Annotated in this window: 56 protein-coding genes, 1 tRNA gene and 1 pseudogene (1 of these 58 running past the window's edge); 25 read left to right on the forward strand and 33 right to left on the reverse strand. The window is 70.4% G+C overall.

Annotation, left to right across the window (positions count from 1 at the left end):
- A pseudogene (locus P3X83_RS34510) lies at positions 1-295 on the reverse strand (arsenate reductase ArsC); the annotation flags it as partial.
- A gap of 582 nt (positions 296-877) precedes the next feature.
- Here P3X83_RS34510 and P3X83_RS34515 point away from each other — a divergent pair.
- Complete coding sequence (locus P3X83_RS34515; RefSeq protein ID WP_277309535.1) at positions 878-1,171, forward strand: hypothetical protein; 294 nt, start codon at positions 878-880, stop codon at positions 1,169-1,171.
- 124 nt (positions 1,172-1,295) lie between these two features.
- On the opposite strand, the gene P3X83_RS34520 is transcribed toward P3X83_RS34515, so the two are convergent.
- From P3X83_RS34520 to P3X83_RS34530, 3 genes are all read right to left on the reverse strand, one after another.
- A complete protein-coding gene (locus tag P3X83_RS34520; RefSeq protein WP_277309536.1) occupies positions 1,296-1,475 on the reverse strand; it encodes a hypothetical protein in 180 nt (59 codons plus the stop codon).
- Positions 1,476-1,736: 261 nt separating this feature from the next.
- Complete coding sequence (locus P3X83_RS34525) at positions 1,737-2,144, reverse strand: Rid family hydrolase (protein WP_277309537.1); 408 nt, start codon at positions 2,142-2,144, stop codon at positions 1,737-1,739.
- Positions 2,145-2,182: 38 nt separating this feature from the next.
- The gene (locus P3X83_RS34530) at positions 2,183-2,995 is read right to left on the reverse strand and encodes an aminoglycoside 3'-phosphotransferase (RefSeq protein ID WP_277309538.1); all 813 of its coding nucleotides are present in this window, start codon (positions 2,993-2,995) and stop codon (positions 2,183-2,185) included.
- A gap of 398 nt (positions 2,996-3,393) precedes the next feature.
- On the opposite strand from P3X83_RS34530, the gene P3X83_RS34535 reads away from it, so the two are divergent.
- Complete coding sequence (locus P3X83_RS34535; protein ID WP_277309539.1) at positions 3,394-3,783, forward strand: PPOX class F420-dependent oxidoreductase; 390 nt, start codon at positions 3,394-3,396, stop codon at positions 3,781-3,783.
- Here the strand turns inward: P3X83_RS34535 and P3X83_RS34540 are convergent.
- Positions 3,767-5,155: a hypothetical protein gene (locus P3X83_RS34540; protein ID WP_277309540.1), complete on the reverse strand. Its 1,389-nt coding sequence runs from the start codon at positions 5,153-5,155 to the stop codon at positions 3,767-3,769. The genes P3X83_RS34535 and P3X83_RS34540 overlap by 17 nt on opposite strands.
- A 119-nt stretch (positions 5,156-5,274) precedes the next feature.
- Between P3X83_RS34540 and P3X83_RS34545 the strand changes: the two genes are divergently transcribed.
- Positions 5,275-6,216 carry a sulfite exporter TauE/SafE family protein gene (locus tag P3X83_RS34545; RefSeq protein ID WP_277309541.1) on the forward strand — a complete coding sequence of 314 codons (942 nt, stop codon included), beginning with the start codon at positions 5,275-5,277 and terminating at the stop codon, positions 6,214-6,216.
- Between the two features lie 65 nt (positions 6,217-6,281).
- On the opposite strand, the gene P3X83_RS34550 is transcribed toward P3X83_RS34545, so the two are convergent.
- Positions 6,282-7,541: a cytochrome ubiquinol oxidase subunit I gene (locus P3X83_RS34550; protein WP_277309542.1), complete on the reverse strand. Its 1,260-nt coding sequence runs from the start codon at positions 7,539-7,541 to the stop codon at positions 6,282-6,284.
- A 149-nt stretch (positions 7,542-7,690) separates the two neighbouring features.
- Positions 7,691-8,812, reverse strand: coding sequence for a sensor histidine kinase (locus P3X83_RS34555; protein ID WP_277309543.1), 1,122 nt, complete (start codon positions 8,810-8,812; stop codon positions 7,691-7,693).
- Positions 8,813-9,205: 393 nt separating this feature from the next.
- On the opposite strand from P3X83_RS34555, the gene P3X83_RS34560 reads away from it, so the two are divergent.
- Positions 9,206-10,312, forward strand: coding sequence for an RNA polymerase sigma factor (locus P3X83_RS34560; RefSeq protein WP_277309544.1), 1,107 nt, complete (start codon positions 9,206-9,208; stop codon positions 10,310-10,312).
- Positions 10,313-10,391: 79 nt separating this feature from the next.
- Here P3X83_RS34560 and P3X83_RS34565 read toward each other — a convergent pair whose 3' ends face one another.
- Positions 10,392-11,204: a methyltransferase domain-containing protein gene (locus tag P3X83_RS34565; RefSeq protein WP_277309545.1), complete on the reverse strand. Its 813-nt coding sequence runs from the start codon at positions 11,202-11,204 to the stop codon at positions 10,392-10,394.
- Positions 11,205-11,277: 73 nt separating this feature from the next.
- Positions 11,278-11,880, reverse strand: a complete 603-nt coding sequence (locus P3X83_RS34570; RefSeq protein ID WP_277309546.1) for an HAD family phosphatase — start codon at positions 11,878-11,880, stop codon at positions 11,278-11,280.
- A 198-nt stretch (positions 11,881-12,078) separates the two neighbouring features.
- Here P3X83_RS34570 and P3X83_RS34575 point away from each other — a divergent pair, with 198 nt between their 5' ends.
- From P3X83_RS34575 to P3X83_RS34590, 4 genes are all read left to right on the forward strand, one after another.
- Positions 12,079-12,753 carry an MBL fold metallo-hydrolase gene (locus P3X83_RS34575; protein ID WP_277309547.1) on the forward strand — a complete coding sequence of 225 codons (675 nt, stop codon included), beginning with the start codon at positions 12,079-12,081 and terminating at the stop codon, positions 12,751-12,753.
- A gap of 354 nt (positions 12,754-13,107) precedes the next feature.
- Positions 13,108-13,746 carry a GPP34 family phosphoprotein gene (locus tag P3X83_RS34580; protein WP_277309548.1) on the forward strand — a complete coding sequence of 213 codons (639 nt, stop codon included), beginning with the start codon at positions 13,108-13,110 and terminating at the stop codon, positions 13,744-13,746.
- A 28-nt stretch (positions 13,747-13,774) separates the two neighbouring features.
- The gene (locus tag P3X83_RS34585) at positions 13,775-15,247 is read left to right on the forward strand and encodes an APC family permease (RefSeq protein ID WP_277309549.1); all 1,473 of its coding nucleotides are present in this window, start codon (positions 13,775-13,777) and stop codon (positions 15,245-15,247) included.
- Positions 15,244-15,861 carry a GNAT family N-acetyltransferase gene (locus P3X83_RS34590; protein WP_277309550.1) on the forward strand — a complete coding sequence of 206 codons (618 nt, stop codon included), beginning with the start codon at positions 15,244-15,246 and terminating at the stop codon, positions 15,859-15,861. Before P3X83_RS34585 ends, P3X83_RS34590 begins: the two co-directional genes overlap by 4 nt.
- Positions 15,862-15,959: 98 nt before the next feature.
- Here the strand turns inward: P3X83_RS34590 and P3X83_RS34595 are convergent.
- Positions 15,960-16,035 (reverse strand) — tRNA-Met (locus P3X83_RS34595).
- Between the two features lie 337 nt (positions 16,036-16,372).
- Here P3X83_RS34595 and P3X83_RS34600 point away from each other — a divergent pair.
- A complete protein-coding gene (locus P3X83_RS34600) occupies positions 16,373-16,573 on the forward strand; it encodes a hypothetical protein (protein ID WP_277309551.1) in 201 nt (66 codons plus the stop codon).
- Between the two features lie 79 nt (positions 16,574-16,652).
- Here the strand turns inward: P3X83_RS34600 and P3X83_RS34605 are convergent, their stop codons facing one another.
- Positions 16,653-17,834: a lipase gene (locus P3X83_RS34605; protein ID WP_277309552.1), complete on the reverse strand. Its 1,182-nt coding sequence runs from the start codon at positions 17,832-17,834 to the stop codon at positions 16,653-16,655.
- A gap of 175 nt (positions 17,835-18,009) precedes the next feature.
- On the opposite strand from P3X83_RS34605, the gene P3X83_RS34610 reads away from it, so the two are divergent.
- Both P3X83_RS34610 and P3X83_RS34615 read left to right on the forward strand, forming a co-directional pair.
- The gene (locus P3X83_RS34610; protein WP_277309553.1) at positions 18,010-19,143 is read left to right on the forward strand and encodes a histidine kinase; all 1,134 of its coding nucleotides are present in this window, start codon (positions 18,010-18,012) and stop codon (positions 19,141-19,143) included.
- Positions 19,140-19,802, forward strand: a complete 663-nt coding sequence (locus P3X83_RS34615) for a response regulator transcription factor (protein WP_277309554.1) — start codon at positions 19,140-19,142, stop codon at positions 19,800-19,802. The genes P3X83_RS34610 and P3X83_RS34615 overlap by 4 nt, the downstream gene beginning before the upstream one ends.
- Before the next feature lie 146 nt (positions 19,803-19,948).
- Here P3X83_RS34615 and P3X83_RS34620 read toward each other — a convergent pair whose 3' ends face one another.
- Positions 19,949-20,422 carry an NUDIX domain-containing protein gene (locus P3X83_RS34620; protein ID WP_277309555.1) on the reverse strand — a complete coding sequence of 158 codons (474 nt, stop codon included), beginning with the start codon at positions 20,420-20,422 and terminating at the stop codon, positions 19,949-19,951.
- Between the two features lie 22 nt (positions 20,423-20,444).
- The gene (locus P3X83_RS34625; RefSeq protein ID WP_277309556.1) at positions 20,445-21,182 is read right to left on the reverse strand and encodes a hypothetical protein; all 738 of its coding nucleotides are present in this window, start codon (positions 21,180-21,182) and stop codon (positions 20,445-20,447) included.
- A gap of 337 nt (positions 21,183-21,519) precedes the next feature.
- On the opposite strand from P3X83_RS34625, the gene P3X83_RS34630 reads away from it, so the two are divergent.
- Entirely contained in the window at positions 21,520-21,726 is a 207-nt protein-coding gene (locus tag P3X83_RS34630; protein ID WP_277309558.1) for a hypothetical protein, read from the forward strand.
- A 258-nt stretch (positions 21,727-21,984) separates the two neighbouring features.
- The gene (locus tag P3X83_RS34635; protein ID WP_277309559.1) at positions 21,985-22,218 is read left to right on the forward strand and encodes a hypothetical protein; all 234 of its coding nucleotides are present in this window, start codon (positions 21,985-21,987) and stop codon (positions 22,216-22,218) included.
- Positions 22,219-23,059: 841 nt separating this feature from the next.
- Here the strand turns inward: P3X83_RS34635 and P3X83_RS34640 are convergent.
- On the reverse strand, positions 23,060-23,494 hold the full coding sequence (locus tag P3X83_RS34640; RefSeq protein WP_277309560.1) for an ATP-binding protein: 435 nt from the start codon (positions 23,492-23,494) through the stop codon (positions 23,060-23,062).
- A gap of 681 nt (positions 23,495-24,175) precedes the next feature.
- On the opposite strand from P3X83_RS34640, the gene P3X83_RS34645 reads away from it, so the two are divergent.
- Both P3X83_RS34645 and secD read left to right on the forward strand, forming a co-directional pair.
- Positions 24,176-24,946: a cytochrome d ubiquinol oxidase subunit II gene (locus P3X83_RS34645; protein ID WP_277309561.1), complete on the forward strand. Its 771-nt coding sequence runs from the start codon at positions 24,176-24,178 to the stop codon at positions 24,944-24,946.
- A 214-nt stretch (positions 24,947-25,160) separates the two neighbouring features.
- On the forward strand, positions 25,161-27,413 hold the full coding sequence (gene secD / locus P3X83_RS34650) for a protein translocase subunit SecD (RefSeq protein WP_277309562.1): 2,253 nt from the start codon (positions 25,161-25,163) through the stop codon (positions 27,411-27,413).
- A gap of 9 nt (positions 27,414-27,422) precedes the next feature.
- Here secD and P3X83_RS34655 read toward each other — a convergent pair whose 3' ends face one another.
- Positions 27,423-28,754 (reverse strand): hypothetical protein, encoded by a 1,332-nt coding sequence (locus P3X83_RS34655; RefSeq protein WP_277309563.1) that lies wholly within the window; start codon positions 28,752-28,754, stop codon positions 27,423-27,425.
- A 143-nt stretch (positions 28,755-28,897) separates the two neighbouring features.
- Positions 28,898-30,016, reverse strand: coding sequence for an FAD-dependent oxidoreductase (locus P3X83_RS34660; protein WP_277309564.1), 1,119 nt, complete (start codon positions 30,014-30,016; stop codon positions 28,898-28,900).
- A 78-nt stretch (positions 30,017-30,094) separates the two neighbouring features.
- Between P3X83_RS34660 and P3X83_RS34665 the strand changes: the two genes are divergently transcribed.
- The 7 genes from P3X83_RS34665 to P3X83_RS34695 all read left to right on the forward strand — a co-directional run bounded on the left by P3X83_RS34665 (position 30,095) and on the right by P3X83_RS34695 (position 36,856).
- Positions 30,095-30,727, forward strand: coding sequence for a helix-turn-helix domain-containing protein (locus P3X83_RS34665; protein ID WP_277309565.1), 633 nt, complete (start codon positions 30,095-30,097; stop codon positions 30,725-30,727).
- An 80-nt stretch (positions 30,728-30,807) separates the two neighbouring features.
- Positions 30,808-31,980 (forward strand): homogentisate 1,2-dioxygenase domain-containing protein, encoded by a 1,173-nt coding sequence (locus P3X83_RS34670; RefSeq protein ID WP_277309566.1) that lies wholly within the window; start codon positions 30,808-30,810, stop codon positions 31,978-31,980.
- 20 nt (positions 31,981-32,000) lie between these two features.
- On the forward strand, positions 32,001-32,801 hold the full coding sequence (locus P3X83_RS34675; protein ID WP_277309568.1) for a hypothetical protein: 801 nt from the start codon (positions 32,001-32,003) through the stop codon (positions 32,799-32,801).
- Positions 32,798-33,976 (forward strand): fumarylacetoacetase, encoded by a 1,179-nt coding sequence (gene fahA, locus P3X83_RS34680; RefSeq protein ID WP_277309569.1) that lies wholly within the window; start codon positions 32,798-32,800, stop codon positions 33,974-33,976. Before P3X83_RS34675 ends, fahA begins: the two co-directional genes overlap by 4 nt.
- Positions 33,977-34,019: 43 nt before the next feature.
- On the forward strand, positions 34,020-35,186 hold the full coding sequence (locus P3X83_RS34685; protein WP_277309570.1) for an Ig-like domain-containing protein: 1,167 nt from the start codon (positions 34,020-34,022) through the stop codon (positions 35,184-35,186).
- 106 nt (positions 35,187-35,292) lie between these two features.
- Positions 35,293-35,727, forward strand: a complete 435-nt coding sequence (locus P3X83_RS34690) for an NfeD family protein (RefSeq protein ID WP_277309571.1) — start codon at positions 35,293-35,295, stop codon at positions 35,725-35,727.
- A gap of 4 nt (positions 35,728-35,731) precedes the next feature.
- Entirely contained in the window at positions 35,732-36,856 is a 1,125-nt protein-coding gene (locus P3X83_RS34695; protein ID WP_277309572.1) for an SPFH domain-containing protein, read from the forward strand.
- Positions 36,857-36,928: 72 nt separating this feature from the next.
- Here P3X83_RS34695 and P3X83_RS34700 read toward each other — a convergent pair whose 3' ends face one another.
- Positions 36,929-37,546: a VOC family protein gene (locus tag P3X83_RS34700; RefSeq protein WP_277309573.1), complete on the reverse strand. Its 618-nt coding sequence runs from the start codon at positions 37,544-37,546 to the stop codon at positions 36,929-36,931.
- Positions 37,547-37,633: 87 nt separating this feature from the next.
- Entirely contained in the window at positions 37,634-37,777 is a 144-nt protein-coding gene (locus P3X83_RS34705) for a hypothetical protein (RefSeq protein ID WP_277309574.1), read from the reverse strand.
- 219 nt (positions 37,778-37,996) lie between these two features.
- On the opposite strand from P3X83_RS34705, the gene lepB reads away from it, so the two are divergent.
- Positions 37,997-38,557, forward strand: a complete 561-nt coding sequence (gene lepB / locus P3X83_RS34710) for a signal peptidase I (protein ID WP_277309575.1) — start codon at positions 37,997-37,999, stop codon at positions 38,555-38,557.
- A gap of 63 nt (positions 38,558-38,620) precedes the next feature.
- Here lepB and P3X83_RS34715 read toward each other — a convergent pair whose 3' ends face one another.
- The 10 genes from P3X83_RS34715 to P3X83_RS34760 all read right to left on the reverse strand — a co-directional run bounded on the left by P3X83_RS34715 (position 38,621) and on the right by P3X83_RS34760 (position 47,344).
- Positions 38,621-38,992 carry a PH domain-containing protein gene (locus tag P3X83_RS34715; protein ID WP_277309576.1) on the reverse strand — a complete coding sequence of 124 codons (372 nt, stop codon included), beginning with the start codon at positions 38,990-38,992 and terminating at the stop codon, positions 38,621-38,623.
- Between the two features lie 41 nt (positions 38,993-39,033).
- Positions 39,034-40,047 carry a pirin family protein gene (locus tag P3X83_RS34720; protein WP_277309577.1) on the reverse strand — a complete coding sequence of 338 codons (1,014 nt, stop codon included), beginning with the start codon at positions 40,045-40,047 and terminating at the stop codon, positions 39,034-39,036.
- Positions 40,048-40,239: 192 nt separating this feature from the next.
- Complete coding sequence (locus P3X83_RS34725) at positions 40,240-41,136, reverse strand: LysR substrate-binding domain-containing protein (RefSeq protein WP_277309578.1); 897 nt, start codon at positions 41,134-41,136, stop codon at positions 40,240-40,242.
- 40 nt (positions 41,137-41,176) lie between these two features.
- Positions 41,177-42,172 carry an ornithine cyclodeaminase family protein gene (locus P3X83_RS34730; protein WP_277309580.1) on the reverse strand — a complete coding sequence of 332 codons (996 nt, stop codon included), beginning with the start codon at positions 42,170-42,172 and terminating at the stop codon, positions 41,177-41,179.
- A 126-nt stretch (positions 42,173-42,298) separates the two neighbouring features.
- Positions 42,299-43,429 carry an FUSC family protein gene (locus tag P3X83_RS34735; RefSeq protein ID WP_277309581.1) on the reverse strand — a complete coding sequence of 377 codons (1,131 nt, stop codon included), beginning with the start codon at positions 43,427-43,429 and terminating at the stop codon, positions 42,299-42,301.
- Between the two features lie 69 nt (positions 43,430-43,498).
- Positions 43,499-43,939: a metalloregulator ArsR/SmtB family transcription factor gene (locus P3X83_RS34740; protein WP_277309582.1), complete on the reverse strand. Its 441-nt coding sequence runs from the start codon at positions 43,937-43,939 to the stop codon at positions 43,499-43,501.
- A 63-nt stretch (positions 43,940-44,002) separates the two neighbouring features.
- Positions 44,003-45,037 (reverse strand): hypothetical protein, encoded by a 1,035-nt coding sequence (locus P3X83_RS34745; protein WP_277309583.1) that lies wholly within the window; start codon positions 45,035-45,037, stop codon positions 44,003-44,005.
- Positions 45,038-45,200: 163 nt separating this feature from the next.
- On the reverse strand, positions 45,201-45,773 hold the full coding sequence (locus P3X83_RS34750; protein ID WP_277309584.1) for a signal peptidase II: 573 nt from the start codon (positions 45,771-45,773) through the stop codon (positions 45,201-45,203).
- 88 nt (positions 45,774-45,861) lie between these two features.
- Positions 45,862-46,398: a hypothetical protein gene (locus P3X83_RS34755; protein ID WP_277309585.1), complete on the reverse strand. Its 537-nt coding sequence runs from the start codon at positions 46,396-46,398 to the stop codon at positions 45,862-45,864.
- Between the two features lie 682 nt (positions 46,399-47,080).
- Positions 47,081-47,344: a hypothetical protein gene (locus P3X83_RS34760; protein WP_277309586.1), complete on the reverse strand. Its 264-nt coding sequence runs from the start codon at positions 47,342-47,344 to the stop codon at positions 47,081-47,083.
- A 1,136-nt stretch (positions 47,345-48,480) separates the two neighbouring features.
- On the opposite strand from P3X83_RS34760, the gene P3X83_RS34765 reads away from it, so the two are divergent.
- Positions 48,481-48,828, forward strand: a complete 348-nt coding sequence (locus P3X83_RS34765; RefSeq protein WP_277309587.1) for a hypothetical protein — start codon at positions 48,481-48,483, stop codon at positions 48,826-48,828.
- Between the two features lie 258 nt (positions 48,829-49,086).
- Positions 49,087-49,533 (forward strand): CBS domain-containing protein, encoded by a 447-nt coding sequence (locus P3X83_RS34770; RefSeq protein ID WP_277309588.1) that lies wholly within the window; start codon positions 49,087-49,089, stop codon positions 49,531-49,533.
- A gap of 19 nt (positions 49,534-49,552) precedes the next feature.
- On the opposite strand, the gene P3X83_RS34775 is transcribed toward P3X83_RS34770, so the two are convergent.
- The 5 genes in view from P3X83_RS34775 to P3X83_RS34795 are tightly spaced (at most 14 nt apart) and all read right to left on the reverse strand, a layout consistent with a single transcriptional unit that may run on beyond the window.
- A complete protein-coding gene (locus P3X83_RS34775) occupies positions 49,553-51,154 on the reverse strand; it encodes a YfjP family GTPase (RefSeq protein WP_277309589.1) in 1,602 nt (533 codons plus the stop codon).
- Positions 51,151-52,887, reverse strand: a complete 1,737-nt coding sequence (locus P3X83_RS34780) for an ABC transporter (RefSeq protein ID WP_277309590.1) — start codon at positions 52,885-52,887, stop codon at positions 51,151-51,153. The genes P3X83_RS34775 and P3X83_RS34780 overlap by 4 nt, the downstream gene beginning before the upstream one ends.
- Before the next feature lie 14 nt (positions 52,888-52,901).
- Positions 52,902-54,410, reverse strand: coding sequence for a HAMP domain-containing sensor histidine kinase (locus P3X83_RS34785; protein WP_277309591.1), 1,509 nt, complete (start codon positions 54,408-54,410; stop codon positions 52,902-52,904).
- Positions 54,385-55,098, reverse strand: a complete 714-nt coding sequence (locus P3X83_RS34790) for a response regulator transcription factor (protein WP_277309592.1) — start codon at positions 55,096-55,098, stop codon at positions 54,385-54,387. Before P3X83_RS34790 ends, P3X83_RS34785 begins: the two co-directional genes overlap by 26 nt.
- 1 nt (position 55,099) lies before the next feature.
- On the reverse strand, positions 55,100-55,202 hold the 3' portion of the coding sequence (locus P3X83_RS34795) for a hypothetical protein (RefSeq protein WP_277309593.1). The gene runs 236 nt beyond the window's last position; the window shows 103 of its 339 coding nt (coding positions 237-339); its start codon lies off the right edge, out of view; its stop codon occupies positions 55,100-55,102.

Genomic DNA, 55,202 nt, shown 5'->3' on the forward strand with positions numbered 1-55,202 from the left:
GGGAGCGTCCGGCGTTGTGCACGCACAGGAACAGCACGATCGGCCGCCCGTCGTGTTTCCCCTCCACCCGGGCCAGGGCGTGCAGCCGCTGGCGGGCGAACCGCTCGGCCAGCAGCGGCAGGAAATTGGCCACCGCGGCCTTGCCGGCGAACTGGTCGTAGCTGGTGTGCAGGAACCGCTCGATCGTCTCGGTGCCGAACGTCCCGTCGAAGTCCTCCTGGAGCCGCCGCGCGGCGGTGGTCAGGGCGAGCCGCTGGTCGATCGTGAGGTCCTCGCGCTTGTAGGTGCTGGGCATCGTCTCGCTCCCGCCGTCTGTATCGATGAGACTCAATATTGACAATCATCGATGCACAGGTGGGCGAACGGCAGATGAACGATCCGTGCCGGTGTGCCGCGCCGGGTGCCCCGTTTCACGAACGGCTACGCCGGCCCACCACCGACGCCAGGCTTTCTGGCCAGCTCGTACGCGAAGCCGACCACATCGGCGAGACGGCCGTCGACCCCGATACAGATCGGACTGGAACCTGACCTCGCCGCCCACAAGACCACCATCGCCCGACGCGGCCGCTCAATTGGCCACTCGGAAGCTCCCAATGCTCAGGAAGTAGTCTCCGTAGGCCCCCGGGTAGAGGCTGGTCACCAGCCCGGCCGTGCAATCCGGGGAGAGGTACAGGCAGATCACGCTGTCGGTGACCGCGCCAGTGTTCGCACACCCGCCGCCGCCCTCGGAGGTCGAACACTTACATCACCCGTTCGGAACTGTACGTGTTTCCCCGGATACCCTGCGCCATCAATCGTGAGTGACGATGCGACTACGCAAAGTGATGCGGCGACCGCCCCCTCAACGGCGAGCGCCACTACCCACGGGGAGAAGATAGTGAGAATCCACCACCTGCTCGGCACGGCCGTCGTCGGCGCCGGTCTGCTCGCCACCATCGGCGCCGGTGCCGCCCACGCCGACCAGGCGTCCCGCCCGGCCACCGTCGCACAGCAGTCGGCCGCCGCGCCCTGCGGCACCGAGTGCCGGACGGGCTTCCGCCAGGGCTACCGCGACGGCTACCAGGACTGCCTGCGCGACACCCGCCGCGTCCCCAACCACCGGGGCCACTTCGGCGAGTGGATCCGCGGCTATGAGATGGGCTACCAGCGCGGCTTCTACGCCTGCGGCTGACGGCTCCGGCCGAACCGATCTGATCTGACCAGATCCGCTTCGGCCTCCCCGACCGGCCCGGCGCGAACCGGCGCGCCCCGGTTCCCGCCGGGCCTTTGTCCTGCGCAGCAAACCACCGTCGGAATCAGGCCGCCGAATCGAGCGTCCACAGCGACGCCATGGGCAATGCCTTGAGCCGATCGCCGAACGGCAGAGCCTGCTCCCCCGTATAGAGGACGAAGCCCGCGCGGAACCTCGCGCCCAGCCGGTCGGCGAGAACGAGCCCGACCTTAGGAAGAACGGCCGAGCGCGGAGCGAGGACCATTAGGCGCGCGGCAGCGCCGGAGGCGGGGGCGACGGCCCGCAGGATGGGCAGGCGGCCGATCCTGGGAAGGGGCCTTGGAGCCGGTGCCGTAACGGCGAGACGCGGCGCGTTCGGAAAGCGCCGGGAATCAGGGCGGCGCCGGGCACGGGCGTGCGGCCGAAGGGGGCTTGCCGTACATGGGCCCGCGCCGCACAAGATCGCCGTACACGGGCCCGCGCCGCGCGGGCTTTCCAGACACGGGCCCACCGGCAGAGGGTCGGACTAGTCGATGACGGCGGTGGCTTCCACCTCGACCAGGAGGTCGGGCTCGGCGAGGGCGGATACGCCGATGCCGGTCAGGGGGGCCACCGGGGTGATGCCGAGTTTGGCGGCGGCGCGGGCGACGCCCTCCGCGAAGATCGGCAGCTTGTCAGGGGTCAGGTCGACCGCGTAGACGGTCAGTTTGGCCACGTTGTCGAAGGAGGCGCCGACCTCGGCCAGGGCCGTGCCGATGTTGAGGTAGCACTGTTCGACCTGGGCCGCGAGGTCGCCTTCGCCGACCTTGTTACCGTCGGCGTCGCGGGCGATCTGCCCGGCGATGAAGATCAGCTTCGAGCCCGTCGCGACCGCGACCTGCCGGTAGATATCGACTTTCGGGAGCCCATCAGGGTTCACCAGATTGATAGCCATACCTACCCTCTATCCAAATTTCCGGCGGACCGTGGCGCTCAGCCCAAGTCCCACAGCAGCCGGTAGTAGGCGATCCGCTCCCGATCCGGCGCGACCCCATACGCTTCATAGAGGACGTCGGCGTACCCCGGCCCGTAGTCCCACTCCGTGCTCCACGCCGCCACCGCCAGGTCGGCCCAGCGGTCGGCCAGGCCGAGCGAGCCGAGGTCGACGTGCGCGGCGAACGTGCCGTCGTCGTGCAGCAGCGTGTTGGGCGCGCAGGCGTCGCCGTGGCAGACGACGAGCCGGTCGATCGGCGGCGGGTCGCCTATGCGCGCGCGGGCGTCGGCGAGGGCGAGGTGCTGGTGTTCCGGCGACCAGTCGGCCGGTCCTTCGCCGTCGGCAATGCGCTCGTCGGCGCGGGCGAGCCGCCGTTCGACGCTCCACTCGAACGGGCATTCCTCGACCGGCAGGGTTTCGTGGAGCACGCGCAGCCCGACCCCGATCGCCGCCGCCGCGGTCGCCGGGTCGGCGGTCCAGCGGGTGTCCACGGCCGAGCGGCCGGGCACCGTGACCGTGAGCAGCCATGCGCCGTCGGCGTCGGAGCCCTGCTCGATGACCTGCGGGACGGTCACCCACTTCCGTGCCCACGCCAGCCGTTCCGCCTCGCCCGGCAGGTCGATCTCGGGCGTGCCGGTCGCGGTCCACTTGACGTATCTGGTGCCGCCGCGCGCGTCCTCAAGCCGGAACGTCAGCCCGCCCAGTTCGTTGCGCCACACGGGAACGATGGTGTCGCCCCCGGCCAGTGTCGTCACGATGGCGGGAACGGGCACCGGGCCGGTCGGGATCTCGGCGATGACAGGAGCACTCATGAAACGAGATTCTCTCAAGCGGACCCGTGCGGTTCACAACGGTTTTTCCGTTCAGCAGGCGGCGAGAGTGTGTCGCAGCCGCTCGGCATAGGCGCGTGGGTGGCTGGTGTTGCCGTTGTGGCCGCCCGGGAACTCGACGAAGCCGCATGAACGCAGTCGACCTGTTCCTGCTGGGCCGCACGCTGATGAAGATCGGCGAGGAGGCGCTTCCCACCGAGGGCATCGGCGACCAGCCGGGCAGCGCTGCTGGAGGAACTCGCCGGCCACCTGACCCCGCAGGCCCTCGCCGGGCTACGCGGCCGAGTGCCCCGCGCCCACCAACGCGCCCACGAACGCGCACCGGCCCGCCGCTAGGCTCCCTTGATCGATTCCATTCCAGCCCAGGAGAAGATCGACCGATGGCACACCTGACACCCGCCGCACGCGCCCTGATCGACGCTCCCGAGTTCGCCACCGTGGCGACGATCGAACCGGACGGCCAGCCGCAGCTCTCCGTGATCTGGGTGAAGACCGACGGAGACGACGTGCTGTTCTCCACCGTCGCCGGTCGCCGCAAGCACACCAACCTGCTCCGCGACCCCCGCGCCACCGTGATCGTCTACTCCCGCACCGACCCCGGCCGCTACGTCGAGGTGCGCGGGCACGCCGTTCTGGTGGACGACCCCGACAAGTCGCTCATCAACGAACTGAGCCACCGCTACGAGGGCATCGACTTCCAGGACGCGCCCGGCAACCAGCGGGTCATCGTCCGGGTCACCCCGGCCAAGGTCGTCACTCGCGAGCTCTGACCTCGTATTCCGTGCGGGCGGGCTCGTCGTCTCCCGCCCAGATCATGATCAGGAGGCGTTGCAGCCCGCCCGCACGGTCGAAGTCCGGCTCGGCGTAGTGGAAGCGCAGCCGGTAGTCCCCCTTGCCGTGGAAGGCCAGGTCGGGCAGCACGGGTTCGCCCATGTCGCGGAACTCGATGTCCCCGGTGAGGCTGCGGTAGCCGAGTTCGACCACCTTGTCCCAGCCCTCGGTCTCCACGGGGGGCCGCCGCCGGTAGGTCTCCATCCGCACGCACGTCACCGTGTCGGAGTAGACGACCAGCCCGATCGAGCCGGGCCACGCCCGCACCAGGTCGTCCGGGATGTCATCGGGGATCTCCTCGGTGGGACTGTCCCAGGTCTCGACGACGCCGTGGTCCGTCCACAGTCTGCCGTCGCGCACCCGCGCAGGCTTGATCCGGGGCCGGTGCCGCATCGCCGTACGGCAGGCGCGGATCTCCTGGTCGTTGGCATGGCGGCGTTCGTCGGCCTCCTCCACCGCGAGCACCTCCTGGTACTGCGCGGCGCGCGGGCAGATGGCGGGCAGCGCGGGCGCCACGTCGAACCGTTCGCGGTCGCTCGCCGTCCGGTACATCACGTCCCGCCCGCCGTTCGTGAGGCGCTCGCACAGGTGACGGCCGATGGCGATGATCGCGCGGTCAGAGGCTCGGGACCATCCCTCCCGGTTCGCGGCCCGCACGGAGCACACGAACGCCGGCTCGCCCTTGGCCCCGTCGCACTCCCCCTCCGTGATGACCTGCCGCACCGGCCCTCCGCCGGCGGCAGGCAGCAGGACCAGCGCGGCCAGCACCGCCCCCGCGAGCACGATCCGCCGCAGGACGGCGAAGCGCCGCCCGCCGTACCAGGGAACGGTCCGGGGAGGCCGTGGCGGCCGGACGGCCGCGAGCACGCACAACGCCGCCACCAGCGGCGGCAGGTAGACGGTGGACAGCAGGTGCGCCCCCGCCCAGCCGCCCCAGTACCCGAAGCAGTACCGGTCGACCACCATGTCCACCGCGAACCCGAGCGGCCGGACACCGTAGACGAGGATCAGCAGAGCCGCCAGCACCCGCGCGACGATCCGCCCCTGCAGCGCCCCACCGAGCCGCGCGGCGGCCAGATGGACGGCGAGCGCGAGGGCCAGGACCGGCAGCCCCGCGTATCTGAAGACCGGCGACACCCCGTATACCAATTGGGTCACGGCGGTGAACTCGCCCGAAAGATCATCACCCGGGCAGTAGGCGTAGGAGAACGTCCCCGCGAACGCGATCTTTTCTCTGACCTGTGCATACGTGGCGGCGCCCGCCGCCACGACGAACGCGGCCGCCCACCATAACCACGACTTTCGCGACATGTCGCGACACAGTAGCGCTTATCCGCCCAAAGAACCTTTTCGTCAGGACTTGACGGATGAGCGATTACGTTTCACCATATTCCCTATCAGCACAGTAGGTATACTAGGAAGGGGATGTTGTGCGCGCGCTCATCCTCCTGGGCCTCGTCGGCCTAGCGGCACAACTCGTCGATGGCAGCCTCGGCATGGCCTACGGCGTTACTTCGACCACGCTGCTTCTCGCCATCGGCACCAACCCCGCGGCCGCCTCGGCCACCGTCCACCTCGCGGAGATCGGCACCACGCTGGCCTCCGGCATCTCGCACTGGCGCTTCAACAACGTCGACTGGAAGGTCGTCGCCAAGATCGGCATCCCGGGCGGCGTCGGCGCCTTCGCGGGAGCCACCTTCCTGTCCAGCCTGTCCACTGAGATCGCCGCGCCGGTGATGTCGCTCATCCTGCTGGCACTCGGCGTCTACATCATCATCCGGTTCACCGCGTTCGGCCTGCCCCGGGGCAACCTGGGCAAGCCGCTGCGCAAGCGCTTCCTCACCCCGCTCGGCCTGGTCGCCGGCTTCGTGGACGCCACGGGCGGCGGCGGCTGGGGCCCGGTCGGCACGCCCGCCATCCTGGCCAGCGGCCGTCTCGCGCCCCGCAAGGTCATCGGCTCGATCGACGCCAGTGAGTTCATCGTCGCCATCGCGGCCAGCATCGGCTTCTTCGTCGGCATCGGCGGGGAGAACATCGACTTCGCCTGGGTCGGCGTGCTGCTGCTCGGCGGCGTCATCGCCGCGCCCATCGCCGCCTGGCTGGTCCGGCACATCCCGCCGCGCATCCTCGGCTCGGCCGTCGGCGGCGTGATCATCCTGACCAACGTGCGGACCATCCTGCGCAGCGACTGGGTGGACGCCTCCACCGGCGTGCAGACCTTCGCCTACATCGCCATCGCCGTCATCTGGGTCGCGGCGATCGCCTACTCCGTCCGGCAGTACCGCGCCGACCGCGACCGCGAGTCGGTCGAGGCCGTCGAGGCCCAGCAGCGCGCCAGCCAGGAGCGGCCCGAGGAGCCCGTCGCCTCCTGAGAGCGAATCCGCTGAAGGGCCCGGCCGTTGGGGGAAGTGGCCGGGCCCTTTCGCGTCGCGTCCCGTCAGTAGGTGATCACGGGATCCGGGACCGGAGCGGCGGCGACGCCCCTGCCACCCGAGGCATCGGGGCCGCGCCTGGCGTGCCGGGCCAGCATCCAGGCGTTGAGCACGACGAGCCCCGCGAACAGGCCGGTGAAGACGAAGAAGGACAGCCGCGTCTGGCCGGGCGTCAGATCCGACAGCGCCTGCTCGGTGGTCAGCCTCCCGTAGACGACCCACGGCTGACGCCCCATCTCGCGCAGGACCCAGCCGCCGATCATCGCGAGGTACGGCAACGGCACCGCCGCGATGAGCAGCACGTGCCACACCCGCAGCCGCCGCACCGCCCACGGGAAGAACATCAGCACGAAGCTCACCACCGACACCAGGAACATCACCCCGAACGCCGTCAGCATCACCGTCCCGCCCGCCTGCACCGCCCCCAGCGGCGGCACGTAGTCGCCGGGCCCGTTCGCGGCCACGAACGCCTCCTGCAGCCTGGCGATGTCCGAGGTCTGCCCCCCGAAAGCGGCGAGCTTCATGTCCTGCGCGGTCTCGAAGTGCACCCCGCCCAGGGTCGCGGTGAGCAACAGCCCCGGCAGGGTCATCCCGACGCCCACCCGCAGCGAGCGGCGGAACAGCTCCTGCTCGGCCGTGCGGCGGAACAGGTGGTAGGCGCTCACCCCGGCCAGGAAGAACCCCGCCACCACCACCGCGCCGAACACGATGTGGCCGAACGCCACCAGCGCGGCCGGGTTGGTGTAGACGGCGAGCGGATCGGTCAGCCGCATCCGGCCGTCCACGAGTTCGTAGCCCACCGGATGCTGCAGCAGGCCGTTGGCCACCATGATGAAGTACGCGGAGACGTAGGCGGTGAGCGTGACCACCCAGATCGCCGCGAGGTGGACCCACCGGTTCAGCCGCCCCCAGCCGAAGATCCACAGCCCGAGGAACGTGGACTCGACGAAGAAGGCGAGCAGCGTCTCCAGGGCCAGCGACGCGCCGAAGGTGTTGCCGGTGTAGTCCATCAGGCCGCCCCAGTTCAGACCGAACTGGAACTCCATCACCAGGCCGGTGACGATGCCGACGGCGTAGTTGATGACGTAGAGGCGTCCCCAGAACCGGGCCATCCGCAGGTGGACCTCGCGGTGACGGCCGATCGTGGCCCGGGTGTGCGTCACCGCGACGACGATCGCGAGCCCGAGCGTCAGCGCCACGAACAGGAAGTGGCCCCCGGCGGTGAGCGCGAACTGCGCGCGGGCGAAGTCGAGCGTGCTGTCCATGCCCATGAGCGTGGCCGCACGGTACGGCCGGGCGCGTCCCGCCTGGGCTGGTCTTTCGCGTACTCCCCCAGTTGGCGCGGCGGCGTCCGCCGTACGCCCGTGGCGTTACACGACCGGCCTTCGGCCCGCCGTAATGAGGAGACCCGCCGTCATGAGGAGATCGGGATCCTGGCGGACACCCGGAAGCCGCCGTCCGGGGCGGGGCCCGCGTCCAGGGTGCCGCCGAGGGCGGTGGCGCGTTCGCGCATGCCGGTGATGCCATATCCCGGGACGGCCGGCGCCCCGCTGCCCTCGTCCTCCACCACGATGCGCAGCTCGCCGTCCGCACGGCCGATCCGGACCGTCGCGGTCGTGACACCCGAGTGCCGGGAGACGTTGGTGAGCGCCTCCTGCACGATGCGCATCGCGGCCAGGTCCACGTTCGCGGGCAGGTCGCCGAGGTCGTCGCCGGTGACCTCCGTCCGCACGTCGAGCCCGCTGCGGCCGACCAGGTCCGGCAGCCCGGCGAGGCCCGGCCGGGGCTCGCCGTCCGCCTGCCGCAGCACGCCGAGCGTGGCGCGCAGCTCACGAAGGGTCTCCCGGCTGGTCTCCTTGATCGCGCTCAGCGCGGGCGCCGCGTCCTGCGGCCGGTCCGCGATCCGGTGCAGGGCGGCCCCGGCCTGCACGTTGATCAGGGACAGGTTGTGGCCCAGTACATCGTGCAGGTCCCTGGCGATGCGCAGCCGTTCCTCCACCGCCCGCCGCCTGGCCTCCTCCTCCCGGGTGCGCTCGGCCTCCGCGACCCGGCGTTCCGCCTCCCCGAGGTAGGCCCTGCGGTTGTGGCTGACGCCGCCCATCGCGACGCACGCGGCCATCCAGCCGCCGAGCAGCGCGAGCAGGCTGTCGTTCACGTGCCGCTGGTTCCCCGCGACCTCGCCGAGCCCCATGGCCAGCAGCCCCGCGACCGCGACCACGACCGCCATCAGCACGTGCCCCTTGTCGGCGGCGGTGTAGAGGGCGCCGAACACGGCCAGGATCATCGGGCCGTCCACCGAGGAGTACGGGTAGTAGAAACCGCAGCCCAGAGCCGTCACCACCAGGACGGCGAGCGGGAACCGCCGCCGCTGGGTGAGCGCGGCGGCGACCACCGCCGGCACGAGGTAGTCCCAGGCGGAGACCGGCACCCCGGCCTTGATCACCATGAACGTGGCGGTCCCGCCGAGCACGCCGACGACCAGCACGATGGTGAAGAGAGTTTGGCGTTTTTTGAGGAGATTTGCCGGGATCCGCACACAACGCACTCTAGCCAGGCCACCGCTTTGCCCGGCCCGGCCAGGACGCCGAGACGGGCCGCGGTGACGCGCCAAGCGGCATTTGGACGGCGAAGGCACTGTTGACGAGCGGCTACTCTCCTACGTGCGGATACGTTCCCGCACGCTCGCGGCGTGCGTGTCCGGGACCGAGAACACAAATAAAGCACCGCTCCCTCATCCGTCACGAGGACGCCTCCCGGCCCCCGGAGCACGCCGGGAAGGTGGCGTCGCGCACGGATGCGGGGTTCTGACCGGCGAAGATGTGACATCCGGGAATCGGGACTGCCTGGTACGGCGTTATACGTCAATACCTGAAGTGGGACCCGCGTGTCTGGCATGGCAGATCCGGGTCCGGTCGCGCCAGGAGGTACTGTGTCGCCTGCCCGTTCGAGTCGTTCGTCGACTGCGACTACCACGCAGCTCGCCGAGCCGATCGCCGAGTCCGAAGAGGCTCGGACAGCAGAGCCCGCCGGACCCGAGGACGAGGAAACCCTCGTCCTGCTGGATGGCGATGACGACATCGGCGACGACGGCGAGCCCATCGCACAGATAGCCGCCGCGGTCGGGGCCACCGCCGACCCGGTCAAGGACTATCTCAAGCAGATCGGCAAGGTCTCCCTGCTCAACGCCGAGCAGGAGGTCGAGCTCGCCAAGCGCATCGAGGCCGGGCTGTTCGCCGAGGAGCAGCTCGCCGAAGAGAAGCAAACCCTACCGGTGGACGTGCGCGCGGAGCTGGAGTGGATCGCCGAGGACGGCCGCCGCGCCAAGAACCACCTGCTGGAGGCCAACCTCCGGCTGGTCGTCTCACTGGCCAAGCGCTACACCGGGCGCGGGATGCTGTTCCTGGACCTGATCCAGGAGGGCAATCTCGGGCTCATCCGCGCGGTGGAGAAGTTCGACTACACCAAGGGATTCAAGTTCTCGACCTACGCCACCTGGTGGATCAAGCAGGCGATCACCAGGGCGATGGCCGACCAGGCGCGCACCATCCGGATCCCGGTGCACATGGTCGAAGTGATCAACAAGCTGGCTCGCGTGCAGCGGCAGATGCTCCAGGACCTCGGGCGCGAGCCCACCCCAGAAGAGCTGGCCCGCGAGCTGGACATGCCACCGGAGAAGGTGGTCGAGGTGCAGAAGTACGGCCGTGAGCCGATCTCCCTGCACACCCCGCTCGGCGAGGAGGGCGACAGCGAGTTCGGCGACCTGATCGAGGACTCCGAGGCCATCGTGCCGGAGGACGCGGTCAGCTTCGCACTGCTGCAGAAGCAGCTCCACTCGGTGCTGGACACGCTCTCTGAGCGCGAGGCGGGCGTGGTCTCCATGCGGTTCGGGCTGACCGACGGCCAGGCCAAGACGCTCGACGAGATCGGCAAGGTCTACGGGGTGACGCGCGAGCGCATCCGGCAGATCGAGAGCAAGACGATGTCCAAGCTCCGCCACCCCTCCCGCTCCCAGGCCCTTCGCGAGTACCTCGAATAACCGACCCCCGACATCGAGCTTTCTCCGAGGCTCGCGGCGCCGTACCGATCAGGGCGCCGCGAGCCTCGGCATGTCCGGGTCAGGCGCGGCAGATCAGCTCGCCGCTCGGGAGGGACAGCCAGCCGTCCGGGTCGGCGGCCCAGGCCCGCCACCCCTCCGAGATGCGCCGCAGATCGGCCTCGGTCGCCGCGCCGGTCGCGACGGCCTGCGCCGCCATGTCGGAGCGCAGCACCCGGTCGGCCCACATGCCGCCCCACCACGCACGGTCCTCCGGAGTGGCGTAACACCAGACCGAAGCGGTGGGGGTGACGTCGGCGAACCCGGCCGCCCGTGCCCAGGACAGCAGCCGCCGCCCCGCGTCCGGCTCACCGCCGTTGCCCCGGGCGACCCGCTGGTAGAGGTCGAGCCATTCGTCCAGCTCGGGCAGCGGCGGGAACCACGCGAAGGCCGCGTAGTCGCTGTCGCGGACGGCGACCACCCCGCCCGGCCGGCACACCCGCCGCATCTCGCGCAGCGCCGTCACCGGATCGCCGACGTGCTGGAGCACCTGGTGGGCGTGGACGACGTCGAAGGAGTCGTCGGGGAAGTGGAGCGCGTGGACGTCGGCGATCACGAACTCCACCCCCTGGCCCTCCTGGTCGCGCCGGGCGGCCTCCGCCCTGGCCAGTTCGAGCGCGTCGGCGGTGACCTCCACGGCGGTGACCCGCCCGGGGGCGATCCGCGCGGCCAGGTCGAGCGTGATGGTGCCCGGACCGCAGCCGACGTCCAGCAGGGTCATCCCCGGCCGCAGGTGCGGCAGCAGGTAGCCCGCCGAGTTCTCCGCCGTGCGCCATCGGTGTGACCGCAGCACCGACTCGTCATGGCCGTGCGTGTAGACGGCGTCAACGCCCATAGCACCCTCCTCGCGACAGTTCGCTCAACAGGGACACTAATCGGTCAGTCCATATTCTGGGAATCGCATCTCACTATATGGAATACACCGTAGCCAGATCGGCCCGCAGCCGCTCCGCGTCCGTGAACAGCACGCCCTCGATGCCGAGCTCCCTGGCCGCCTCGACGTTCTCCGCCCGGTCGTCGATGAACACCACCTCGCCGGGCTCGGCCCCCAGCCGCTCGCACACCTCCTGGTAGACGCGCGGATCCGGCTTCGCCCGCCGCAGGTCGGCACTGAAGAACCGATGCGCGAACCGCGCCGCCCAGGGCTGCCCGTCGATCAGGCGGGCCATCTCCGGCGGCGCGTTGGAGAGCAACGCCAGCGGCACCCTGCGGTCGGCCAGCTCGGTGAGCACCGCCATGGTGCCCGGATTGAGGTACATCCACATCGCGAGATCGAGCGCCAGCAGCTCATCGAGCAACGCCGGGCCCGCCGTACGGCCGAGCCGCCCGCACACCTGCCCCCAGTAGCCCGCCGCGTCGACCAGCCCGAGGTCGTAGTCCTTGCGCCTCTCCCAGTAGACCTCCCAGAACGCCTCCCCCTCCGTTCCGACGGCACGCATCAGCGCGGCGGACTCACGCTCCCCCGGCGGCTCGCAGATGACCCCGCCGAAGTCGACCCAGACCCAGCTCATCGCAGCTCCTCTCGATATCTCACGTCTATCATGTGAACTCGCACATCATCAATGTGCATTCTGGTGCGGGGCCGGGGCGTCGCGGGTGTATGACATATCGGGGCATTGACCTTTGCGGCTCTCGCGGGGCGCGGACGGCGGTGACAATGGAGGCCACCGGCCATTCAGGGTCACCCGAGCGGTTCGCAGGGGGTTCTCATGAGCGAGATCGCGCCCGGCGTCTGGGACATCGATCTCGGACGCGTCCACGCCTACCTGGTCCGCGACGACGACGGCCTGATCCTGATCGACTCCGGTCTGCCCGGCCGCGCCGACACGATCGAACGGGCCGTGTCGGGCACCGGTCACCGTCCCGACGACCTGCACACCGTCCTGGTCACCCACCGGCACGGCGACCACATCGGCTCACTCGCCGAGGTGCGCCGGCGCACGGGGGCGCGCATCGTCGCGGGCGCCCTCGACGCGCCCGTCGTGGACGGCTCGATGCCCGAGCCCAAGGGCAGCCTCCCGGCCCGCCTGCTGGGCAGGCTGATGCCCGCCGTCGAACCGGTCCCGGTCGACGCGCTCATCGACACCGGCGACGAGACCCCGGTCGCGGGCCTCACCCCGCTCCACACCCCCGGCCACACACTCGGCCACATCTCGTTCCTGCTCGACCGCGCCGGCGGCGTCCTTTTCGTCGGCGACGCCGCCGTCAGCAGGCGAAAGGGCATCGCCCGCCCGCCCCGTTACCTCAACGACGACATCGCCGCCACCGAACGCAGCCTTCGCGGCCTGGCCGAACTCGACTTCGAGTTCGCCTGTTTCGGCCACGGTAGGGTGATCAAGGGCGGTGCCACCGACCGCTTCCGCGAATATGCCGTGCGAAGCTGACTCCATGCCGCCGCGCTCGTCATGGCCGCCCGATGATCCGCGCGATCAGCGCCGCAGTGGCCCAAAGGCCAGGGCGGCGCGGCAGTGCCCAGAGGGTCGGTATTAGACCGGCCTCAAACCACCAAAAATGCCCTGTATTAAATCCCATGGAGACCCATCGGGATTCACCGGGCCGCACTTCCGGGAGCCGTCCGACGTGGATTCGCCACAATCTTCGAGACAACCCCCGGCATAGCTCCAGGTCATTGGCCGTCTGTCCGTTTCTTCACTTCTTGTCCGGCCGACCTATACCCGATGCCGAACCCTCGTTCACGTAATGACAGATTTAATGATTTAGCTATACGATCGCCGTTCGTGGCCGGAGTCGACCTTTCAACAACCCGATTAGCCAACGACCTGTTCTTCGCCATGCATGACAACGTGTCCGGCCGGATGAGGCTTCATGCCCGCCTGACCGGCTTGGGGTTGGCCGCCGCCATCCTGGGAGAGCTGATGCTCGCCGGGCGGACGACCTTGGCATCGGCGGCGGGGCGGACACGGCTCGTCGTTCTCGACGCGACGCCGCCCGCCGACGCGCTCACCAGGACCGCCCTGGACCACATCATCGCGGAACCCTCACATCGATTCCGCACCTGGTTGCAGTTCCTCGCCCGTACGGCGGCCACCGACGTGGCGGCCCGGATGACCGCCGACGGGCTGCTGCGCCCGTCCGCGGTCAGACGGCTGTCGCGGAGGCAGGCACCGGTCAACGTGAACATCGCGGCGCTGCCCAGGGGACGCGTCAACCTGGCGATCCAACGCGATGAGCCGCTCAACGTCCAGGACAACGTCCTGCTGGGGCTGCTCGTCGCGACCGGAGGCAGCCGGCTCGTCCTGTGGGAGCAGAACCGGAGATACGTCTCCGATGCGATCGCCGCCCTCCCGGCGCCGCTTCAGGAACTGATCGCGCAGACCGAGGCGGCCGTAGGCGACTCCACCATCAGCCCCCGATGAACCAGCCCCCCTCATCACAAGGATGCCAATGTCAGTGACAGAACGAAGGGCCAGCGCCGTTTCCGCCGCGCTCGCCGAGGACCGTCTCGGTGTCCCATCGGTGATGTTCTTCGTCATCTCGGCGGCGGCGCCGCTGACTGTCATCGGCGGCTCGGTGACCGCCGCCTACGCCGCGACCGGCGTGACGGGCGTGCCACTCGCCTACCTCCTGATCGGGGCCATCCTGGGTCTGTTCGCCGTCGGCTACGTGACGATGGCCCGTTACGTCGTCAACGCGGGGGCGTTCTACGCGTACACCGCGAGAGGACTCGGCAGGCCGGTGGGGGTGGCGACCGCGTGGGTCGCGTTGCTGGCCTACAACCCGCTCCAACTGGGTCTCTACGGCATGATCGGTGCGGCGGGCCAGCCGCTGATCGACGACTGGTTCGGATTCGCTCCGCCGTGGTGGGTCATCGGACTGGTCGCCTGGGCGCTGACCGGGGTGCTCGGCCTCATGCGGGTCGACGTGAACGGGAAGGTCCTGGCAGTCCTGCTGCTGACGGAGATAGCCATCGTCGTCGTGTTCGACATCGCGGACCTGATCAACCCGGCGGCCTCGGGCTACAGCCTGGATGTCTTCGCCCCGTCCAGCCTTTTCGTCCCCGGGGTCGGTGCGGTGATCGCGATCTGCATGGCGTCCTTCGCGGGCTTCGAGTCGTCGGTGGTGTTCTCCGAGGAGACCAAGGACCCGAGGCGCACGGTGCCGATCGCGACCTATGTCGCACTCGCCGTCATCTCCGGACTCTACGCCGTTTCGTCCTGGGCGATGACCGTGCCGATCGGCTCGGACAAGATCGCCGAGGCCTCACGGCAGCAGAGTTCGGCCCTGTTGTTCAACCTGGCCGGGCAGCATCTGGGCGCGACCCTCGCCACCATCGGCTCCCTCCTCTTCGTGACGAGCCTCTTCGCCGCGCTGATCGCCTTCCACAACACGATCTCCCGGTACATCTTCGCCCTCGGCAGGGAGCGGGTTCTGCCCGAGGCCTTCGGTCGTACTTCCCCCCGGACCGGTGCGCCGATCAACGGCTCGCTGACGCAGAGCGTCATCGCGCTGGCCACGATCGTCATATACGCGGTCCTCGGCCTGGATCCGGTCGTCCAGCTCTTCTTCACCGTTGGCTCGTTCGGCGGCCTGGGCCTGCTCATACTGCTCGCGGCCACCTCCATCTCCGTGTTGGTCTTCTTCGCCAAGAACCACCACGAGGAGAACGCCTGGCGGGCCAGGATCGCCCCGGGCGTCTCCTCGGTCCTGCTGATCGTGGTCATCGCGCTCGTCATAGCCAACTTCGACGTCGTGCTCGGCGTGGCGCCCGACTCCCCGCTGCGCTGGATCATGCCCTTCGTCTACGTCGTCGCCGTGGGGCTCGGCGTCATCTGGGGACTCGCCCTGCGGGCCAACCGGCCACAGGTGTACGCGAACATCGGGAGGGGCGCCCAGTCGGCCCTGGGAGGGACCGAATGACAGAGATCATTCGCGTTCAGCACGGTCCCGGAGTCGCCGAGACCATCGGCGCGATCATCGCCACCTCCTTCCACGAGCAGGAGATCTCGGCCTGGACGATCCCACCGGACGACGACCGCCGCCGCGTGATGCCCCCCTTGTTCTCCATGGCCGCCGAGAGCGCCCTCGTCCACGGCGAGGTCCACGCGACGGCCGACATGTCCGCCGTGGCCGTATGGTTCCCCAACGGGGCCGAGCCGCTTCCCGAGTTCCCCGGCCGGGACGCCCGGGTGGAGGCGTTCGCCGGTCCCCACACGGAGCGCATCAGGCGGATGGAGGAGGAGATGGGCAAGCGCCACCCACAGGACCCGCACCACTACCTGGCGTTCCTCGCGGTGCTCCCTGGGCACCAGGGGCGGAGGACGGGGACCCGGCTGCTCGCGGACTACCACCGCAAGCTCGACGAAGCGCGCATGCCCGCGTATTTGGAGGCCAGCAGCACCCGCAGCCGCAGGCTCTACCTGCGCCACGGCTATCAGGACCTCGGCGACCCGATCTTCATGCCCGACGGCCCGCCGATGTTCCCGATGTGGCGCCCTTCCAGATCGGCCGCTTCGGCGCGCCTGACGTCCTGACCATCGCTGAGGCGTGGGCCTGACCATCACCGAGGCGCCGACACCTCGCCCGCTGAAGGGCGAGGTGCCGCCACGCCTGAGCTATGGGATCTCGTGCGTCGCGCGGGCCGGATTCGAACCGGCGATCTCGGGCTTATGAGGCCCGCGGGGACGGCCGGACTCCCCTACCGCGCGCAGCAAACGGAAAAACAAAAAAGCCGCCTGGGTGGCATCCCGGGCGGTCGCGGCAAATCCTCCGCTCAGAGGTCTACCGGATGACCTGCCGGGACGCGATGAACTTACGGACACGCATCACCTGCCAACGGCGATAGCGATTCCGCAAGTGGTTCATTACGCGTCGCACCTCTTGATCCCTTCCGCACGGCGACACCGGAAATCTGGTATCGCGTTCTCGGTTCACCTTCAACATTAACCCACATTTTCAGAAATGCCACCAATTTTATCCCGCCTCTGGATCTCAAGTCCGAGCGAACCGGTCAAACGACCATAAATCCGACATACACTGTCCGACGTGGGCAGGCGCTGGGTCAGCGACGACGGGCACGAGATCGAGGCGATCGTCCTCGACGCGTGCCCCCTGCTCCGCGTCGACCGCCGCTACGGCGGCCACCGCTACCACGTCGGCTACTTCCCCACCGTGGAAGCACTGGCCATGATCGTCGACATCGCCACCCTCACCGAGATCATCGACTTCCCCCGGCGTCCCGCCTGAGCGCCGCCGGAGCGCCGTGCGGGGACCACCTCCAGCACGCCCGCCGTCCCCCTGCCAGTGCCACTCCCCGCCGATGAGCTCACCGCGACAGCGTGACCTCGGGATAGCGCGGATCCGCCCCGTCGAACAACGTGGTGGGCCGCCCCTTGAGGTGCAGGTCGAAGAAGGCCGCCAGGTAATCGCGCTGAGCCGTCACCGACCGGGAGGGGGCGATCGTGCCGACGAAGTCCCTCATCCCGGGCACGAGCACCTGAAGGTCGGTGAAGGAGCCGTGCGCCGCCCCGGCCAGCCGTACCTCTCGCTTCCACCCCGTGGTGGCGGTCCAGAACGACTTCCAGCTCGGGTCGCCCGCCCGGGTGTGTTCCTGCGCGGCGAACTGCAGGATCGGCTTGCGCGCTCCCGTCCGGGCGACAGGGCCGACGTAGGACCCGTCCAGGTTGACGGCCGCGTCCACGCGGCGGTCGTCGCGGGTGAGCTGGGCGGCGACGGAGCCTCCGATGGACTGCCCGAGGATCCCGACCTTGGACAGGTCCGCCACCCCGCTCAGCCCGTCGATCCGGCCGATCCGGCCGAGGACGAACCGCAGGTCGGCGAGGCGGATCTTGGAGTGGGTGCGGAGCAGCCTGGCGATGACGGCCGGCGTCAGCTTCGCCGGCAGCGGCACCGCCCGCTCGACCCGGCCGCCGGGGAACTCGACCTGGTCGGCCTCGTAGGTGTGGTCCACGGTGATCACCAGGTAGCCGCGACCGGCCAGGTCTTCGACCAGAGCCGTGCCGAGGGTCCGGGGGCCGCCGTCCCCCGGTGTGAACAGCACGACCGGCAACCGCCCGGCGGTGCGGTCGATGGGCGCGTCCTGACGGGCGTGAGTCGTGGTGCCCGCCCAGTCCAGGGTGCCCGCCTTGATCCCCATGCCGGGCGCCGAGCGCTTGTCCCAGTCGGCCGCCGCCTTCGGTGCCATGTGCGGGGCGAAGGGTCCGTGGGACGGCGCCGCCGGATACCAGATGCTCACCATCAGCTCGCGGTACGGCTTGGCCTTGACCAGCGGGTCGCGACGGGACGAGTCCACCAGACGCACCGCGCGGGTACCGATCCGGTAGGTGCCGGTAGGAGCGGGCAGCGTGAGCTTCCGGGGCCGGACGGTCGCGTCCGCCGCAGGAGTCGTGGCATCGGCCGCGACGGGCGCGGCCATCGAAAGGACACCCGCGGCCAGGACCAAGCCTGCGGCGGCGGTCGCACGGCGAGCGGGGAAGTGAATGGACATGAGTCGGCTCCGTTCCGGTCGATGACGATGCGTCAATGGCGACGAACCGGAGCCTCGCAGCGCCGACACCCGCCGCACGAGCGCCCACAGACCGAACGGACCGTACGACTTTGGAGCTGACCCTCCTCCCTCAGGAGGAGCGGATCGCCGCTGGCAGGTGCCTTAGTGTGGCCGAATGAACGCTCGGCCGCGGCTGCCGGACGCCCTGCTCGCCGCCGCGATCTGCCTCCTCACACTCGGTCCCGGACAGGTGTTGCCGGGCGGCCTGGGAATGGTCGCGCTCCAGGCGGGGCTCACGCTGCCACTGGTGTGGCGACGGCGTGTGCCGCTCACGGCGTTCGGCGTGATCGCGACGGTGGCGGCGATCCAGTGGCTGGCCGGGGCGCAGTTGCCTGCCGACGTGGCCCTGCTGGTCGCCCTGTACACGGTGGCCGTCCACAGCACGTGGCAGTACACGCTCACGGCGGCGACCGTGGTCGAGGCCGGGGCCGTCCTGGCTTCGGTGCGGTGGGCACCGGACGGGCAGGCCGTCCTGTCGGTCGTGGCGCTGACGGCGATGAGCGCGGTCGCGGTGGCCACCGGCCTGCACCAGAGGACCCGCCGCGCCTACCTGACGGCCCTGGAGCGCGACCGCGACCAGCGGGCGCGGCTGGCGGTGGCCGAGGACCGGGCGCGGATCGCGCGGGATATGCACGACATTGTCACGCACAACCTCTCCGTCATGATCGCCCTGGCCGACAGCGCCCACTACGTCCGCGACACCGCCCCGGACAAGTCCGCCGCGGCCATCGGCCAGATCGCGGAGACCGGCCGGCAGGCCCTGGCCGACATGCGCCGCAGCCTCGCACCGCCAGACGCGGACGACAGAGCCACCGATCACCGGCCGCGATCAGGAGAGTTGCACCCCGCGCCCGGCCTGGCCCAGTTGCCCGAGCTGGCGGGTCGGCTGCGCGCCGCCGGGCTGATCACCGACCTCCAGGTGCACGGCGAGGCCGTCCGGATCCCGGCCGCCACCCAGCTCACGGTCTACCGGCTGGTGCAGGAGGCCCTGACCAACACCCTGAAACACACCACGCCCGGCACCCTCGCGGTGGTCCGCATCGATCTGTCCCCCGAGGCCGTCACCGTGGAGATCACCGACAACGGCACCGCCCGGAAGTCCCATGGCGCAGGGCACGGGCTCCAGGGAATGCGCGACCGCGTCGCCGCCCACGGCGGTTCCTTCAGGGCAGGCCCCCTCCCGGCGGAAGGCTGGCAGGTGTCCGCCCGACTCGACCTGGCCCTGGACCTTGACCGGAGCCGCACATGACAGTGCGAGTCCTGCTGGCCGACGACGAGCACCTGCTGCGCATGGCCTTCACGATGATCCTCGACGCCCAGCCCGACCTGTCCGTGGTGGGTGAGGCCGCCGACGGAGCCGAGGCGGCGGCGATGGCCAGACGGCTGCACCCCGACGTCGTCCTGATGGACGTCCGGATGCCCGGCACGGACGGCATCGAGGCCACCCGCCGGATCGTCCGGGACTGCCCGAGAACCCGAGTCCTCATCCTGACCACCTTCGACCTCGACGAATACGCCTTCGCCGCCCTCAAGGCGGGCGCCTCCGGCTTCCTCCTGAAGAACACCCGCCCCGACGACCTGCTCACCGCGATCCACACCATCGCCTCCGGCGACGCGGTGGTATCGCCCAGAGTCACCCGCCGCCTGCTGGAGACCTTCGCCCCACAACTCCTCAACGGCAGCGCCCAGGGCCAGGACAAACGCCTTGACCTGCTGACCCCCCGCGAGCGCGAGGTCCTGATCCAGGTGGGAAGGGGCCTGTCCAACACGGAGATAGCCGCGGCTCTGCACCTGTCCGAGGCCACAGTGAAAACCCACCTAGGCCGAATCCTGGACAAACTCCAACTCCGCGACCGAGTCCAGGCCGTCGTCTTCACCTACGAGTCCCGCCTGATCCACCCAACCTGACGGCTAGAGCGACCAACCCACCGACCAAAGGCATGGCCCTCGCTGCGCTCGGACGCTCTTCTCGGATCGGGCTCCGCCCGACGCCAGGGCCCCCCGTTGATCACCTGGATCTCACGGGTCACCCTCCAACGCCGTGCTCCGCGACCTCATCCTAGGAACGGCTTCATACGTTCCTCATCGAGGGCGTGACGGATGCGCAGGCGCTGTGTCGGGTGCATGTCCAGCGTGCCGATCTCCGCAGGCGGTACCCATCGAACCTCGCGTGCCTCATCGGTAGCGCGGGCCGTCCCGCCGGTCGGGCGAGCGTGCAGGCACACGTTGAACTGCTGACGCACCTCGCCGTCGCTGTAGGCGATCACATGCCGGGGATCGCTGTAGACCCCGACCAGGCCCACGATCTCCACGGTGACGCCGGTCTCCTCGGCCACCTCCCGGGCCACCGCCCCGGCGATCGTCTCGCCGACGTCCATCACTCCCCCCGGCAGCGCCCATCGGCCGTTGTCACGACGCCGATGCAGCAGCACCCGCCCTTTGCCGTCAACGACCACCGCCGAACCACCGGGCACGATCGAGTTCGGCATCGGCGCATCGGGATCGTCGTAGTAGTCGGTCCGCGCCATGCCGCGTCTCTACCCCCGGTTTCTAACCCTCAAGCGGTCGCGTGCTCTGCCAAATGTCCTCGAACTGGTCGGTGTACTGAGTGAAGATGCCGTACTCCGACAACCGTCGCATATGTAGCGCAGGATGCTGGTAGCCACGGGCTCGGTAGAGGTACGGGGTGACGATGATTTGATCGTCGAAACGGTAGATCGCCGAGTAGAGATGAATCTGGTGGAGCCCGATCTGTACGCCGTCCAGGTTCTTTACGTCGTGCAGATGGTTCAGGGCATTGCGGATTCGTCCGGGCAGTGTTCCGCCGAGCTGCTCAAGGTCGTCTCGCTCTGCCACGTGCGCACAGTTCGGATCGGCGAGTGCGACGCGCACACAAGCCCCAGTCGAACACTTCTCTTCGATGAGACGGGGCAGATTGATGTGTTGCTCCCAGATGAACAGGAAGCTGTATCCGACGATATCAATCCGCTCTTTTGTGCCCAGTAGGAGCGAGTTCCAAATTTCGTGTGGAATGTCCGCACGGTGCGCGTACGCGCCCACGATCTCACTCGTCACGATCCCGCCCGGCCCTTGATCAGGACGCGTCGTCGGCCACAACGCGCCCTCCTCCTCTCCCAGGCGACGAGCGACGGCGAGGCGGTTGTTGCGATGCGGTATCCGGCCTTCGATCCAGCGGGTGACGGTCTTGACATCCACACCGGCGGCTTCGGCGAGATCTGTTCGGCTGACGCCTGTCCGGAGGATCGCAGTCCGCAGGCGGTCGTTCACGAGGGGCATGGTGCGTTTATAGCGCCTGAGGACGTCCCGGAAACGTCACTTGAGGACGTTCTCGCGTCCCGTTCACCCGTAGAAACTGGAGACATGCATCGGCGGCGTCTACCACGCAACATGCGTGTAAGGAAGTTGTCTCCTAAATGCACCTAGGTGACATAGAGCGGCTAAAGCGTTGTTGGTGCCTCAAGCTTCCTTTTCCGCAGGAGGAGCGCGTTCTATGGGAAATGTCGATTCGGGCCCGAACGTCGGTACTATCGGGTCTGCTGCTTGCGGCGATGATGATCTCCTTTCGGTTTGGGAGGTCGAGTCCGGTTGCGCGGGGGCGAGCGGGGTGAGTGAGTCCGAGGCCGTCGCCGAGGAGGCCATGCTGGCCGCGCTTCACGGGTTCCGTCGTGGTCGCGGCCGGGTGCGGGTGGCGAGGCTCGTGCCGATTCGGTCCGGTGTCGTCTATCGGTACGGCGCGACGTTGGTGACCGCGCACCGTACCGACGGGGCGACCGTGGTGGTGGCGGGGGACGCCTGGGAGGTCGCCCCATGAGCGAGTGCAGCGGTAGGAGGGTGCCGCCACGCCGTACGGCACGGGCGGCCGGTGCCCGTGGACCCGTAGGCGCGGGCAGGCGGGCGGACTCGTTCCTCGGCCGGGCGCACACGGCCTGCCCGCCTCCCCTTGGACGCGCGGTGGCCACACCGCCGCGCGACACGAGAGCACACCGCTCTCGTGTCATCGGCGCGGACGGACCGGGCATCTGCTCCGTCCCGGCCCGTCCGCGCCCCCTGCCGGAGGGGGTGAGCGGTCGTGGATGACCTGACGGTGCGCGACCGGGCGCATCTGACGGCTTTGGAGTCGACCTTCCCCGGCTGGAGGATCACGGTCGAGGACGGCGGGTGGCATGCCGTACGGCACAGCCCGCCCACCGAGGTTCAGCGGGCGGCTGGGCTGGTCGAACACCTGAGTCGGCCGTCCCCGATCGAGATGTCGGCCGCGCTGGCGGCCCAGCTCGGCATTCTCGTCCGCATGGGAGCCGCCTGACCGTGGGCCAGCGTGTTCGGCCGGGATCGCCATTTATCTGGCGTGAACATCAGGTCTGCGTACAAGTCCCCGCCGGAGCCGGTCCGCCGGAGCCGGTCCGGCGGGGCCCTGAGGTCCGGCATGGTTCCAGTCGAACGCGATGGGCGATGAGGACGTCGCGGTTGGTGAACACCTTGGCGTACACATGGTGGAGACCCCTCGTGGGGGCGATGAGGACCCCAATGCAAAGGTGCAGGTCAGCGGTCGTCTTTCGCCTGAGGGAGAGGCGATTTGCAGTGAGCCTCCGGTCGTGCAGAAAACCCGGGAGGTCTGCTGCAGAACCATGATCACCTTGAGCATCGAGACCGCCTTGGTGGCAGGGGCTACGGTACCCGGCCCGGTACGGAGGAACCACGGGCGCGCGCTGGCGAAAGGCTGCCAGCCCCCATGAACGCGCCGCGTCGAACACATCGATGCAATGGCAGCTCGACGCTTCGTCTCGGTCACGTGTCCAGCCGATCGACCAGTGGCGCAAGCGTCGGGCGGAGCCCGACATCGGAGGAAGAGGGCCGAGCGGAGCGAGGGCGGTTGGGCGCGCGGAGCGCGGGCCCGCCGGAGGCGGGGGCATCGCCCCGGAGGGGCGGTGGGGGTGGTGGGTGGGTAACGGTGAGAAAGCAATGGCACGGACGGCGAGCCCGAGGAGGGCCCTTGTCGGCCGGTGCCGTAACGGTGAGGGGGTGGACGCTCGGTGAGCGCCGGTGGTGGGGGCGCGGTGGGTACGGGCGTCGGGCCGGAGTGGGCCTGCCGTACACGGCGCAGGCCCGCAGGCTAGACGGAGGCCGGGTCGGGGCAGACCCGCAGGCTAGATGAAGGCCGGGTGGAGGGCGCGGTCGTGGGCGAGGGGGAGGCGGGCCCAGACGGCTCGGCCGCCACCGACCTCGTGGGTGCCCCAGGTGATCGCGAGGTTTCGGACCAGCCACAGGCCGCGGCCCCCCGTGTCGCCAGGGGCGGCCTCGTGGACGGCGGGCGGAGGAGCGTTGTCGTTCTCCGGCCCGTCGTCGAAGACCTCGATCCGCAGTTCACCCGCGTCGGTGTCGTGCGCGATCTCCAAGGCCACCACTCCACCTGGCCGTCCCGAACGCGAATGCCTTATCGCATTGGCCACCAATTCCGTGACCAGTAGCAACACGTCGTCGGCCTCCGCGTGGTCGGCGGCGGCGAGGATCGCGCGGGCGCAGTGACGGGCGACCGAAGCCGAGACGGCGACGCCCGGCAGCGTGATTCTTCCGAGCATCATCGACTCACCTCGTGGATACGCCGGGACGGGCGTGGACATCGCATGCTGCCGAACGGACGGGTCGAAAGAATGACGGGCACTTTTGGAACGTTAAAAGTCTTCTCAAACACTGGTTCGCTCCAGAAGGGAGTGGCCGTGTCCCCGAACACGGCGTACGGCTGGACGCGCACACGTCGAACGCGGTGGAGGAAGCGCGTTTTGTGGAATGAGGTGCGGAGGCATGCGACTGCGCCCCGTGCTGTCTGTGCCGCCTGTGTGCCTGTCGTGCCTGTCGTGCCTGCGGTGATCCGACAGCCGATCCGGAGCCGGCCGGGTCCCTGTTGGGCGGCAGGACGATACGACGGCATGCCCGCGCGTCGGCGCGGGCCTCGCGGTGTTCCGTGTTGCGCGGCGGAATTCGCAACACAAGAATCCTTCCCCGTAAGGACTCACTTTATCGGCGATTCTGGCGCGGCCGATATCCCCAGTAGTGATGTGTAGCCACAGATTGTTAGACCTCCCCCGAGAAGTCCCTTTAATAGGCTATAACGCCCGAGCGCTCGCCGCTCACATTAAATCCACTATTTCACCCCACCCGCCCACGGATGTAGTCAGCCCGCCCCGCCACCATCGCACGGAGTACCCCAACCCGATACGCAGGGGGGATGCGCCCCCCACAGCCCCGAGCGGAGGCTGACGGGCATGGAGTTGCTTGCCGTTGGCGTCCTGGCGTTCTACGCGGCCGGGTATTTCGTGCTGGCCGGGGCCGACCTGGGAACTGGAATGTTGTTCGGATACCTGGGCCGAGGCCGGGCCGAGCGCAGGATGGTGCGGCTGGCCATCGCGCCGTTCTTCCTCACCACCGAGGTCTGGCTGGTCGCGACCGTCGGAGTGGTGGCGGGCGTGTTCCCCGCGCTGGAGAAGCCGCTGATCCACGGCCACTATGAGGCCGTGGTGCTGCTGCTGGCCGGTTGGATCATCAGAGACCTCGGCCTGTGGTTCTACGGGGGCGGCGGCCGGGTGCCGCTGGTCGCGATCACGGCGGGAAGCTGGGCCGTCGCGATCGCGTGGGGGCTGGTGTTCTCGGGGATCACCGGGCTGAGCCCGCTGGCCGGGGTGCCGGTGGTGGCCGCGCTGTTCTGCGTCCACGGCCTGACGTTCGCGGCGCTGCGGCTGAGCGGCGGGCCCCGGGAGCGGGCGCGTCGGTTGTCGGGGGCGTCGGGCGAGCGTGTCGCGTTCGCGGTGACGGCGGGGACGATGGCGCTGCTGTGCCTGATGACCGGGTCGCGGCTGCCGCTGCGGGATTCGGTCGTGGAAGGCGCGGGACTGGTGCCGGTCCTGGCGGTGGTGACGCCGCTGCTGGTCGGGGCACAGGTGTGGGTGTGGTGGATGTTCCGGCGCCGGGTGTCGCCGGACGACCCGGACCCGCTGGGTGCCATGCCCAGAGCCGCTCAGGCGTCGTCCGGGACATAGACCCAAGCCCCCGGCTCCTCATCAGGCGTCGCCGGGACGGGCCCCTGAGGCCCGGGGACCGGCTCCGGCGTGCGCCGGGGGTCGCGTTTGCCGCGGTAGCTCTCCAGCCTGTCGGCCATACAGGTTCCATACCCGGCAAAACACCGGCCACCAACCCCCCATACCGGTGCTGACCTGCGGGAAACCCGAGCATCCACCGCCTACCGTGGTGTCCATGGCCCGCGCCACGGTGGTACGCGCGATCGTGGCCCTGGCCGTGGTCGTGGGCGCGCTCGTCCTCACTCTGACCAAACCGCCCCGCCTGGGCCTCGACCTGCGCGGCGGCACCCAGCTCGTGTTCGAGACGAAAGACTCGCCGACGGTCGTCGCCGACGCCGAGTCCACCGACCGCACCCTTGAGGTGCTGCGCCGCCGCACCGACGCGCTCGGCGTGGCCGAGCCCAACCTGGCCAGGTCCGGCGAGCGCCGGATCATCGTGGAGCTGCCGGGCGTGCAGGATCCGCGTGAGGCCGCGCGGGTCATCGGCCGGACGGCCCAGCTCACCTTCCACCCGGTGCTCCCAAGCGAACAGGGCGCCACCGTCGTCCTCACCGACGAGAGCGGCACGCGGCTGCCGCTCGGCCCCGCCCGGCTGACCGGAGCCGCGGTGAGCGACGCCCGCGCCGAGACCAATCCGCAGGTGGGTCCCGGCTGGTATGTCGCGATCACCTGGCGGGAGGACGGGCGTGCGGAGTGGGCCCGGCTGACCGGCGAGGCCGCCTGTTACCCGCCGGGCGATCCGCGCCGCCGGATCGCCATCGTGCTGGACCGCGACGTCATCTCATCGCCGCAGGTCAACACCGACGTCCGCTGCGGGGTCGGGATCACGGGCGGCGCCACCCAGATCACCGGCGGGTTCGGTCCCGAGGAGGCGCAGGACCTCGCCGTGCTGATCAAGGGCGGGGCGCTGCCGGTGCCGGTGGCGATCGTCGAGCAGCGCACGGTGGGGCCGACGCTCGGCGCGGCGGCGATCGCGGCCAGCGCGCGGGCGGCGGTGGCCGGGGTGCTGCTCACCGCGCTGTTCATCATCACCGTCTACCGGCTGATGGGGGTGGCGGCGACCATCGCACTGGCCTGCTACGGGCTGATCGCCTACGCCGCTCTCGTGGGGCTCGGCGCCACGCTGACGCTGCCCGGCCTGGCCGGGTTCGTCCTCGCGATCGGCATGGCCGTGGACGCCAACGTGCTGGTCTTCGAACGCGCCAGGGAGGAGTACACCGCCGCCGGATCGCTGCGCGGCGCGCTGGACCGGGGGTTCCGCAACGCCTGGAGCGCCATCGCCGACTCCAACATCACCACGCTGCTGGCCGCCGGGCTGCTGTTCTACCTGGCCTCGGGGCCGGTGCGCGGGTTCGGGGTGACGCTGGGCATCGGCGTGCTGGCGTCGCTGGTGTCGGCGATGCTGATCACCCGGGTGCTCGGGCAGTTCGTCGTGGACCGCCGTGCCGTCCAGCGACGGCCCGCGCTGTCCGGCCTGAGCGAGCTCGGCCGGTTCCGGGAGTGGCTGAACCATCGCGATCCGGACGTCATGGGACGGCGGGCGCTGTGGCTCGCCGCCGCCGGCGCGCTGCTGGTCGCGTCGCTGGCCGGGCCGACGGTCAAGGGCCTGAACTTCGGGGTGGAGTTCACCGGCGGCCGTCTGGTGGAGTACTCCTCGGCCCGCCCGGTGAACGCCGACACCGCCCGCGAGGCGGTCGCCGGAGCCGGGTTCCCCGACGCGGTCGTGCAGACCTCCGGCGACGACATCTCCGTGCGGACCGGGCAGATCTCCAACGACGACGTGGCGCGGATCGGGGCGGCGCTCTCCCGGGTCGCGGGCGGCCAGGTGGTCAGGCAGCGCGACGAGTTCATCGGGCCGAGCCTGGGCGCGGAGCTGCGCCGCAACGCGCTGATCGCGCTGGGCGTGGCGCTGGCTGCGCAGTTGCTCTACCTGGCGTTCCGGTTCCGCTGGACGTTCGGCGCGGCGGCGGTGCTCGCGCTGTTCGTGGACGTCTCGGTGGTGGTCGGGGTGTTCGCCTGGCTGGGCAAGCCGATCGATGGGGTGTTCCTGGCGGCGATCCTGACCGTGATCGGCTATTCGGTGAACGACAAGGTGGTGGTCTTCGACCGGGTCCGGGAGACCTGGGGACGGCACCGCAAGACCCCCTTCCCCACCGTGGTGAACACCGCGATCCTGCAGACGCTCCCCCGCACGGTCAACACCGGGCTGGGCGTGCTGTTCATCCTCGCCGCGCTCGCCGTCTTCGGCGGCGACACCCTGCGCGACTTCGCGGTCGCGCTGCTGATCGGCATCGTCGTCGGCACGATCTCGTCGGCGCTGGTGGCGGGGCCGCTGGCGATCGTGTTCGAGGGCCGCCACCCGCACCCGCCGCATCCACCGAAGAAGCGAACGCCCCGGTCCCGCGAGGGGTCCGGGGCGGTCGTGTGAGCGCTGGGGCTACCCGACGGTCAGGTAGACCTGGCCGAACGCCTCGGAGAGCTTCTTCAGGTCGGCCGCGACGTCCACCTCGGGGGTGGTCGGGTTGTAGAGGGTGGCCATCCGCGGGCGCACCTCGTCGAGCTTGGTGAGCTGCTCCCACGACGCGCTGGACGCGTGCTTCTCGCCCATGATCCGGTAGACCTGCCCCTTGGAGTCCTGCCAGCGGCTCCACAGGTTGACCGATCCGGCGGCGCCGTCCACGAGGGCCTGGGAGATCCGCTCGGCGATGTTGGCGGTGCTCTGCGCGGGGGTGAGCGCGGAGGCGCCGGGGCCGGCGAAGGAGGCCTCCTCGGCGGAGACGTGGCCGTAGACGTCCCAGGCGCGGGAGCGGACCATGGCCCACTGGTTGCGCAGCGCCCGCTGGGCGTCGAGCTTGTAGGGGGCGTACTCGGTGCGCATCAGCCCGCCGTCCAGGGCGATCTGGTCCACCGCGCCGGTGGTCAGATAAGCCTCGATCTTGTCCGGCGTGAGCAGCGGGTACTTCTTGGCCATCGCGTCGCGGCAGGCCTGGTTCGCGCCGCAGCCGAACTCGGGCACCAGCGTGTGGACGGCCAGCTTCTTGCCGGGGGCCGCCACGCGCAGCGCCGCCGAGGTGGACTTGACGAACCTGGCCAGGTCGGCCGCGTCGGTGAAGGTCCCGTTGAAGCCGAGCTGGGAGCTGAACCGCACGCCCATCACGCCGGGCTGCTGGGCCAGCGCGCCGACCCGCTTGACGGCGGCGGTGAACTGCTCGGCCCCCGCCTTCCAGTCGTCGGCGAGTTCGGTGTCGATCCAGACGCGCAGCCGGGCCTGCGTGGCGGCGGCGACGGACCGGCCTTCGGCGCTCTGCGCGGCGGCCTGGGTGTCGGCCGCGCCGACCGCGAGCTTGCTGGCGTCGACCGGGGTGCCGTCGATGGAGCAGATCGCGCCGGGCGTGTCGCACTCGGGCGGGCCCTGCGGCTCCTGGTAGTCCTCAGGGGCGGCATCGCCCTCGCCGCGCGGCTGGCCGTCACCCTCGCCGTCGTTCGGGCAGACCGCGCCGGGCTCGGTGCAGTCGAGCACCGGTCCGAGGATCGGGTCGGCTTCCTTGAGGTTCTTGCCGTCGTCCTGGAGCCAGAAGCGGACGATGTCGAGGACGTCCTCCGGGTCGGCCATCTTGTCGCAGCGGATGTAGTCCGGCGCGTTCTCGCCGTCGTTGAGCTGCCGGCAGTAGTTCGGGTCGTCCTGCGAGTAGGCCGCGCCGGGTAGTCCCACGCCGAACAGGATCACACCCGCTCCCAGGGCGAGCGTCCTGCGGAGGTTCCATCGCATGTCTACTCCCGGGGGGCAGGGAACCGGTGCGGGCCGAACGACCGGTCAGGTGGGGCGGCCGGTCACATAGATCGCCAGGAAACCCTACCGATCACAAACCCGACAAGCCAGGCCCAACTGTAAAGACGGGTCATGAGGCGCGGTCACAGGTCGGTGTGACCGCTGGTCCGCAGGCCCGGGCCCGCCGTCCGCATGCCCAGGCCGAAACGGGCCTCCGGCTCGCGGCGGCCCTCCAGGATCTCCGCCACGTAGACGGCCAGCGCCGGTGCGTGCTTGAAGCCGTGCCCGGACTCGCCGCCGAGCACCCAGGTGTTCTCGGCCACCTCGGCGATGATCCACTCGGCGTTCGGGGTCAACACGTACTGGCACACCTGGCCCAGCAGCACGTGCGCCCCGGCCAGCGCCGGGAAGCGTTTGCGCAGGTAGGCGCGGGCGGCCTGCTCGCTGCGCGGGGACACCCGCCGGTCGCCCCGGTCAGGGTCGTACGGCGGGCCCTCCTCGTCCGAGGTGACCTTCATCCCGGCCCCGCCGAGGTCGCCGTGGCCGTACATCGAGCCGTCGAAGTCCACCCAGGCGGGCACCGGCGGCGTGCGCCACTCCTTCGGGACGGCGAAGTGCAGGGTGTCCTGCCGGGTCACCTCGACCTCGGCCACCTCGGGGTAGACGTCGGGCAGCCAGGCGCCGACCGCCCACACCACCCGGTCGGCCCTGATCAGCTCGGCGCCGACGCGCACCGCGCCGCCGCCGTGCGGCTCGGCCCGCCCGGTGACCAGCCGCACCCCGGCGTCCACCGCCAGCCCGGCCGTGACCTGGACGGCCCGCCGCGCCCGCAGCACCCCCGCCTTCGGCTCCCACAGTGCGAACGCCAGGTCACCGCCCCGGTAGTCGGGGAACAGCCGGGCCGGACGGCCGGGCTCCCAGATCTGGCAGGGGATGTCCAGGCGTTCCAGCGCGCGGGCGCTCTCCCGCTCCCAGCCGTCCACACGCCGGGCGAACCACAACATCCCGGACTCCACGAACAGCTCCTCGCCGACCCTGCGCCCCAGCGCCAGCCAGCGTTCCCTGGCCTGCCAGGCCATCCGCGCGTACCACTCGTCGGCCCCGTGCGCGGAGCGCAGCAGCCGGGTCTCCCCCGCGCTGGCCTGCCGCAGATGCCCCGGCTGGTACTGCTCGACAAGGGTGACCCGCCACCCTCTCTCGGCCAGGGCGAGCGCCAGCGACGTGCCCCAGATCCCCGCCCCGACGACGACGGCCGACTTCATGCGCGGCATACTCCTTCCGCACGACACTCCTCCGGGCTCGTCACCACCGTGACCCAGGGACGGTCCGATAATCAAGGAATGGCCGCGGAGTCGTCTCAGACCTTGGAACGCGGGTTGCGCCTGCTACGCCTGCTCGCCGAGGGGCACGGCGGGCGAACGCCGTCGGAACTGGCCGGGCAGCTCGGAGTGAGCCGCGCGGTCTTCTACCGCCTGCTCACCACCCTGCAACAGGAGGGGTTCGCGCGACGCGACGGGCGTGGGCGGGTGCACCTGGGGTTCGGGGTGCTCACGCTGGCGCGCGGGGTGCATCCGCTGCTTCGGGCGGCGGCCCTGCCGACGCTGCGCGCGCTCGCCGAGGGCGTCGGGGCGACGGCGCACCTGACGGTGGCGGAGGGCGACGACGGGCTGGCGGTGGCGGTGGTCGAGCCGTCGTGGACCGACATGCACGTGGCGTACCGGGAGGGCGCGCGGCATCCGCTCGACCGGGGGGCGGCCGGGCTGGCGATCCTGGCGCTGCGCGAGGGCCGGGGCGGCTACCTGGTCACGGAGGGGCAGCTCCAGGAAGGGGCGAGCGGTGTCGCGGCGCCGGTCGGCGGCCCGCCTGGCTTGGAAGCCTCAGTGGGGGTAGTGGCGTTCGGACGGCTCGACACGGCCCTGGTGGGGCCGCGGGTGGTGGCAGCGGCCGAAGAGCTTGCACGCGCGTTCGGTTGACAATCTTTTGCCCATCCTTGAGGGTCGTACGTATATAGGACAATTGAGTCCGATAACCGGACACTCAGGAGTTGTCAGGGATGCCCTACTACCGCGTGGCTGGCGAAATCCCCCGCAAGCGCCATGTCCAGTTCAGGAAGCCGGACGGCGGTCTGTACGCCGAGGAGCTGATGGGTGAGGAAGGATTCTCGTCCGACTCCTCGCTGCTCTACCACCGCCACCTGCCCACCGCGATCGTCAAGTCCGAGGCGGTCGCCGAGGGGACCCGCGGTGAGCTGGCCCCCAACCTGCCGCTCTCCCCACGCCACTTCCGCACCACCGAACTCCCCGAGACCGGCGACCTGGTCACCGGCCGCCACCTGCTCGCCGGGAACGCGGACGTCCGCATTTCGTACGCCGCCGCCCGCTCACCGAGCGAGCTGTATCGCAACTCGATGGGCGACGAGTGCGTCTACGTCGCCGGCGGACGCGTCCGGCTGGAGACCACCTACGGGGCGATCGAGGCGGGCGACGGCGACTACCTGGTCATCCCGACCGGCACGATCCACCGCTGGGTGCCGTACGGCGAGACCGTGTCGGTGCTCGCCGTCCAGGCGGCGGGGCACATCCGGCCGCCCAAGCGCTATCTGTCGCAGTTCGGCCAGTTCCTCGAACACGCCCCCTACAGCGAGCGCGACCTGCGCGCGCCCACCGAGCCGCTGCTCCAGGAGGGCACCGACGTGCCCGTGCTGGTCCGCACGCGCGGCGGGCTCACCCGGCTCACCTACAAGAACCACCCGTTCGACGTGGTCGGCTGGGACGGCTACCTCTACCCCTACGCCTTCAACATCGCCGACTTCGAGCCGATCGTGAAGCGCACCCACGCGCCGCCGCCCGTCCACCAGACGTTCGAGGGCCCCGGGTTCGTCATCTGCTCGTTCTGCCCGCGCCCGCTGGACTTCCACCCCGAGGCCATCCCGATCCCCTACAACCACCACAACGTGGACTCCGACGAGTTCATGTTCTACGTGGGCGGCGACTACAGCGCCCGCAAGGGATCGGGCATCGACGTCGGGTCGATCTCGCTGCACCCGGCCGGGTTCACCCACGGGCCGCAGCCCGGCGCGGTGGAGGCCGTCGTGGACGCGGTCGCCCGCGGGCTCACCGCGACCAGCGAGCTGGCCGTGATGATCGACACCTTCCGTCCGCTGGACCTCGCCCCCGCCGCGCTCGCCTGCGAAGACCCCGCCTACGCTTGGACATGGGCCCGATGACCGCCGCATTGGAGCACACCATGAACCGGCTTTTCGCTCGGCTGGTGGACGACGCCGGCCTGTTCCCGCCCACCTCACTGCCGATGGGCGACGCCCTGGCCAGGCACCGCGCCGACGCCGAGGCGGACGCCCCGGTGCTGACGCACCGCTTCCTGTGCCCGCTCAGCCGCGTCCCCGACCTGCGCCGCCACGACCCGGCCCCCATCCGGCTGGGGCTGATCGTCGACACCTCCGAGACGCCGGATCTCGACGGCCTCACCGTCGAGCTGGTCGAGGTCAGGCCGCCCGCCGAGGCCCTGGTGCCCGCGCCCCGGCGGCCCGACCTGCTGGTGCCCTGGCTCCCGGAGGGCGCGCGGCTGTTCGTCGAGGTCCCGCCGCACTCGCCGCCGCTGGCCGTCGGACCGGGCGTCGGGCTCAAGGTCCGCTGCGGCGGGCTGGCGCCCGAGGCGTTCCCCAGCACCCACGAGCTGGGCTCGTTCATCCGCCACTGCGTGAGCGCGGGCATCCCGTTCAAGGCCACCGCCGGGCTGCACCACGCGGTGCGCCACTTCGACCCGTCGCTCGGCGTCTACCGTCACGGGTTCCTCAACCTGGTGATGGCCGTGTGCGCGGCCGTCGAGGCGCGCGACCCGGTCCCGGTGCTCGACATGTGCGAGCCCGCCGACCTGGTGCGCCTGGCCCGCGCCACCTCCGAGTCCGTCGCCACCCGGGCGCGGGAGCTGCTCGTCTCCTACGGCTCGTGCTCCACCACCACCCCGCTGGCCGACCTGGCCGAACTCGGCCTGGTCACCGGCACCGCACGCGCGAAGGAGCACACGTGACCGACGCGACCGGGGCTTCCGGCTTCGGAACGGACCACCTCCCCTACGGTGTGTTCTCCCGCGAGGGAGAGGCGCCCAGGGTGGGCGTCAGGTTCGGCGACCAGGTCCTCGACCTGGCCGCCGCGCTGGGCGACGAGGTGTTCGCCGCGCCCTCGCTGAACCCGTTCATGGCGCGCGGGCGCGCGGCCTGGGGCGAGACCAGGGGACGGGTCCGCGACCTGCTCGCCGCCGGGAGCGCCGAACACCTGGTGCCGCTGACCGAGGTCCGGATGCACCTGCCGGTCGAGGTGGCCGACTACGTGGACTACTACTGCTCGCTGGAACACGCGTCCAACATGGGCAGGATGTTCCGGCCGCAGGACGAGCCGCTGAAGCCGAACTGGCGGCACCTGCCGGTCGGCTACCACGGGCGGTCGGGCACGATCGTGGTGTCCGGCACGCCGGTGGTGCGGCCGTGCGGGCAGCGCGGCGCCGGGGTGTTCGGGCCGTCGGCGCGGCTCGACATCGAGGCGGAGGTCGGGTTCGTGATCGGCACGCCCAGCGCGCTCGGCACACCCGCCGGGGCGTTCGAGGAACACGTGTTCGGCGTGACGCTCGTCAACGACTGGAGCGCACGAGACATCCAGGCGTGGGAGTACGTCCCGCTGGGGCCGTATCTGGGCAAGTCGTTCGCCACGTCGATCTCGCCGTGGATCACCCCGCTGGAGGCGCTGGAGGCGGCGCGGGTGGCGGGCCCGGAGCAGGACCCGGCACCGCTGGACTACCTGCGGCGCGACACCCACTGGGGGCTCGACCTTTTGTTGGCGGTCGAGCTGAACGGGGAGGTCGTCTCGCGCCCACCGTACCGGGGGATGTACTGGACGGCCGACCAGATGCTCGCACACATGACCGTCAACGGGGCCTCGCTGCGCACCGGCGACCTGTTCGCCAGCGGCACGGTCTCGGGCAGCGGCCCCGGCGAGCGCGGCTCGCTGATCGAGCTGAGCTGGAACGGCTCAGAGCCGCTGAAGCTCGCGGACGGCGAGACCCGGTCGTTCCTGGAGGACGGCGACACGGTGACCATCACCGCCACCGCGCCCGGCCCGAACGGGCCGATCAGTCTGGGCGAAGTGTCGGGGACCATTCGACCTGCACGAAATGTGACTCAGCGTGCTCAATCGATGACCGAACGGTAATCTGGGGCCGCCTACCGTCCGAACTCCCCGGCAAGGAATTCCAATGCGGCGCGCCGCGGCCCTCAGCCTCATCGTCCTGCTCCTGCTCGCGACGCCCGCCTGCGCGGCCGCTCCACGACCGGCCGCGCAGGGGCCGGACCACGCGCTGCGCATCACGCCCGCGCCGGGTCCGGCGCGGGCGGCCCCCGGCCAGCCGATCATGATCACTGCCAACGGCGGCACGCTGCGCGAGGTCCAGGTGACCTCCGGCGGCGTGCCGGTGCCCGGCCGGTTCGCCCCCGGGCGCACCTCATGGCGTTCCTCCCGGCCCGTCGTCCCCGGCAGGGCCTACCAGGTGCGCGCCGAGGGAATGAGCCCGAGCGGCGATCCCATGGCCGCAGGGGGCCGGTTCCGGGCCGCGCGTGCCGGGCAGACGCTGGGCGTCCGCTACGTCTCACCGCTGCCGGGCGAGACGGTCGGCGTGGGCGCGCCGATCATCGTGGTGTTCGACACCCCCGTCCACGAGCGGGCCGCCGTGGAGCAGGCGCTGCGCGTGCACACCTCCGGCGGGCCGGTCGCGGGCGCCTGGCGCTGGATCGACGACACCCAGGTGATCTACCGGCCGCGCGCGTACTGGCCGTCCGGCACGCGCGTGCGGCTGACCGCCGACCTCGCCGGAGTGCGCGCCGCCGACCGCACGTACGGCGTGGCCGACCACACCTCCGACTTCGCCGTCGGGCGCCGCCAGATCAGCCACATCGACACCCGCGCCAAGCGGATGACCGTCACCGTGGACGGCCGGGTCGTCCGGCGGATCCCGATCAGCGCGGGAAACGCGCGCACCCTGGAGTACACCACCACCAGCGGCACCCACCTGACCATGGAGAAGGCCAACCCGGTGCGGATGGTCTCCCCAGGCAGGAAGAAGGGCGACCCCGGTTACTACAACGTGCTCATCGACCACGCCGTGCGCATCTCCAACAGCGGCGAGTACGTGCACGCCAAGAACAACGTCTGGGCCCAGGGCCGGGTCAACGTCAGCCACGGCTGCGTCAACGTCCGCCCCGACCTCGCCGCCTGGTTCTACGACCGCTCACTGCGCGGCGACCCGGTCGTCATCACGGGAACGAACCGCCCGCTGGAGTGGTGGAACGGCTGGGGCTACTGGCAGATGCCATGGTCCCAGTGGCGCGAGGGAAGCGCCCTTCCGGAAGGCGGGCTCTCCCGATGACGGCACGATCACAATCGAGACGATGCCCCACCTTGCGGGGTTACGGTGGAATCCTGGGGGAACCTTCACGCGGGCTGGCCCGTTGTACTCTCAGGAGGGCCGAAACATGGACGACTGGGTTATCTGGTTGGTCCTTGCGGTGGTCCTGGGCGTGGCCGAGATCTTCACGCTGACGGCGGCGCTGGGGCTGCTGGGGGGCGCCGCGCTGCTCACCACGGTGGCGGCCGCGATCGGGCTACCCGTGCCGTTGCAACTGGTGGTGTTCACGATCTCCTCGGTCGCCGGGCTCGTCGTGCTCCGCCCCATAGTCGCCCGCCGCCACATCCGCCAGCCGCCGCTGCGCCGCTTCGGGGTCGAGGCCCTGGTCGGCAAGACCGCCTACGCTGTGACCGAGGTCACCGGCCGCGCCGGCAGAGTCCGGATCGGCGGCGAGGAATGGTCGGCGCGCGCCTATGACGAGACGCTCGTCATTCCCGAGGGCGCGGCCGTTGACGTCATGCAGATCGAGGGCGCGACTGCCCTCGTTTACCCTCGGGAGTGAGCGTATGGAAGCCCTACTCATAGCCGGCGTGGTGATCGTCCTCTTCGCGGTGATCACCGTGCTCCGTTCCGTGCGCATCGTGCCGCAGGCACGCGCCAGAAACGTGGAGCGTCTCGGCCGTTACCACCGCACGCTCCAGCCCGGCCTGAACTTCGTGATCCCCTACATCGACCGGGTCTACCCGGTGATCGACCTGCGCGAGCAGGTGGTCTCGTTCCGCCCGCAGCCGGTGATCACCGAGGACAACCTGGTCGTCGAGATCGACACGGTGCTCTACTTCCAGGTCACCGACCCGCGGGCGGCGGCGTACGAGATCGCGAACTACATCCAGGCGATCGAGCAGCTCACCGTCACCACGCTGCGTAACGTGATCGGCTCCATGGACCTGGAGAAGACCCTCACCTCCCGCGACACGATCAACAGCCAGCTTCGCGGCGTCCTGGACGAGGCCACCGGCAAGTGGGGCATCCGCGTCAACCGGGTCGAGATCAAGGCGATCGACCCGCCCAAGACGATCAAGGACGCGATGGAGAAGCAGATGCGGGCCGAGCGGGACAAGCGGGCCGCCATCCTCAACGCCGAGGGCCAGCGGCAGTCCCAGATCCTCACCGCCGAGGGTGAGAAGCAGAGCAACATCCTGCGCGCCGAGGGTGAGCGCACCGCCGCGATCCTCAAGGCCGAGGGCCAGTCCCAGGCCATCGACCAGGTGTTCCAGGCGGTCCACCGCAACGACCCCGATCCCAAGCTGCTGGCCTACCAGTACCTCCAGGTGCTGCCGCAGCTCGCGCAGGGCGAGAACAACACCTTCTGGGTCATTCCCAGCGAGGTCACGTCGGCGCTGCAGGGCGTCTCCAAGGCGTTCACGCAGGCGCTGCCGCCGTCCGAGGCCACCCGGCAGCAGTCGCCGGAGACCGCGCAGGCCGCGTCCGCCGCGGCGCAGGAGGCCGCCCAGGCGGCCAGGGCCGCCGAGGAGGCCGTCGCCGACGCATCCGTCCCCGAATCGGGGCCGCGCCAGCTCAACCCCGCCGCGGCCGAGGCCGACCCGTTGCAGGACCTCCAGCACCGCCCAGTGCAGCTGCCCGGGCAGCAGCCCGGGCAGCAGCCCGGGCAGCGGCCCGCTCAGCCCTGACGCAGGGTCTCCGCCAGCCGGGAGATCGCCTCGTGCCCGTGGCCCGCGTCGATCGCACGACTCGCTGATCGCTTACGCGGTGGCCATGCGCACCGGGCCGTGGCGGCCCTCGACGACGGCGACCAGCAGAGGGCGGGCGCTGGGGAAGACGTCCAGGTCGACGCCGAGCGCGGCCAGTTCGTCGCGCGCCTCCGACGGCCGGGGATGCCCCGCCGCGAAGGACACCAGCCGCACCAGCGGCAGGCCCGACGCGCCCGGATGCCGGGTTCTGCCCCACTCGATGAGGAACGGCACGACGCTCGCGGCGCGTGGCGGCGTCAGCCGCCACTCAAGCCGTATGCCGCCCACCGCGGACCGGCGGGACATGGCGATGGCGTCGCCGGGGTCGTAGCCCTCCGCCCTGGCCTTCTCGACCTGCACGTCGATGTCGTTCGCCGGCGCGGCCCAGGTGGTCAGCGACGGCTCCCGCAGGCCGTCGATCCCGAACCACCGGCCGTCCCTCGGCGCCGGCTGCTCCGGATCGGGGCCGATGATCTCCAGGTAGCGCCGCCCGCCCAGCCCGACCAGCCGGTTGCGGGTGCCGAACCCCGGATGCGCGCCCCCTTCGGCGGTGTGCACGCCGAGCCTGCCCTCCAGGTCGGCCACCGTCGCGTCGAGGTCCGGCGTGGCGTATGCGAGATGGTCGATCATCGCCTGTCCTCCTGCGCGCGTTCACTCGGGGGAATCTGCCGATCGTGAACGCCTACCCGCCTGTGCGGACGGCACGCCCCCAGGGCGTCAGGACTCGCCGTTCGCGGCCTGGGCGGCGAGGACCGCGTCGCCGTGCTCGTACGCCCACGTCCCGAACGCCTCGATCGGGCTCAGCAGGCCGCGGCCGAGCTCGGCGGGCCGCATCGGGCCGTGGCGCAGCGCCCACACCACGACGGAGTTCCAGGTGTTGGACGTCCAGTGAACCCGCGCCGGGCACGAGGTGCTGGTCGGCGGCGGCGACGGCGGCCTTCGTGATCGGCCTGTGGTTCGGCGGCGCGGACGCCCAGGCCATTCTCCCGCCGCTGTCGCACGTCACTGGGGAGAAAAACCGAATTCCTCCTACGATGGGGTGCGGTCCACTTCTCTCGCACCCCCACGGAGGCCGTCGGCATGGCGCGACGATATGACGAGAATTCGGGGATGAAAAACCGGCGGATCGGCGCCGCGCTGGCCGTTTCGATTCTGCTCCCGGCATCGGGTTGCGGCGTTCTCAACCGGCTCGCCGGGCAGCAGGGCTACACGATCCCGAACGAGGCGATGGCGCCGACCATCAATGCGGGCGACCATGTCACCGGCCGTCTGACCGACGGTGAGTACTTACCGAGGGCGGGCGACATCATCACGTTCAAGGCCCCGGACACATGGACGCGCGGGCAGGCGGGAAAAATCCTGATCTCGCGGGTGATCGGCGTGCCCGGAGTCGCGGTGAGCTGCTGCGACTCCGCCAATCGCCTGATTCTGAACGGCCGGCCGCTGGACGAGCCGTATGTGGCGGACGAGTTCTCGGCGCCCAGTCGGTTCTCTCCCGTCACTGTCCCCCCTGGCCGTTTGTGGGTCCAGGGCGACAACCGCGGCAAGGCCCTCGATTCCCGCGCCTACCGAACCTCCCCCGGCGGCGGCACCATTCCCGTGGCCAACGTCGTTTCGGTCATTGAGATAAGCGAGAAGTGAGCGAACCGAAGTGTCCTTGACATCTCCCCGCCCACCGATTGAACGCGGTGCACGGGGAGACGGTCAGGACTGCGATATGAAGTGCAGGATCACGTTGTGGACGTGATGGCTCTTCTGCTCTCCCCGGAACTCGACCTCGTAGACGTGGGTGCCCACGTTCACCGCGATGGAGCCCGAGGAGAAGAACGACCCGGCGAAGGACTTGTTGCTGACCACGCTGACGCTGGTGATCTTCGAGTAGGGGATGCTGGTGATCGCCATCTTCTTCCCGATGAAGGACTTGTCCTGAATGATCACGCGGCGGTCGGTGAGGCCGAGGAAGCCGGTGCCCGCGCCGATCGCGTCGTAGACGGCGATGATCTGCTCACCGGGCATCAGCCCGCTCTGGATCTGCTGAAGCTGTTCGGGCCTGTCGTGCGGAATGGTCTGTGTCATCTTGACCCCCGGAATACCGATCGACTACCCGAAATGGTAGATCAGCGCCTTCTCCGGGGATGCTTGGTCGGTCCGCTCGCGTGGGGCATGCGTGCGGCGGGGATCGCGCCCAGCCGTCCGGCCTGGTAGTCCTCCACGGCCTGGATCAGCTCGGCCCTGGTGTTCATCACGAACGGCCCGTAGTGCGCCACCGGCTCCTTGATCGGACGCCCGCCGAGCAGCAGCACCTCCAGGTTCGGCTCGTCGGCGGGCTGCTTGACGTCGGCCGTCACGCCGAGGCGTCCGCCGGGCCCGTCGGGGCCGCGGTCCGGCCCGAACACCACGAGCTGTCCCTTGTGCACCGGCCGGCGGTCGTCGCCGACCGCGCCCTGACCGGCCAGGATGTAGGCGAGGGCGTTGAAGTCGGGGTTCCAGGGCAGCTCAAGGGCCGCGCCGGGGCCGACCGTCGCGTGGACCACGGTGATCGGGGTGAAGGTCGCGCCGGGGCCGCTGTGCCCGGCGACCTCGCCCGCGATCACGCGGATCAGCGCGCCGCCGTCCGCGGACGACAGCAGGGCGGCCTCACCGCCGCGGATGTCCTGGTAGCGGGGCGGGTTGAGCTTGTTGGCGCGCGGCAGGTTGACCCAGAGCTGGATCCCGTGGAACAGCCCGCCGGACATCACCAGGTGCTCCGGCGGCTTCTCGATGTGCAGGATCCCGGCTCCGGCGGTCATCCACTGGGTGTCGCCGTTGGTGATCGTCCCACCGCCGCCGTTGGAGTCCTGGTGCTCGAAGACGCCGTCGATGATGTAGGTGACGGTCTCGAACCCGCGATGCGGGTGCCAGGACGTCCCCTTGGGCTCGCCGGGCGCGTAGTCCACCTCGCCCATCTGGTCCATGTGCAGGAACGGATCGAGCGTGGCCGGCGGCACACCGGCGAACGCCCGGCGTACCGGAAACCCCTCTCCCTCGAACCCGCTCGGGGCCGTGGTCACCGACAGCACTTCCCGCCGCCGGGCGGAATCGGGCTGCGGTACACGCGGCAGCGTGAGCGTATCGGCGGTGACGGCAGGCATGACCCCTCCATACAAGTTGAATATTCAACTTCAATACCAGGCAACACCGTCCACCTCGCGAGCATTCCAACCCCCCCAGGCAGTGCCCACAAGGCCATACAGGCCGATCGTAAGCCAGAGAATTCACTCCGACACGCCCCAAATCGCAAGTATTGGGGGCCGCAACCGGACAACTGCCCCGTCGGGGGGCGCTCAGACGTAGGGATCCGTGGCGATCTCATGCATCAGCCACGCGGTGAACAGCCGCAGCCGCCGTCCGATCGGACGGTCCTTGGGCCTGATGAGGTAGTAGGCGCTGCCCGGATCGACCTCGACGTCGAACGGCCGGACCAGCGCGCCGGACCGCAGGTCGTCGTGGATCAGGCCGGAGAAGAACAGCGCGGCGCCGTGGCCGTCCAGGGCTAGCCTGCGCAGGGTGTGCGAGTCGTCCACCCGCTCGGCGCGCTCGGGCACGGCCGTTCCCGCGCCCGCCGCCTCGAACCAGGCGGCCAGGTCCTCCGTGCGGAACTCGTACATGAGCCGGTGCCCGAGCAGGTCGCGCGGCGACGGCCGGGCGGGCAGTCCCCGCAGGAAGCCCGGACTGCAGACCATGGTCAGATCGCCGCGCAGGACCGGCGTACTGTGGACGTCCGGCAGGTCTCCCCGGCACCAGTTGATGCCCGCGTCGAGGTCGCCGTCGCGGAAGTCGGCCGGCTGGTAGGCGTGGTGCAGCCGCAGGCCGATGTCGGGATGGCGGGCCCAGAACCGCGCCAGGCGCGGGGTCAGCCAGCGCGCCGAGAAGTACGGGGCCACGCTGACCGTGAGCGCCTCCTGCCGATCGGCGCTCTTCACCTCGCGCACCGCGCGGCCGAGGATCCCCAGCGCCCGCGTGCACTCGGGCAGCAGCCGCACGCCGTGCGCGGTCAGCTCGATCCGCCGGTGCAGGCGCGTGACCAGCGGCACCCCGAGCTCCTCCTCCAGGTGCCGCACGTGGTGGCTGAGCGCGGCGGGCGTCACGTAGAGCTCCTGGGCGGCCCTGGCGAAGCTGAGGTTGCGCCCGACCGCCTCGAAGGCGCGGAGCCTGGTCAGCGTGCCGGTGTCCAGGTCCATCCATGCACCATATGTCGGACCCGTTCTGGTGGCGGAGCGGTCACCAGAGCATGACCCCGCCGACGCCGTCGCGCAGCGCGCGGCGGTAGGCCAGGTCGGCGGCGACCATGTCCTCCATGCCGATCCCCATCGCCTTGTAGACGGTGATCTCGGCGTCGTCGCGCCGACCGGCCGCCGGGTCGAGCGCCACCGCGCCCAGCGTGGCCGCCGTGGCCGGATCGGCGCCGGACAGCTCGGCGCAGCCGACCGGCGCGGGCCGGAAGGCGTCGGCGCACTCCACGAAGAGGCGGTGCCGTTCGGCCAGCTCGCGGGGCAGCTCGCCGTCCGGGGGGAAGTAGCCGACCGACGACACGTGCGTGCCCGGCCTGACCCAGTCCGGGTCGAGCACCGGCCTGGCCGAGTGCGTGGCCAGGCAGACGACGTCCGACTCGCGCACCGCGGCGGCGAGGTCGTCCGTGGCGTGGGCGAAGGACGTGCGGGCGGCCAGCCGTTCGGCCTCCTCCGGATAGAGGGAGCACACGTTGACCCGCTCGAAGTCGCGGACCAGCGGCAGCAGCCGCAGGTGCTCGCGGGCCTGCACGCCCGCGCCGACGATCGTGACGACCCGTGCGTCACGCCGGGCCAGCAGCCGCACGGACAGCACCGCCGAGGCGGCGGTGCGGATGCCGGTGATGTAGGTGCCGTCCATGACGCAGGTCGCGGCCCCGGTGTCCGGATCGAAGAGGTTGATCATCGCCAGGTGGCCGGGCAGGCCGAGGCCGAGGTTGCCGTCGAAGACGTTCACGATCTTCACGCAGAGCTGCGCCCCCGGGCGCCAGGCGGGCATGGCGAGCGAGAAGCCCTTGCCGGGCACGACCACCTCGGGCCGGGACGGCGAGCGGACCTCGCCGAGTTCCAGCGCGCGGAAGCCGTCCCGCAGGCCGTCCAGCAGTTCCCGCAGGTCGAGGCACTGCTCCACCTGCGCCTCTGAGAGGGTGCGGACCTCCCGCTCACCCTTGACGATCTCGAACGCGGCCCTGCTCGCCGTACCGGCCATGGCGTCTCCTCGTCGGCTCGCGCGTGTTCTGAACGCTGTGACGTCCCGAATGCTGTGACGCGTCCGATTCTGCGCACGGCGGCGAGTTCCGCTCAACCGAAAAGTTCGGCCTTCGCCTGAGCGAGACTAATCCGAGCGGGGTTGCGCGCCATGCTGCCCGTCGCCGTGGGTGTCGATCCTCGGCAGGGCGGACAGCGCGGTGGTGTAGTCGGTGCCCGTCGCCTGCAGGAGATCCACGATGACGGAGCGGAGCTGAGCAGTCAGCACGTACGCGGAGAAGTCCTCGCGGTCGGTGTGAACGCCGCGCACCCGGGCGGCGACCGAGATGATCTCCGACCTCGCCCCGACCGGCTCGCGTCCCTCGGCCAGTTCCCTGCGGATGGCCCGGGTGGCGGCGGCCAGGTCGGCGAGCGCCCCCGGGAGCTCGGTGGGGATCGTGTGCTCGACGCGCAGCGCCGAGTTGGCGCGGCGCAGCAGCACGCGGGTGTTCCGGAGGGCGTGGTCGACGTGCGTGGCCGCCGTCTGATAGCGGGCCAGGTGCTCCCGGCGGTGCCGGTAGAGCGGGGAGATCCTGGTGATCTCCTTGCTGGTCTGCAGCGCCTCGTTGAAGTCGTCCACCGTGCTCTGGGTCCGGCGCGCCTCCCCCAGGGCCTCCGCCCCCAGCTCCATGTCATGCCTGGCCAGCGCGTCTGCGGTGGCCTCCAGCGCGTCGGCCAGCGCCTCGAAGAGCGGCCCGGCGCGCCGGTGCACGATGGTGAACGGACTCGCCGGGAACAGCGCCACGGCGACGACGCCGAGCACCCCGCCGAGCAGCGCGTCCACCATCCGGTCCAAGCCACCGCTGCCCGACGGAGGCAGCAGCGTGGCCACGAGCACCGCCGAGGTCCCCGCCTGCAGCACGATCGTGGTGCCGCTGTCCAGGAAGACGGCGACGGCCATGGCCAGCGCCACCACCAGGGCGAGCTGCCACCAGCCCGAGCCGATCCGCGCGATCAGCAGGTCGCCGACGCCCACGCCCACGCTGACCCCGACCACCATCTCGGCCAGCCGCCGCAGACGCCGCCCGACCGCGACGCCGATGCACAGGACCACCGCGATCGGCGCGAAGAACGGCCGGCTGTGCGCGAGGACGTCCTTGGCGATCACCCACGCGAGGCCGGCCGCGAGCGCGGTCTGCACGATCGTCGGAGCCACGATGGACAGGCGGCGCCTGCGTTCCCGCACGTCGGCGCGCACGGCGTCGCCACTCAGCCGCACCTCGCCCACCTCCGCTCGCCCGTTGGTCCCCCGGGGTTCATACCCTCGCGAGCGGGCGGACTTCCGGCGTCAGGGGATGTCGAGGAACTCGACGAGCACCGGGGCGAGCGCCTCCGCGTCCACGTCGTGCGTCTGGCCCTCCAGCTCGCGATACTCCGCGCCGGGCACATCGGGTCGCGCCTCACCGCGCAGTGCGGCGAGGTGCTCGTCGAGGCGGTCGTGACGATCGACCCATACCTGCCGGTGGCGGGCGATCCAGCCCGCCGCGGCGTCGAGCCGCTCGGCGTCCAGCACGCACGGGCGCGACTGGGCGCTGCGGGTGCGTGAGATCAGCCGGGCGCGTTCGAGGACCCGCAGGTGCTTGGACACCGCCTGCTGGGTCATCTCGAACGGCTCCGCGAGCTGGTTCACCGTCGCCTCGCCCTCGGCGAGGCGCTCCAGGATCGCTCGCCTGGTGGGATCCGCGAGCGCCGCGAACACCAGGCTCAGTTCGTCGTCTACGACAGCCACGGCACGACCCTACACACAACCATTGAGCTGCACAACTCAATGGTTGTTTGCCGTGGTCGGAGACTACTTCCGGAGGGTCGAGGAGACCACCTGCGGCTTGCCCGCGCCGAGGAAGAAGATGCCGGGGAATCCCTCGGTCTCGAACCCGGCGCTCGGGTTGCGGCGCAGCGTGGAGCGCTCGATCCGCAGCGTGCCGGTGCGGTCGTTGCTCACGAAGAACACCGCCCCGCCGCCCTCGCGGGCGCTGTTGCCCTCGACGCGCGACCGCACGATCTTCACGGTGAAGCGGTCGCCGTCGGTGTAGATCGCCCCGCCGCTGCCACCGCCCGGCGTGCCGCGCCGGGCCGGGTTCGCGCCGCGCCCGATCGCCTTGTTGTTGGTGAACACGCTGTCGACGATCGTCCAGGAGACGTGGATGCTGCTCAGCGCCCCGCCGTTCGAGCAGATGCCGCCGGTGAACGTGCTCTTGACCACGTTGATCGGCCCGTCCCGGTAAGGGTCGAGCACCCGGATCGCCGCGCCGCCGAGGTCCGGCCCCGTGGAGTCACAGCGGTTGCCGACGAACCGGGCGTTCGTCACATCGAACCGGCCGCCCCTGACGAAGATCGCCCCTCCGCCGCCGCCGTCCTTCTGCTGCCCCGTCGCGTTGCCCCGGGCGAAGGTGATCCCGCGCACCGACAGGTACGGGGTGGACTGCGCGGTGCAGTTCGCGGCGGTCAGGGTCAGCGACCTGTCACAGGTGTTCATGTAGAGGATTCGCCGCACACCCTCACCGCTCAAGGTGACCTTGCCGCCGCCGTCGATCACCACCCGGGCACTGGTGTTGCGCACCTTTGCGGTGGCCTTCATCGCGATGGTCACGGGCTTGGAACCGCACGAGAACTTGATGACCCCGCCCCGCGCCACGGCCGCGACCACGGCCTGCGACGTGCAGCTGGCGGGCGTCCCGTTCCCGACGACCCGCGTGGGCAGCACCGCCTGCTCGACGGCCTGCTCTCGGGAGGCACTCGCCGGTTGCGCCAGCGCGGGCCCAGACGCGGGCAATAACGCACCGATCACAACAGTGGCGACAATAGGAGCGTTTCTTCCCAGACGCATGCCGCCGATCGTAGCCACGCCCCACTCCCGTGTCCCCGAAACCGAGGCGCGCCTTCCGGCACGCGGGTCCATGTCCACTCTCGGCCACACGTACGGTCCGACCCGCCGACAGAACGGTGCGCTCAGGCTGCGTCGATTCCGGCGCCTCGAAGCCTACGGACGGTCAGGCGCTCGGCCCCGCCGGGCCGGGGGACGGATCCCCCTTTTCAGCCTCCTCAGGCTTCTCTGCGACGCCGTCGAAGGGCACACCGCGCAGGCTGAGCAGCATCAGGACGGCGCAGCTCCCCACGAGCGCGATGTCGGCCACATTGCCGACGAACAGCCCGCCGTAGTCGATGAAGTCGACGACGTGCCCTTGGCCGAAGGACGGCGGCCGGAAGAGGCGGTCAAGCAAATGCGAGGTGGCCCCGCCCAGCAACGGCCCCAGCACGACGGCCCAGGCTCCCGAACGCACCCGCCGTCCGAAGTACAGTACGCCCACGACGGCGGCCCCGGCCGCCAGCGCGAACACCCACGTCATCCCCTCACCGATGGAGAACGCGGCCCCGGGGTTGAGCAACAGCCGGAACTTGATCAGCTCCGGGATCACCGCGATGGTCTCTCCGTTGGAGAGTGCCGACAGCGCCCAGTACTTGGAGGCCTGATCGACGAGCAACACTCCGGCGGCCAGCACCAGCATCCACCCGTACAGCCGCAACCCCGCCCGCGTCTCCCGCGCCCCTCGCTCGCCGGCCACCCGCCGCACCTCACAATCTCCGCCTTCTACCAGCGAATCTAACGAAAGGTACGCTCGCGCGAGCACCCGCACCGCGACCGGCACGCCTTCAGGCCGACACCATGGACTTCAGCATAGAGCGGATGGAGGCGGCTTCCAGCAGACATCGCTCCGGAACACAGGCACAGCGCACTACGAGCACCTGTCCACGTTTTGTCACGGTGAACAAGACGAAGTCGCCGGACGAGAAGCCCTGCATGTCGGTGGTGTATGAGACATATGAAGTACGCACCAGATAGCCGGGCATACCGGTACCCACTACCACTTTCTCGCTTTCCAGTAGGGCGTATTCACTGGCAATGGACTCGAAATACTCCCCTGCCGCCTCTTCCAACGTTACCCCATAGGGGAACAGGAACACCCGATACTCGGCCCACCATCCGTACGGCCACGTTGGAGGCTCCACGGCCATTACCAATGGGTAACTCAAGTCAGGGCTAACTCGCATTTCCCAGCCCGCCGGGTATCCGACTCGAATCCCCCGCCCGACGTAGTATTGTAACGGCCCGATCGTGTCGGCGACCGCGAGCAGACACACCATGACCGCCATCAAAACGGCCCGCCGGACCCGCCTCTTCTTCAGCATCGCGGCGCGCCTGGACGCCGAGCCGAGAGGTCGTACGCCCATCGAACCCACTCTCCAATTCGCCTCCGAGACATGGCAAGCCCGAGAGTCGCAGGGCTGGCGACGAGATGACGAATCCGCTCTCACTCGATCATCATCGCTATATCAGCCGAGATTCCGCTACCCACTTCGCCGCTTTTCCTGGAAATCCGCCGGCCATTCGCGAAATGAACATTCTGCTCACGGCGCTCCACTCTCGCGTAAACGGTGTTGCGGACGTGAAGACGATCAAGGTTGGCGCCCATTATGTTGGACGGGAACACCATACCGAAGGGCCGAGACGCAGGCTGTGCGGCCTGGCCTGTTGGACCGATTCGGGCCGTGTTCCCGGAAGCCGGATTCCCTGGACCGTCAGATCAGTCCGTCGAACCGGCCGCTCCTGATGCCGACGAGGAAGTCCTTCCACTCGCCCTCAGCGAAGGCGAGCACCGGACCATCAGGGTCTTGCCGTCACGGACGGCGATCACACTGGGGAGATCGCCGCCTTTCGGAGATCTTCCAAGGTCCTCTGACTGCTGTTGCTCCGCCGCCTCCTCCCACCTCCACGACGGGCACCTGGCCGCGTGGGCGCGTGCGCGGCCTGATGGTCCGAATAGCACTGTCCGAGTTGAGCGAGGGTTGTGGGCTATGAGCTCGGGCGACGTCACCGGCCGCGCGGGGTTCGGCCCAGGCCTTTCAGTTTGGAGGCGGTCGACGGAAGGTCGGGAATGGGCTGACCGGCCTTGAGGCAGTCCTTGTCCGGCCAGGAGGAGGGGTCCCACAGCTTCGAGCGGACGAAGGCCCGGCTGCAGTGCTCGATGAACCGGCGTGACTCGGCGTCGATCCGGTCGGTGGCCTTATCCCAGACGGATTGTGCGGGCGAGAAATGATCTCGTGAAAGTTCGGCTTCGCTTTGGATCACTTTCATCACGGCCTCGCGTCATCTCGCGTACGCCGATGTCCACGGCGCGCTTTACAGGTGGTTCGGTGAAGTGCCGCTGATGTGTCAGGAGGGCGGTACTGCCGGGACGACTGTGCGGCACTTTCCGCAGAGTACGTAATCAGTAACCGCCCGGTACGCACTAGGGTCCAGAACGGTCCACTCCAGAGTCTCGCCGACCGATGGCGTCCAAAAGCTAGGCCTGTATCCATTTCTGAAGAGCCGAGGGGAGGGATCGCCGCGCAGGTCAAGGCACTGAACTCCGGCCGCTGACCGACGAAGATCCGCCGCTCCTCGGACATTACGGCCATGGCTGTGACGGCTACCGCCATTTATCACGCCGACGGGCCGCCTGTTTCACGCCACATTGGCCGACTTTTCCGGTAAACCATGAATCCGAAACCACGTGGATTGCTTCATGTTTTCGCCCCTTCAGATGGTAATCGGGGAGCAGGTGGCACCGGCGTCGGGCGAGGCCCGACACGAATAGGGGCCGTCCGAGCGAAGCGAGGGCCATTTGTCCGCCGCAGGCGGAGCCGGTCCTCGCCCGCCGCACGCTGCCGCAGAGCGGCCTGAAAAGATCGACGCGTGCTCGGGAGGGCCGCCTCGGACGCGGTGCCCCCTTCGGCCACCCCCGCCACCAGGCAGGTTCTGGCAGGAGGACCGCCACGCCCCTGTCACGGGGTGGGGCTTCAGGTGGCGACGGCCCGCCGCAGTGCCATGGCAATGCCACGGCAAATGGTCTCTCGGCGTATGAGCGAGTTTGATTCGGGTCGAACCCATGACCCCGATAGGGTGCACGCCGTAAACGGGTAGAACTCCTTCACTTCGGCCAAGTCCTCGAAGATTCCCGGCCAACAGGCCAAATCGTGCTCATATCAAAGTCAACCGTCTGGACGCGCCGCTAAATCGAATCGGACGATGGTAGAACGCGTTGCCCAACTGGCATGCACTGTCAGGGACATGGCCTGCGGGCGGCGGCGGAAAGCAGGGTCCACAGCCAGAGGCCCCTCATTCGGGGGTCCGGTTCGGAAGTAGGAACTCCCCAGGTTCGTCTTCATGAGGATCGGCTCCACCAAGCCGTCCAGGGTACCGTCCGCGCCAGTCAAGGAACGGACGCCTTCATGAGGAAGGAGACGAAGATGCACGGAAAACGCCTGCTCTTCGCCAGTCCACTGATCGCCGCTCTCGCGTTCGGGTCGATCGGGACCTCGCAGGCCTCGGTCTTTCCGACAGCGTCCGTGAGCGCCGACGACAGTCGGGTCACGGCGACCTCGAGCGTGGTGCCGCCCATTTGCAAGTTCCCCGAAAAGAAGCAGAGGAAGATCTGCGCGGAGGGCTACGCCGACGGATTCGCGGAAGGAAGGAAGTGCGGCCAGCCGCGCCGGCAAGGGCGAATCTCCGACGACGAAGCATATGACATCGGCTTCAACGCAGGGTTCAACGCGGGCCAGAGAAAGTGCAGGCAGTAGGACGACGCGAGAACGGGCCTGCTCGGGTACTACCACCGAGCAGGCTCGGCCGTTCCTCCAGCTTGTGAGCCCACCACGCCGATGAACTCGTATGGCCGGAATTGCGGTAAGGCTGGATGTCTTCGTTCGCTGAGAGTGGGCGATCGGCGAGCCGGTGGCGCGGCGGGGTGGGCTGAGGTTCTGGGGTGGAGGGGAAGTCGATGTGGGGGAAAAGTGTGATCTCGGGGCGGGGGCGGGGATCGGTGTTACCTTCGATGGGTGCGTGCTGCTGATCTGGTGGAGCCGTTTCCCACGGTGGAGATCGATTCGAACGCGATGGACGCGGCACGGTTGATGGCCGAGCAGCGCCTCGTCGGGGTGATCGTGATGGGGACGGACGGCCGTCCCCACTCCGTGCTTCCCGGCTCGCAGTTGCTCCGGATGGTCGTTCCGGAGTACATCCAGGCCGATCCGGCGCTGGCCAGAGTGGTGGACGAGGGGCACGCCGATCTGATGTGCGCCGGGCTCGCCGATCGGCGGGTACGTGATGTGCTGCCGCACGACAAGGTACGGCCGGCGATCGTCGATCCCGACGCCACCGCCATGGAGATCGCCGCGCTGATGGCCCAGACGCACACCCCACTGGTGGCGGTACTCGACGGCGACACCTACATCGGCGCGATCACGGCGTCGGGCCTGTTCAGGCGGCTGCTCGCGGTGACCTGACCCCGAAAAGGGAAGGGGCTCAGCCGCGGTCGCCCGTCGCGGCGAGGGTCGCGGCTTTGACGAAACGGTCGTGGCGGTCGAGTTCGGTGTCCACCGGGGCGACGACCAGTTCCCGCGCGACCTCGTCGATTCCCGACCGAAGCGCCTTGGCCGTCCTGCGGGCCCTGCGGCGACCGCCGAGCCAGGCCAGCGCGCGGGCGGCGAGGGCGACGAGGATCCCGGCGATGACGCCGCCGAGCAGGAGTGCGGTGGGCCACGGCACGTCGCCGACCGTCGGGGTGGGCGGTTCGGGGAACCGCAGGTAGTCGAGGGCGAACAGCCCGGTGAGCCAGAGCGCGCCGCCGAGCATGACGGCGAGCAGCAGCCACTGCAGCACCCCCGTGGCCCGCCACCAGCGGGGACGCGCCGCGCCGCCGCTGGACGCCTCGCCCACGACACGGTCGAGGCGGTCGGGAAGGTCGGTGGCGTGGGAGCGGGCGGCCTGCCGTACGGCCGAGGCCCACGCCTCGGGCAGGCCGGACGAGGCGTCCTGAGCGAGGTCACGGATCGCGGTGTCGACCTGGGAGCGCTGCACGCCGGAGGCGGCGGGCAGGGAGGTCCGAGAGCCCGCGCTCCCGGCGAGGCCGAGACGGCGCAGCGGGTCGGCGCGGAAGCGCCGCAGCCAGCGGGTCACCGGCCAGCCGGTCGCGGCGATGGACCGGTGCCGGTGCGCCTTCGCGACGGCGGACACCACCAGCGGCACCCCGGCGGCCTCGGACAGCGCCCCCGTCAGCCGTTCCGTCAGGCGGCCGTGCACCGCTTCCCCTTCCCGACCGGCGTCGCCGTCGGCGGCCGGGGTGAGGAGGGACCGGGCGGTGCTGGTGATGGTGGCGGTCAGGTTGGCGGACCAGGCGTCGTGGGCGGAGATCAGGGTGTGCAGGGTGCCGCGGAGGTCGTCGAGGCCCGCGCCCGTGCGGGCGGAGACGCCCAAAACGCGGATGCCGGGCAGGCCGTCGTCGTCCAGGCGGGCGCGGAGGTCGGTCAGGCATCGTTCACCTGCGGCCGGTGACAGGCGGTCGGTCTGGTTGAGGACCACGAGCATCACGTCGCGGTGCCCGGCCAGCGGGCGCAGGTAGCGTTCGTGCAGGGCCGCGTCGGCGTACTTCTGCGGATCGACCACCCAAACCAGCAGGTCCACCAGTTCGACGAGACGGTCGGCCTCCAGGCGGTGGCCCAGTTCGATCGAGTCGTGGTCGGGCAGGTCGAGCAGCACCAGGCCGCCCAGCGCCGGGTCGGCGGTGACTTCGTGGCGGCGCGGGATCTCCAGCCAGTCGAGCAGCGGCGCCGCGCCCTCGCCGTCCCAGATGGCGGCCTGGGCCGTCGAAGTGGTGGGGCGGATCACGCCGACCTCGGCGAGGTCGCTGCCCGCCAGGGCGTTGAACAGCGAGGACTTGCCGCTGCCGGTGGCCCCGGCCAGGGCCACGACGGTGTGGTCGAGCGACAGCCGCCGGCGCGCCCCCGCCCGGTCCAGTACGGCACGCGCCCCCTCCACCGGCACCCGTCCATCGCCCGCCTCGGCGGCCTCCGCGAGAGCCGCCAGCCGTTCGTCGAGCCCCGCCCGCTTCCTCCTGAAGACCTTCACGACGGCGCTCCCCCGCCCAGCGGCCGCTCCCGCACGGCCTCGGCGGCGGCGCGCAGCGCGTCCGGGGCGTCGCCCGGCGGTTCGGTCTCGTCGAGCAGGGCGGTGAAGCGGTCCGCCTCCTCTGTGAGCAGGTCGTGGACCCGACGCCGCAGGTCGTCCCGCGCCTTGGTGGTGAGCGCGCGGACGGCCTGGTCGCCGAAGACCGCTTCGAGGACCTTCTGGCTGACCACGCTGGTGCCTCCGGCGATGCCGACCTCGATCCCGGTCAGCCCGCCGGTGGACGCGAAGACGCCGATCATCAGCAGCAGCCCGGCCCCGTTGACCCCGAACGAGGCGATCCGCGCCGTGGTACGGCGGTCCTGGCCTTCTTCGCGCACCAGGGCCAGCACGTAGGACTGCCAGTCACGCACCACGGCCTCCGCGCGTTCCGGCAGGTCGGAGGAGGCACGCGCCAGGCGGCCTGTCTGCGCGACTCCGGCGCGTTCGAGCAGGTCACGGCCGGTGTGGTCGGCCGTCCAGGCTTCCAGGGCGCGTTCGGCCGCGCCGTCTGCGGAGCCTCTGATGAGCGAGCCGACGCCGGTCTCCAGCGCGTCGCGCAGCCGGTTCTCCGGCGCGGGGCGGCCGGTGAACATGGCGGCCAGCCGGTCGCGCAGCCGTCCGACGCGGCTTTCCAGGCCGCGCATGAGGTCGCCGGTGCCGATGAAGTCCTGCCATCGGGCCAGCACCTCGCCGCGCAGCAGCGAGCCGTCGAGCATGCCTTCGTCGAAGTCGGCCATCCCGGTGTCGTAGGCGGTGGTGACCTGGCCGCGCAGCCGCGCGGCGGCGGCGAGCTGGGCCTCGACGGCGGTGGCCAGCGCGGGCACGCGGGTGGTGAGGCTGGTGAGCGCGCCGGAGAGGGTCTGCCGGACGACCTCGGCCCGCGCCTGGGTGTCGGCGGCGATGGCGGTTAGCCAGTCGGTGACGGGACGCACGACCTCCGGCGGGAGGGGGGCGTTCTCCTCGGGCAGCACCAGTTCGGGCACCTCGAAGAGCCTGGCGCCGGACAGCCCGTTCTCGGCGAGCAGGCGGCGCAGGTCGGCGGCGATGACCCCGGCCCCCTCGGACGGCACGCGGTCCAGGATCACGGCGAGCGCCGTGCTCCGCTCTCCGGCCGAGCGCAGGAAGCCCCACGGGACCTCGTCGGCGTACCGGGCGGCGGTGGTGACGAACAGCCACAGGTCGGCGGCGGCGAGGAGCTGCGCGGCGAGTTCGCGGTTGGCGGTGACGACGGAGTCGATGTCCGGGGCGTCGAGCAGGGCGAGTCCGCCGGGCAGCGTTCCGGTGGTGACGACGCGCAGGGTGCCGGGGTCGCCGCGCGCGGTGCCGGTGACGCGGGGCAGGCCGGGCAGCACGTTGCGGCCGGTGAACCACGCGGCGTCGGCCGGGGAGGTGACCAGGGTGGGCGCGAGGGTGGTCGGGCGGAGCACGCCCGCCTCGGTGACCTGGGCTCCGGCGATGGAGTTGACCAGCGTGGACTTGCCCGCGCCGGTGGAGCCGCCGACGACGGCGAGCAGCGGCGCGTCGATCGCGCGCAGCCGGGGCAGCAGGTAGTCGTCGAGCTGACCGGCGAGTTCGGCGCGCGCCGCGCGGTCGGCGACCACGTCGCGCCCGGCGACGGCGAGCGGGAACAGGCCCGCGCCGAGCCGCCGCCGCAGCTCGGTGAGCGCGCCCAGCAAGCCATCGCCCGTTGTCATGCCCCGATCATTCCCTACGCGGATGGGGCTAGGCGTCCCGGTGCGCCGGGGATCCTGATGCGGAACACCGCGCCGTGCCCGGGGGCGCTGTCCACGTCGATGGCGCCGCCGTGGGCGTGGACCAGCGCGGCGGCGATGGACAGGCCGAGCCCGCTGCCACCGCCGTCCCCGGTGCGGCTGCGCGACGGGTCCGCGCGGTAGAACCGCTCGAAGACCCGCTCGACGTCGCGCTGCGACAGGCCGGGGCCCTCGTCGGCGACCTCGGCCACCACTTCCCGGCCGGCCAGCCCGACCCGGACCACGACGGACGTGCCCGGCGGGGTGTGCCGCAGCGCGTTGCCGACCAGGTTGCCCAGCACCTGGCGGAGTTTGGCCTCGTCGCCGACGACGGTCACGGGGCCGTCCGCGTCGTCCAGCCGTACCAGGTCGATGGTCCGGTCGGGAGCGAGCGTCTGGGCGTCGAGCACCGCCCCGGCGGCGAGGCTGAGCAGGTCGACGGGATGCCGGTCGAGGGGACGCTGCTGGTCGAGACGGGCGAGCAGCAGCAGGTCGTCCACGAGCAGGCCCATCCGGGCGGCTTCGTCCTCGATGCGGCGCAGCACCCGCTGGGCCTCGGCCGCGTCGTGCGCGCCCCCCTGGCGGTACAGCTCGGCGAATCCCCTGATCGAGGTCAGCGGGGTGCGCAGCTCGTGCGAGGCGTCGGCGACGAAGCGGCGCATCCGTTCCTCGGAGCGGCGCGCGGCCTGGGCGGAGCGGCGGGCGTCGGCCTCGGAGCGGGAGCGGTCGCGCAGCGCCTTCTCGATCTGGACGAGCATGCCGTTGACGGCCCGGCCGAGCCGTCCCATCTCGGTACGGCGGTGCCGCAGCGGCACCCGGCGCGACAGGTCTCCCCCGGCGATGGCCTCGGCGGTGCGCTCGATCTCGCCGAGCGGGCGCAGGCTGCGCCGGACCAGCCAGTGGCAGGCCAGGGCGCAGGCGAGCAGGGCGGCGCTGCCCGCCCCGGCCACGATCACGACGAGCCGGGCCACGGTGTGGTCGATCTCGTCGAGGCTGACGGCGATGATCCGGCTCTCCCGGTCGCGGTCCACGACGGCGACGGCACGCCACTGCGCGCCGCCGGGCTCGACCGAGTCGAGCGTGAACGGACGGCCCTGGCGTCCGGCGAACTCCCTGGGCGACAGGTGCGGCAGCGCGGGCCGGTCTGCGTCGGTGGACTCGGCGATGGTGTGGATCACCTCGCCGCCGGAGTCCAGGACGACCATGTGGAACAGCCCGAACAGCCGCTGGGTGCGCGGGCGCGCCTCGGCGCCGCCGTCGCCGCCTCGGTCCATGAGCCGGGCGGCGGCCTTGAGCTGGTCGTCCACCCGGTCGATCAGGTACCCGTGCAGCGACCGGACGGCGAACACCCCGGTCACCCCGATGGCGGCGGCGACCAGGACCAGCGTGACGGCGACGAGCCGCAGCCACAGCGGGGTCCTGGCCAGTCGCCTCTTCAGTTCAGTGACGGGGTGCGCGAAGGACATAGCCGACGCCTCGCAGCGTGTGGATCAGGCGTGGCTCCACATTGTCGATCTTGCGCCGCAAGTAGGAGACATAGGACTCGACCACTCCGGCGTCGCCGCCGAAGTCGTAGTTCCAGACATGGTCGAGGATCTGCGCCTTGGACACGACACGTCCGGCGTTGGACATGAAGTAGTGCAGCAGCTTGAACTCGGTCGGCGACAGGCGGACCGGCCGTCCGGCGCGTTCGACCTGGTGGGCGTCCTCGTCGAGGACCAGGTCGGCGACCTGGAGGCGGGAGGGCAGTTCGAGGTCGCCCCGGGTGCGGCGGAGCACGGCCCGGATCCGCGCGACGACCTCCTCCAGGCTGAACGGCTTGGTGACGTAGTCGTCGCCGACGCCGAGGCCGTGGACCTTGTCGTCGGTGCCGTCGCGGGCGGTGAGGAACAGCACGGGCAGGCGGCGTCCTGCGCCGCGCAGCCGCCGGGCGACGGCGAAGCCGTCCAGGTCGGGCAGCATCACGTCGAGGACGACCAGGTCGGGACGCACGCGTTCGGCGAGCGCGACCGCCTCGTGGCCGTCGGCGGCGGCGACTACCTCGAACCCGGAGTAGCGCAGGCTGGCCGACAGGAGTTCCCTGATGTTGGGCTCGTCGTCCACGATGAGCAGCCGGGCCTCGGGCGTGCGCGCGGGTGTGTCGGAGTCGGCCATCTCATCGACCGCCCTGGGTGACGGCGGTGGCCTCGATGGTGCCGTCCGTGCCGCGTTCTCCCCTGACCACGATCGAGCCGCCGGGGGCGAGGTCCGCGACGCCG

The organism is Spongiactinospora sp. TRM90649, assembly GCF_029382225.1.
GTDB lineage: Bacteria > Actinomycetota > Actinomycetes > Streptosporangiales > Streptosporangiaceae > Spongiactinospora.

Excerpts from the sequence above, each read along its gene's own strand:
- P3X83_RS34785 (WP_277309591.1), bottom strand. The coding sequence starts at position 54,410 with ATGTCCTTCGCGCACCCCGTCACTGAACTGAAGAGGCGACTGGCCAGG.
- P3X83_RS34695 (WP_277309572.1), top strand. The coding sequence starts at position 35,732 with ATGGAAGCCCTACTCATAGCCGGCGTGGTGATCGTCCTCTTCGCGGTG.
- P3X83_RS34660 (WP_277309564.1), bottom strand. The coding sequence starts at position 30,016 with ATGAAGTCGGCCGTCGTCGTCGGGGCGGGGATCTGGGGCACGTCGCTG.
- P3X83_RS34605 (WP_277309552.1), bottom strand. The coding sequence starts at position 17,834 with ATGTCCATTCACTTCCCCGCTCGCCGTGCGACCGCCGCCGCAGGCTTG.
- P3X83_RS34575 (WP_277309547.1), top strand. The coding sequence starts at position 12,079 with ATGAGCGAGATCGCGCCCGGCGTCTGGGACATCGATCTCGGACGCGTC.
- P3X83_RS34765 (WP_277309587.1), top strand. The coding sequence starts at position 48,481 with ATGAGGAAGGAGACGAAGATGCACGGAAAACGCCTGCTCTTCGCCAGT.
- P3X83_RS34530 (WP_277309538.1), bottom strand. The coding sequence starts at position 2,995 with ATGAGTGCTCCTGTCATCGCCGAGATCCCGACCGGCCCGGTGCCCGTT.
- P3X83_RS34615 (WP_277309554.1), top strand. The coding sequence starts at position 19,140 with ATGACAGTGCGAGTCCTGCTGGCCGACGACGAGCACCTGCTGCGCATG.
- P3X83_RS34655 (WP_277309563.1), bottom strand. The coding sequence starts at position 28,754 with ATGCGATGGAACCTCCGCAGGACGCTCGCCCTGGGAGCGGGTGTGATC.
- P3X83_RS34540 (WP_277309540.1), bottom strand. The coding sequence starts at position 5,155 with ATGTCGCGAAAGTCGTGGTTATGGTGGGCGGCCGCGTTCGTCGTGGCG.
- P3X83_RS34700 (WP_277309573.1), bottom strand. The coding sequence starts at position 37,546 with ATGATCGACCATCTCGCATACGCCACGCCGGACCTCGACGCGACGGTG.
- secD (WP_277309562.1), top strand. The coding sequence starts at position 25,161 with ATGGCCCGCGCCACGGTGGTACGCGCGATCGTGGCCCTGGCCGTGGTC.
- P3X83_RS34645 (WP_277309561.1), top strand. The coding sequence starts at position 24,176 with ATGGAGTTGCTTGCCGTTGGCGTCCTGGCGTTCTACGCGGCCGGGTAT.
- P3X83_RS34725 (WP_277309578.1), bottom strand. The coding sequence starts at position 41,136 with ATGGACCTGGACACCGGCACGCTGACCAGGCTCCGCGCCTTCGAGGCG.
- P3X83_RS34640 (WP_277309560.1), bottom strand. The coding sequence starts at position 23,494 with ATGATGCTCGGAAGAATCACGCTGCCGGGCGTCGCCGTCTCGGCTTCG.
- P3X83_RS34665 (WP_277309565.1), top strand. The coding sequence starts at position 30,095 with ATGGCCGCGGAGTCGTCTCAGACCTTGGAACGCGGGTTGCGCCTGCTA.
- P3X83_RS34535 (WP_277309539.1), top strand. The coding sequence starts at position 3,394 with ATGGCACACCTGACACCCGCCGCACGCGCCCTGATCGACGCTCCCGAG.
- P3X83_RS34780 (WP_277309590.1), bottom strand. The coding sequence starts at position 52,887 with ATGACAACGGGCGATGGCTTGCTGGGCGCGCTCACCGAGCTGCGGCGG.
- P3X83_RS34755 (WP_277309585.1), bottom strand. The coding sequence starts at position 46,398 with ATGCTGAAGAAGAGGCGGGTCCGGCGGGCCGTTTTGATGGCGGTCATG.
- P3X83_RS34720 (WP_277309577.1), bottom strand. The coding sequence starts at position 40,047 with ATGCCTGCCGTCACCGCCGATACGCTCACGCTGCCGCGTGTACCGCAG.
- P3X83_RS34790 (WP_277309592.1), bottom strand. The coding sequence starts at position 55,098 with ATGGCCGACTCCGACACACCCGCGCGCACGCCCGAGGCCCGGCTGCTC.
- P3X83_RS34525 (WP_277309537.1), bottom strand. The coding sequence starts at position 2,144 with ATGGCTATCAATCTGGTGAACCCTGATGGGCTCCCGAAAGTCGATATC.
- P3X83_RS34715 (WP_277309576.1), bottom strand. The coding sequence starts at position 38,992 with ATGACACAGACCATTCCGCACGACAGGCCCGAACAGCTTCAGCAGATC.
- P3X83_RS34620 (WP_277309555.1), bottom strand. The coding sequence starts at position 20,422 with ATGGCGCGGACCGACTACTACGACGATCCCGATGCGCCGATGCCGAAC.
- P3X83_RS34565 (WP_277309545.1), bottom strand. The coding sequence starts at position 11,204 with ATGGGCGTTGACGCCGTCTACACGCACGGCCATGACGAGTCGGTGCTG.
- P3X83_RS34675 (WP_277309568.1), top strand. The coding sequence starts at position 32,001 with ATGAACCGGCTTTTCGCTCGGCTGGTGGACGACGCCGGCCTGTTCCCG.
- P3X83_RS34670 (WP_277309566.1), top strand. The coding sequence starts at position 30,808 with ATGCCCTACTACCGCGTGGCTGGCGAAATCCCCCGCAAGCGCCATGTC.
- P3X83_RS34590 (WP_277309550.1), top strand. The coding sequence starts at position 15,244 with ATGACAGAGATCATTCGCGTTCAGCACGGTCCCGGAGTCGCCGAGACC.
- lepB (WP_277309575.1), top strand. The coding sequence starts at position 37,997 with ATGGCGCGACGATATGACGAGAATTCGGGGATGAAAAACCGGCGGATC.
- P3X83_RS34760 (WP_277309586.1), bottom strand. The coding sequence starts at position 47,344 with ATGAAAGTGATCCAAAGCGAAGCCGAACTTTCACGAGATCATTTCTCG.
- P3X83_RS34570 (WP_277309546.1), bottom strand. The coding sequence starts at position 11,880 with ATGAGCTGGGTCTGGGTCGACTTCGGCGGGGTCATCTGCGAGCCGCCG.
- P3X83_RS34745 (WP_277309583.1), bottom strand. The coding sequence starts at position 45,037 with ATGCGTCTGGGAAGAAACGCTCCTATTGTCGCCACTGTTGTGATCGGT.
- P3X83_RS34585 (WP_277309549.1), top strand. The coding sequence starts at position 13,775 with ATGTCAGTGACAGAACGAAGGGCCAGCGCCGTTTCCGCCGCGCTCGCC.
- P3X83_RS34520 (WP_277309536.1), bottom strand. The coding sequence starts at position 1,475 with ATGGTCCTCGCTCCGCGCTCGGCCGTTCTTCCTAAGGTCGGGCTCGTT.
- P3X83_RS34610 (WP_277309553.1), top strand. The coding sequence starts at position 18,010 with ATGAACGCTCGGCCGCGGCTGCCGGACGCCCTGCTCGCCGCCGCGATC.
- P3X83_RS34690 (WP_277309571.1), top strand. The coding sequence starts at position 35,293 with ATGGACGACTGGGTTATCTGGTTGGTCCTTGCGGTGGTCCTGGGCGTG.
- P3X83_RS34685 (WP_277309570.1), top strand. The coding sequence starts at position 34,020 with ATGCGGCGCGCCGCGGCCCTCAGCCTCATCGTCCTGCTCCTGCTCGCG.
- P3X83_RS34730 (WP_277309580.1), bottom strand. The coding sequence starts at position 42,172 with ATGGCCGGTACGGCGAGCAGGGCCGCGTTCGAGATCGTCAAGGGTGAG.
- P3X83_RS34550 (WP_277309542.1), bottom strand. The coding sequence starts at position 7,541 with ATGGACAGCACGCTCGACTTCGCCCGCGCGCAGTTCGCGCTCACCGCC.